Below are 57329 nucleotides of genomic sequence, written 5' to 3'. Positions count from 1 at the left end.
GAATTTCGACTGCCCTCAGGTCGAGTCGCTCGATTGCCTGCAGCGCAGCATAGAAACACGGAGATTCGACGGCAACGACGTCGCCCGGCCGCGTCACGGCCATCAGGCAGAGGTTCAATGCCTCGAGTGCGCCGTTGGTCACAATGATTTCCTCCGGCGCAACGGCAAATCCTGTCCCGATGTAACGTAACCCAATCTGTTTGCGGAGTGGGTCGCTGCCGGGCAGGTCCTCGACCGTACTCCAAGGGCTAAGCGAACGCGTGCCCGCCACCAGAGACTTCAAGAGCCGCGCCGACGGATACAGCCTGGGGGAAGGAAACGCCGAACCCAAGGGCACTATGTCCGGGTGTCGGGTCGACTCAAGTACCGAAAACACCAGGTTGCTAATGTCGACTTCCTTCGGCGCTTCTTCAGGTCTTTCGGCAGGCGCCACCGCATCGACGGCCGCGCCAGGCGTGACGAAGTAGCCCGCGCGTTCTTCGGCGCGGACTAATCCCCACTGCTCGAGCAGGTAATAGGCTCGGAATACCGTTGTCTGACTGACGCCGTACTGCGAGATTATGTGGCGCAAAGACGGAAGCCTGGCCCCGACAGGGATGTGGCCTGCACGAATTTGTTCTGCCAGGTTATTCGCGATGATTTCAAAGCGATTCATTGAATGACCTTGCGGCGCGCTACTGAAGCGGAACTACGGGGGGTCTGCGCTGTGATGACGCCCCTGAGTCACCTCTACGGTTTGGTGTCATGCTACCCGGAATCGACGGCCCCTCACGCTGAAGGCCTGACTGCGTCCGGACTGCTGCGCAGAAATCCACCCCATCTGCTTCTTCCTGATTATCGTCAACGTATCTACCGTATCCGTCTGCGCCATAAAAAAGCGCGTTTGGAAAAGCGTGACCGGAGAGGCTTCGCACATATGTATCGATACACCGATTTTGACAAAGCATTCGTTAAGAGCCGTGCCGCGCAATTCCGCGACCAGTTGGAGCGTTGGCAATGTGGCCAACTGCGCGAGGAGGACTTTCGCCCGCTCAGACTGCAAAACGGATGGTATGTGCAACGGCACGCACCGATGTTGCGCGTGGCTGTGCCATATGGCGAACTGTCGAGCGCACAGTTGCGCGTCCTGGCGCGCATCGCCCGCGAATATGATGACCCAGCCTCCGACGTCTATCGGTGCGCCGTCGAAGCCCAGGCAAAGCTTGGCTCGACCCATCTACCGACGCACACCGCTCACTTCACCACCCGCACGAACGTCCAGTTCAACTGGATTCCGTTAGATAAGGCCGCCGACGTGATGGACCTCCTCGCGTCCGTGGACATGCACGGCATCCAAACCAGCGGAAACTGCATTCGAAACATTTCATGCGACGAGCGTGCTGGCGTGGCCGTTGACGAAATCGCCGACCCACGGCCTTTCGCTGAGCTGATGCGTCAGTGGACAACACTGCACCCAGAATTCGCCTATCTTCCGCGAAAGTTCAAGATTGCCGTCACCGGCGCCACCGAAGACCGAGCGGCGACGGACTGGCACGACGTAGGTCTCCGACTGGTGCGAAACAGCTCGGGCGACCTGGGATTCCGCGTCTCGGTCGGTGGCGGTATGGGCCGAACGCCAATGATTGCGACGGTTCTGCGGGAGTTCCTGCCATGGAATCAAATCATGAACTACATTGAAGCGGTCGTGCGAGTGTATAACCGCTACGGCAGGCGCGACAACAAGTACAAGGCGCGCATCAAGATTCTGGTAAAGGCAGAAGGACAGCGCTACATCGCCGACGTCGAGCAGGAGTTCCGGCAAATCGTTGAACTTGACGGCGCTCCGCACACCATCACACAAGCAGAGCTCGACCGTGTGACCTCCGCATTTGTGCCGCCCGAGACAGTCGCCGAGGCTACCGGGATCTCGCAAGCAGATGCACCTGCCGTCTCGGACCGTTTCGCGCGCTGGATGCGGCGGAACGTGGCGCCGCATAGGGAACCGGCGCTGCGCATCGTGACGCTGTCGTTCAAACGGCTGGGCCACGCGCCAGGAGACGCTTCGGCGGACCAGTTGGAGCGCCTGGCAGACTTGGCAGACCGGTTCTCCGGTGGTGAGGCGCGGGTCACCCACAGCCAGAACATCGTTCTACCCTGGGTGCCCGCGTCCAAGCTATTCGCGCTGTGGGAGGCTGCGAGCGCACTCGGTCTTGCCAGCACAAACATCGGTTTGATGACAGACATCATCGCGTGCCCGGGAGGAGACTTTTGCGCGCTGGCCAACGCGCGTTCGATTCCTGTCGCGCAGGCCCTCGCCGAACGGTATCAAGACATCGACGAACTCGACGACATCGGTGACATCGATGTCCATATCAGCGGATGCATCAACTCCTGCGGCCATCACCATAGCGGGCATATCGGCGTGCTGGGCGTCGACAAGGATGGGAAGGAGTGGTACCAGATTACGTTGGGTGGGGCCGACGGGAGCCAGGCCAGCGGCACCGCGCAGCCAGGCAAGGTAATTGGCCCGTCGTTTTCGGCTGCCGAAGTTCCTGATGCAATCGAGGCCATCCTCGGCACATATCGCGACCTTCGGGAACACCAAGAACAGGGGCGGTACGAACGCTTCATCGAGACGTTGCGTCGCGTCGGCCTCGACCCCTTCAAGGCGGCGGCTAATGGCGCTCGAAACAAAGATGAGGTGCTGGCGTGAACAATATTCCCCGCTTTCAAGTCATCGACAGGCGCGCGGTTCTAGACGCCGGCCAACCGAGCGTTCTGAAGCTGCCCAACGATGCGGACCCCATGACGCTAGCAGGCGAGCTCGCCGGCGTGGAGCGAATTGAACTGCATTTTCCGCACTTCACCGACGGCCGAGCCTATAGCCAGGCGTATCTCTTGCGCCGGAGACTACGCTTCACGGGAGATTTGCGGGCAACGGGTGACGTCCAGGTCGACCAACTGCTGCAGATGGCGCGAACCGGCTTCTCCAGCGCGGTGCTCAACGACGGACTCAACCCGACTGAGGCGGCCCGCCACCTGGAGCAATTTTCTGGCTTCTATCAACGCGACCTCATCGTAGATTCGCTGCCTCTTGCCGCAGCCCGAGCGCTTGAACCCGGTTCAAGGTCGGATTGAAGGTGTCGCAAAACCACTGGCACGCCGGCCAAGCCTCGGCGCACCGGGAAAAGCTGGAAGAAAGCGCAAGGCGATATTTCGACACTCAGCCATCCGGTTCGAGCTTATCTAGGCCTTAACAAGCATCCGCGCTTGGGCCAGAAGCGCCGATGCCGCGAGAAGCTCGTTGCGGCCCGCCATCGTGAGTGCTGCGGCCGCGGTTTCCCTGAAGAGGTCCCGGTTCGAGATTTGTGGCGCGCCGTGCTCCGCAATGCGTGTGCGTCGAAGTCGAAAGAACGCCAGCATCGCGAGCGCATCCAGTCTCTGCTCGTCCGATGCGCCAGACACTACCAGTTCTGCCGCTGCAACCAACCGATTGATTGGACCTTCATAATCCGCTCGGTCCATGGCATCTCTCCGTGCTGCTCAGTACTATAGGTTCACCCACTGAGAGCGCCTACTGCATTCTGATGCCCTCTTGCTGGGACATGGAATCAGCGGCTCCCATGGGAAGGCGGTAGTCTTCGCCAAGTTAGTCGATGCAACCCCCCACGATAGGATATCTGCTCGCGACATTGGAGGTCGTCTTGGCTATCTTGCGGTCTGCTGACCACTGGTGCGCTTACTCCACTGCTCCGCGCCGGACGCTGACGAGCTGCGCTACTTGCCCCCGTTTGCCCGAGGGCGGCATCTCCAATGCATTCCCGGCAATTGCAAATCAACGGTATATACTGTTTATACCATTCATCGATTTGGCAATGGTCATGACTGCACCAAGCGCGAGGAAGCCGACGAAGAAGACCTTTTACATTCCGAAGAGTGCCAACGGCAATGCGAAAGCCGATGAGAAGCCTGCGGATGAGAAGAGCGTGGCCGCAATCCCAGCGCCAGATGCCCAACCGGTTCCGACGAAGGCCGACAAACGGAAGCGCGCCGAACCTGTCGACGCCGCGAAAGTCAGTCCGGTAGCAGGGCAGAAAGCAAAACGCGTGAAGAAAGAGAAAGTGGTGCGTGACAGCTTCACGCTGCCGAAGTACGACTACGAGAAAATCGCGGTACTGAAGCAGTAGTGTCTGGGCGCAGGCGTCTCGGTGAAAAAGAGCGAGCTTCTTCGCGCTGGTGTGCTCTTGCCGGACTCGGCGCCCACCGCCGAGGGGCTGCTGGTAGCTGTTTCTGCAGTCGAAACCGTCAAGACGGGTCGGCCGGCAAAATCGTAGCGGTAGCACGCCCCGGGTGGGCTACCAGGGCGGACCGGTGCGCGCACACGGTTTTCATGGATTCGAACGCGTTCGCTGGGTTTGATACGACCGAACAGATTTTTCAACTTGCATTGCACGACCGTCGATTGCTTCACCGGTTGTTATCGACTCGGGAGCGACCATGCCAGACAAGCACCTTTCCAGTAAGTTTGATGCAGACCTCAACCTTCTTTCATCAAGGCTTCTCGAGATGGGAGGACTTGTGGAGTCACAGATTGCATACGCGCTCGAGGCTCTGAAAGAATTCGATACGGTACTCGTTGACCAGGTCCTCGAGGGTGAACATCGGCTCAATGACATGGAAATCAAAATCGACGAGGAGGTCACCAATATCATTGCTCGTCGACAGCCCGCCGCACGTGACCTGCGATTCCTTATGGCCACTTCGAAGTGCATTACCAACCTGGAGCGTGCGGGCGACGAAGCGCGGAAAATAGTGAAACGTACGCGGCGCATCCAGGCGAACGTCGGAGGTCTAAACGTCAACGCCGCTGAAATCAAGGCTTCCGGCGAAATGGCCTTGCACATCCTGCGCAGAGCGCTGGACGCGTTCGCGCGGATGGATACGGTTGCCGCTGCGAAGATTGTCCGCGATGACGAAGCTATCGATAACGAGTTCAAGGCGTTCGTGCGCAAGCTCGTCACATCCATGACGGAAGACCCTCGAACCATCTCGATTGGACTGGACTACCTGTTCATCGCTAAAGCTATCGAGCGTATCGGCGACCACGCGAAGAACATTGCTGAATATGTGGTCTATGTTGCCAAGGGTGCCGACGTTCGTCACGTCTCCCGAGAACAGCTTGAGCGCGACGCGCTGGGAAGTAGCCAGAACTGAAAAGGGAAATGTGACTACGCGGTCGACTGGTGACTGACATGCATGGAGGCCAATCAGGATAGTTGGTTACGACCCCGCGTTACGCGTTGGAAGTTTTTTCATCAGAGGCAGTTGGCAGCAGGCGGCCTCAGGCAAAGCCCCGGTGAAGTCGGTTGCGTCCAGCACGACGGGCTCGTGTTGCGCGGTCAGCACTTTGCGTTCGGCGATAGCCGATTCGTTTGCTTCCGTCAGCAAATGCCTTCAATAACGCTCCCGCGCTGGCACTCAACTACCTCGGGCAAGGCGCCTTGCTGTTATCGAATCGGGCAGCGGTTTCGAATCCTTTCTTTCTGCAACTTGGCCCTTGGAGCGTCTTTCCGCTGGTAGTGCTCTCGACGATGGCGACCGTTATCGCATCGCAGGCGACAATCTCTGGTGCATTTTCAGTGAACGAACGCCTGTGAGATAGGGGGCGGGCGCACAACATCCGACAATCTCCACCAGCGGCTAACCAGCCGAGACGCGCGGCTCCGAGGGCAGCGGCGACGGTTGGCACGTCGGGGCCTATGATGAAATGACTGACGTTCCGCTGTCGCGGCATGCGCGTCTTTCCCGCCAGCCTGCGGTTGAAGTTGCCACTCCGAGTCACCAGAAGGAGGGGGGCGCCTGAGTTCACTACGATGGTCGCTTGTCGGGGGCCGGATGTCCTGGTGTGAGCCGCCGGTTCTAGCGATGCGCATACAGTGGCAGAAAAGGGTCCTTCGACCGCGGAGCGCCTTCGCTCGTGGGCCGCGAGTCACCGGTTGCAGCGACGGGGGACGGGCATTGCGGGATATCGGAGCGAGGGGTAGTAAGGCTCAACATCTTCGAGATGCTGTCCGCTGCGCGCACGCGCGCCGTCAAGTTGAGGGCTCCGTTGAGCCCAAGCAGCGTATCCGTTGTTTTCAGAATTGAGCTGTGGTCGTACACCGAATGGTCTATGGTGCCAGCAGGAACGAATGGAGAGACGACGATGGCCGGTACGCGTACGCCTAGCCTGTCAAACGCAAAGTTATGGGTTTTCAGGCGGCCATTTTCCGGCGAGCCCGGCGGCACCGCGTTCGGAGGTGTCACATGGTCAAAGAAGCCGCCATGCTCATCGAAGACGATGAGCAGGACACTGCTCGACCATAGTTTGCTGCCACTGATGGCATCGTACACTTGCTTGACTAACGCTTCCCCTTTTCGAACGTCGCCTGCCGGATGCATCGAATTGCCGTTCCTGAAGTCATTCTTTGCATCGTACGTTGGCTCGATAAAGATAAATTTCTCTGTCAATGAATCATCAGCAAGCCGGGCAAGCAGCGTATCCATTCGAACGAAACGACTGAGCAGATTTTGCATCCCGTGAATACCGCGGGCCTGTGCAACGTCGCCTTGCACGATAAGCCAGTCGGAGTCCTGAAGCTTTGAGAAAACGGTCCCATTCGGAAAAGTGAAAAGTGGCGCGTTGAAGAACACCGCTTCAACAACTTGCGCGTCACTCGGAGAATGGTCAAGCCCGGACGAGGTGCCCGCAACGGCAAAGAAACGATTTGGCCACGTTGGTCCCGGCATCGATGCGAACCAGTTATCGCACACACCGTACTGGCGGGCCAGGAAGTTCAGTACGGGGAGCTGGTCCGGTGTGAAGGCGTTGAAAGCGTCGGCTACTACGTCGGAATGGTCCTCGTACGTTGCGGCAAAGCCCATCGTCGAAGGGTCCGTCGCAAAAGGTGGATAGCCGTTCGGACCGACAACGAGGGAGTCGTTACGCACGGTATCTCCGCTGGCAACCTGTAGCCCGCAAAGCTGGACACAGGCGTCGGTAAATTCGTGCCCCGGGTCAAAGCCGAGCGCGTAGGGCGCACCCTTTCCGAGCTGATAAGCCGTCCCTGACCGTCCGAAATTGACTATGGGCGTCGCCGGCAGTCCGTTGGCGATTGTGGTCTCACCTCCCGGTGTGACCCCAGTCAGGTTTGACCACCCAAACACGCTGTCGTAAGAACGATTCTCAAGCATCAGAACGAAAACGTGCTGTATCGCTGCCATAGGTCACCTCAGAATTCTGTTGGCCGTGCTCTCTCATGTCCGCGGCAAGCCAGCACAGAAGGTACTCGGGCCACCACTGTCAGTTCGGCTTCGTGCCAACTACTGTTAGGCGCAAGGCACTGGTTTATTTATATGCTGGGTTCCCGAAAACGCAATGACAACACACACGCTACGCGAGTGACTGCCGCGTAACACGGCGTGATTTCCCGCATTCACCTCCTTGTTGTCCTCAATGACCAACACATGCTGTGGCTTAGGTGCTGCAGCAACGCATGGCTCAGGCAGCGTGGACTCTACAAAATTTTCCGCTCCTTCATAGCGCGGCAAGAACAGTTTGACAGTCGTTCCTTTGCCGGGCTCGCTGTCTATCGTCGCGGTACCCCCAGACTGCTCGCACGCGGCCAATACCTGTGCAAGCCCGAGACCGGTGCCAGCGCCGAGTGCTTTTGTAGTGAAAAGCGGCTCAAACGCGTGCTCCTTCACCGATGCAGGCATCCCCCGTCCGGTATCGGATAACGCTATCAAGACGTACTCTACGGCGGGTATTCCATCTTCCGGTTGTGCTGTTCGGACGTTGGCGCATCGAATCGAGAAGTGCCCACCCTCGGGCAGGGCATCTCTCGCATTGACCGCGATGTTTAGAATTGCCGACTCCAGTTCCGTGATGTCTACCTTAACTAACCATGTATCCGGTGCAACGCGTCGAACTTGCGATTATCCGCCCATCCTGCCGCCGCGCAAGCAACCCGGGTAAGTGACCTTTTTCGCGAGGCAAGTCGCCGACAAAGGCGACACAGCGGGTCATGCGGATCGCAAAGTCAAAGCCGGCTCGCATATCATGACCACATCAAACGGAGGCACCATGTGCTACTCGGCTCAAGTCGTGGCGGACTATCGAAAATTCGTGCGTACCTTTGGCGCAATCATCGACATCCACGAGTTTGCGCGTTTGTTTTTTGAACGAACGGAGGGCATCGGCAAAGCGAAGGTACCCAAAGCCATGGAAGGCGCCTTTGCCGAGCCGCAGGACGAAGCAACGCGTGAGATCAATGCTCTTATAGCGCGCTTCACATCGGCGCAGGTGACCAAGCTGGAACAGGATCTTTTCAAACAGCGCACGCGGCTTGCAGACGCCGAACGCACGCTGCAGACGAAGGTCACGAAAGCCGCAACGGAAAGTCAGCGCATTGCCACCGACAAAATTGCATGGGTCAAGGGAAAACTTGAAGACCTGCAGCGAACCGAACTACAGCCGCGGGACTCGCGCATCTTTCCCGGTAACTACGCGCCGGTTATGGTGATGGAAAGTGGGCAACGGGTCGTCAAACCTATGCGGTATCAATGCCGCATTGCTGGAAAACCTGCGTCGTACGATACGAAGTATCCCGGAACATACAATGCGCGGCGGGACAGTCTTGAAGGTTTCTGGGCTCCATGCTTTGGGTACACGCATGCCGTCCTGCTTGTCGAAGTTTTCTATGAAAACGTCAGCCGGGCGAAGTACGAAGGCACGTTACTGGAAACTCACGAGCGGGATGAGAATGTCGTGCTGGAGTTTCGTCCGGGCAACGGGGAATTGATGCATGTCGCCTGCCTGTGGTCGCGGTGGTCCGCACCGGGCGAGCCGGACCTGCTTTCGTTTGCGGCGATAACAGACGAGCCGCCACCGGAAGTCGCAGCGACCGGTCACGACCGCTGCATCATTCCTATCAAGCCGGAAAACGTAGATGCATGGCTCAACCCAAGCCCGAACAATCTGGAGGCAATGTACGCGATTCTTGATGACAGGGACCGGCCGTACTATGAGCATAGGTTGGCGGCATAGCGGTGACGCGCCCAATTGCTCCAGCTTGGGATCGCCATTAACCAGCCCGGATCGATGCGGCGTCACTTGCGCCAGATGGCTCGAACAACCGGAAGGAGACTTGCATGATACGAAAAATGCTCAATGCGTCGCAGCTTCAGCAGGAGGTCAACCGGCGACTCCATCGGCTGCCGGAAATCGTCGAAGACGGCGTCAAGATTCGCGTGCCGCGACCGCAGTTGCAGGAGGCGGACAAGACAGGCTGCAACTGGACGATGACCAATTTCGGCAACGCGATCGGCTTTGAGCGCGACATCGAGAGCGTGCTAAAAGCCGTGCGCGCCGAATACAACCTTAGTACTGAAGTAAAAGACACGGGCAACCCGTTCGCTGACTAACCGTGAAAGACGCTTAACGCGTCATCGTCAAGCGCGCCGCTTACAAGCCCGCTGATGACAAGGCGCTGGCGCTCGGGTCTCTTCAGTCTACGAGGCTCGACGAGGAAGCCCCGCGCCTTGCCACGGCCAGCTTGCCGCGTGTGAACGGGTCAGTTCTTCAGATCATCCGGCACCTTGCCACCGTTTTCAGCGAGCTTCGTCATCACCTGCTTATGCAGCCAGATGTTCATCGAAGCTGAATCTTCGGTACCGCCTGTGTAGTGCAACTCGGATGCGAGTTCCTTGCGGGCCGCGAGACTGCTGTCGAGTCCAAGCAGCTTCAGCAGATCGACAATGGACGTACGCCAGTTCAATGTTTCGCCGCTGCTTTCCTGCATTTTTATTAGAACTGCTTCGACGTCGACCGTAGGCATAGGGGTGACGGGAGGCTGTGAAGCACCCGCGGCGGCAGTGGAAGGTGTTGCTGGCGTTCCAGCCGGCGCAGTCGCGCTGCCCGGCGCCGCCGTCGCCGCGGCTGCCGGGCCGGCGGTGCCGCCCGAGCCCGTGTTCGCCGGATGATCATGCGGGAAGATCTTGTTGAGGATCGTCGAAAAAATGCTCATTTATCGCTCCTGGTTCGTGCCGGTCACTGCGGCCGGCGTAAGGGGCGCGCAACGCTCGTGCCTGTGCGGCATTCTTTCCGTTACGCCGAAGCGAGCGTCATATCACTCGTCATAATTCTGAACTCCATTGTTGCGATGATTTACATCGACGTCCTAATTAATGACGTCGGTTCGAACGAGACTTTATGAGGAGCCTTCGGCGAGGCACGCTGTTTGCTGAACCTTGTCCACTTAACGGAGACAGGGAGGGTCAAATGGCCGAGTCTACTCAAGCCACCAGTTCGGGTTCCACCGATGCATCGCGCGATGACAGCCTCGCGTCAAGGCAGAATGGCAGCGACGAACTGCGTGCCCGCAGTGCACTGAAACTTTCCGAATTGAAGGACAGGCTTGCCGACGCGCAGGACGTTGTCAAAACGAAATACCGCGTCGTGTCTGAATCGACCGACGATTTCGTCCACGACAGTCCGTGGAAAGCGGTGACGATGGCGTTGATCGGCGGGCTCATCATCGGGATGCTGGCGGCCCGATAACGCGTGTTTCCCGAAATGTGCTCCATGTCACCGCTGTACGACGCGGTGACATGGACATTCACAGGTGTGCTACGGCTTGAGCGCTAGCTCGCGTCAGTGCTCACTCGGCCGGATGGCGGGGTCTTCCTCGACGACTTCCCGGGTCGCCGACCAGTACGGCTGCCGGTTGTAGTAGCTATAGGTCGATTCGCCCCAGGTCGAGTCGGCCATTGCCGGCCAGTGGTCCGGGTCGAAGCCCGGGTCGTCCTTCAGACGTTGCGCCGTGATGTCGACGAAGAAGCACTTCTGGTCGGTATCGAGAGTCAGCGCACTCCAGGGAATGGCGTGCAGATTCGCTCCCATACCAAGGAACCCGCCTTCGGATAGCACCGCGTACGCGATGCGTCCATTACGGACGTCCAGCATGATGTCGGAAATCTTGCCGACATGCTCACCATCCGACGACATCACCTTCGTGCCGTCGAGCGTGGCCGCAGCCATGACGTCGGGCCCTGGACCTTCGCCGATACCGCCGCCGACAATTTTCGCTCCGCCGCCAAGGGCGCCTTGCGGATTGATTGAGCCCATCTTTCACCTCCGTATGGAAAGGGTGCGCTTTGAAACGCGCAATCGCTGTGCCCACTACGGGCCGCGTCAACTGCGGCGCAACGGCAATGCGAGAGCCATAAAGGGACGAAAGAAACGAGGTAGTGGGCCCCGGCGAGCGTTGCTTAACGCGACAGCAGCGTAACCGTGGCAATGCCGAGAATCGTCATGACGAGCGACGCGCCCACATGTATCGCGATTTCGCCGGCGGCCCAGCCGAGGCGGCCGTCCTGCAGGTGCTGCACGACTTCGGCCGAAAAGGTCGAGAAGGTGGACAGTCCGCCCATCATTCCGGTGATGACGAAAAGCCGCCACTCGGGCGCAATCTGCGGCGCGCGCGCGAAGCCCGCGACGGCCACGCCGATTATGTAGCCGGCGATCACATTCGCCGCGAAGGTGCCGAGCGGCAACGACGGAAAGAGCGCATTCAGACGCAGACCGAGAAACCAGCGCAATAACGAGCCAAGTGCGCCGCCGACGGCGACCGCGAGTATCGACCAATACATGAGAGTGCCAGGCGAAACGTGGGTGTCAACAAACCGGGCGGAGGGGACGCAATGTCGCGTTGGCTCTGTTCCGGGGAAGCAGGCGTCGTTCGGACGGGAACATGAGCGGACATGCCATGCCGAGCGCATGGCAACCCTTTCGAGTGTTCAGCCTGCAGCGCGCAAGTCTAACATTCGCTATTCCATGGGGACAGGTCGCACGAGCCGGCCCGGCGCGGCCAGCGCATGCCATCAGCCCAGGCTTTCGCGCTCCGGCGTAGCAGAGATTTTGTGGATCGACAGGTCAGCGCCGTTGTACTCGTCCTCCTGATCGAGGCGCAGGCCCACCGTCAGGCGGATGGCGCCATAGACGAGCGTGCCGCCGAGCGAAGCCACGACGATACCGCCCAGCGTGCCGATCACCTGTGCGCCGAACGAGACGCCGCCCAGGCCGCCGAGCGCGCGCAAGCCGAAGATGCCTGCCGCGATGCCGCCCCACGCGCCGCACAGACCGTGTAGCGGCCAGACGCCGAGCACGTCGTCGATGCGCCAGCGGTTCTGCACGCACGTGAACATATAGACGAACAGCGCGCCGGCGATGCCGCCCGTGACGAGCGCGCCGAGCGGATGCATCAGGTCCGAGCCGGCGCACACGGCGACCAGCCCGGCGAGCGGCCCGTTGTAGGTGAAGCCGGGGTCGTTGCGTCCCGCGAGCCAGGCGGTCAACGTGCCGCCGACCATCGCCATCAACGAATTGACGGCGACGAGGCCGCTGATCTTGTCGACCGTTTGCGCGCTCATCACGTTAAAGCCGAACCAGCCGACCGCGAGCACCCACGCGCCGAGCGCGAGAAACGGAATATTCGATGGCGGATGCGCGGCAATACCGCCATCGCGGTGATAGCGGCCGTGGCGCGCACCGAGCAGCAACACCGCGGGCAGCGCGACCCAGCCGCCAAACGCGTGAACGACGACCGACCCCGCGAAGTCATGGAACGGCGCACCGAACGTCTGACTGATCCAGTTCTGTACGCCGAAGCGCTCGTTCCAGGCGATCCCCTCGAAGAACGGATAGACGAAGCCGACCAGAACAAAAGTCGCGAAGAGTTGCGGATTGAATTTCGAGCGCTCGGCGATGCCGCCGGAGACGATCGCCGGAATGGCGGCGGCGAACGTCAACAGGAAGAAGAAGCGCACCAGCGCGTAGCCGTTGTGAGCCGCGAGCGATTCGGCGTTGCCGAAGAACTGCGCGCCGTAGGCGATCGTATAACCGATGAAAAAATAGGCGATCGTCGAGACGGAAAAGTCCACCAGAATCTTTACGAGCGCGTTGACCTGGTTTTTCTTGCGCACCGTGCCCAGTTCAAGGAACGCAAATCCTGCGTGCATCGCGAGCACCATCGCGGCTCCGAGCAGGAGAAAGAGGGTATCGGTCCCGGATTTGAAGCTTTCCATCGATTGTTTCCGCTTGTGCCAAAAAGCCGCGCAAGAATGCAAGAAGCGGGCCAAAACGGTGCTGTGAAGCGCTGTGCCGGTGCAGTGAGCACTGCGAGGGAGCTGCACGCGCGCGACTGTGCGTCTGCTTGTCGAGTTGCGCACCTCTGACGCACATCGAAAGCACAATAAATGTGCGTATGCGTCCCGTTTTGGTAACGCATGAACCAAGTTGGTTCGCAATTTTTCGTCTTGCTTACGGATGCTGCCGAATGCCCGGGAGCCCCGTCGGCGCCCGTACCGGCTCCCGATTGATTTAGCAGGTGACACTCAGCCAGTGGTGCGTCGCTTTGTTTCGTAAGCAAACGCCGACATAATGTGCCGTACCGCGCACAATCTGCCGGCCCACCCTTCAACGCGTGCGCATGCGACTTACCACTAAAGGCCTGCTGCTGATTGCGATTCCTGCTGTCTTCGAACTGGCCCTTCTGTCCGGCCTAGTCATGGCGCAGTCGGACGCGGCCGAAGCCGAGCGCAGGGCCGCTCACGGCCAGGAGGTGATGCGCCAGACCACGGCGATCCTGGAACCGGTACTAGGCGAGTCCGTCGCGTTGCGCGGCGCAGTGCTCGCCGCCGACAACCGCTTCGTGACGCCGCTGTCCGTATGGGTCGACGTCGATCGACGCATAGATCAACTCGCCGAACTTGTATCGGACAATCCGGCGCAGGTCGAACGCGTGGTCCAGGTGCGTCAGGCAGTGCAGGTCTATCGGCAATGGTCCGATCGCTCGCAGGACATGTTGCATTCGGGGCGCCGTAGAGACCTTGTCAGCCGGTTCAGCGAGCTGGCTCAGGCGGACGTGCTCGATCGTTTTCGCCAGCAACTGGCCGCCTTTCAGGCGGAAGAGCGGCGTCTGGAGGCGCAGCGTGCGAGCGACGCCGATGCCGCCCGCGAGCGGCAGCAGACGCTCGTGGTCGCGGCGGTGTTCGGTTCGTTACTGTTCGTGGCGCTCGCCGTGTGGCTTTTCACGCGCGGGGTGCGCGGACGGCTTGCGCTTCTCTCCGACAACGCCGGGCGCCTTGCAGGCAACGAGCCGCTCGCGCCCATCGAGCCGGGTCACGATGAAATCGCGCGCCTCGATCTGACGCTGCATGAGACTAGCCGGCGTCTGCTGGAAGCGGAGCGAATTCAGGCGCGCTTTCAGGCGGACCTTGCGCGCCGTGCGGACGAACTGTCGCGCATCAACGAAAGTTTGCGGCAGCAGACGCAGGAAAACGAGATGTTCATTTACAGCGTGTCGCATGACCTGCGCGTGCCGCTTGTTAATCTGCAAGGCTTTTCGAAGGAACTGATCCGCGCTTGCGAGGAACTGCGAGCGGCGGTTAGCGACTCGTCGCTCCCGGCGCAGATCCGGCAGCGCATCGAACGGATAGTCGATGAGGATATCGGGGAAGCGCTCCACTATTTGCAGACGGCGGTGCTGCGCGCGTCGCACATCATCGACGCGTTGTTGCGGCTCTCTCGCATTGGCCGCGTCGAATACCGGCATCAGAAAGTCGAAGTGTGCGATATCGTGCAGCGCGTGATCGACGCGATGCAAGGCTCGATTCGCGCTCGCAACGCGCAAGTGCATGTAGGCGAACTGCCGGCTGTGTGGGGCGACCCGACCGCGCTCGAACAGGTGTTCGCCAATCTGATCGGGAATGCGGTGAATTATCTCGATCCGTCGCGCGAAGGCCGCATAGAGATCGGTACGACGCCTGCGCCGCCCGGCGTGCAATCGCTGCGAATCTTTTACGTGCGCGACAACGGGCTGGGCATTCCGGCGATCGCGCTGCCCCGGCTATTCAACGCTTTTCAAAGATTGCACGGCACGGCGGTGGCGGGAGAGGGCATCGGCCTCGCGCTCGTGCGGCGCGTCGTGGAGCGGCATGGCGGACGCGTGTGGGCGGAGTCGACGGAAGGGGTGGGCACGACGTTCTACCTGTCGCTGCCCGAAGCCGGTGCACGGTCGGCATTGGCGGCTGCCGAAGTCCGTGCCGGCGCGCTCGCCGCGAACGATCAGGCGATGGCCGATGAACAGGGGAATCAGCGGATGGGGCGTTGAGGCGGGCTGGCAGGTTTCGTCGTAAAGCCTGCAGCCCATGAGCGCGGCGTACGGGGTACGGCGTGCGGCGCCATTTAAACGCCGTCGCCGGTTAGCAGGAGATAAACAGACGGCGCGGCTTCAGGAGCCGCCGGCCGCGCACCGACCAGTAGCAGCCGCACGCAAGCAGAATAGCGACGACGGCGAGCACTTCCTGAAACGTTGGACGCAGCCCGAGCAAACCGTCGAGCGCGAACACACAGCGCGCCACGATCAGCAAAGCTGCCCAGACGGAGCAGGCAGCTAGCACCAGCATCCGCGTTCCCGCGAGGCGCCGCGCGCGGTTCTCTCGCGACCAGCCAGCCGGCGTGTGCGCGCAGCGAAAAGCAATCGTCATCAGCGTGATGGCGAGAATCACGATCCAGTCGGTCAGTTCCATCGAAGAGCGCTCCCAAGTCAGCCCTTGACTATAGGAAGGCCCTCCAACGCGAACTATAGGACGACTCTCAAATGCCGCGCTTGCCGCCAACAGCGGCGCGGCGCTTGAACTGACTCAAAGCTCGATACGCGTGCCCAGCAGAACCAGGAACTGACGAAGCCATTCGGGATGAGCAGGCCACGCGGGAGCGGTCACGAAGTTGGCGTCGGTGATGGCGGCGTCGACCGGAATGTCGGCGAACTCGCCGCCAGCGAGTTTGACCTCGGGCGCGCAGGCCGGGTAAGCGGAAATGCGCTTGCCGCGGATGACGTCGGCGGCTGCCAGCAGTTGGGCGGCGTGACAGATGGCGGCGATCGGTTTGCCGGCTTCCGCGAACTGCCGCACGAGCTCGATCACTTTGGGATTGAGCCGCAGATACTCGGGTGCGCGCCCGCCGGCGATAGCGAGTGCATCGTATTGGCGCGGATCGACATCTTCGAACGACGCGTTCAGCGCAAACAGATGGCCCGGCTTTTCCGTGTACGTCTGATCGCCTTCGAAATCGTGAATCGCGGTCTTGATCCGATCGCCTGCTTTCTTGCCGGGGCACACGGCGTCGACTACATGGCCGACCGCCTGCAGTGCCTGGAACGGCACCATCGTCTCGTAATCCTCGGCGAAATCGCCGGTGATAAACAGAATTTTCTTTGCCGCCATCGTATGCCTCCGATTGATCAATGGAACACAGCTAACCCTGGACGGACCTTGATCGCCCGCAGCCAGTCTACCGCACAACGTTTGACAGAACGGCGACTGCCGCGGCCGGCCGCTGCGTCGATCCGTCCTGCATGAACTGCTTGCGCGGCGCTTCGCGGCAACGGCGTATGATGGGCGCGTTTTCGTCAGCTAAGCCGCCTCGGGCGGTTCAAAATTCACATGACTTCATCTTTCCGTTCTCCGTTGCTGCGCCGTGCCGCCGTGGTCCTCTTCGTATTCGGCGGTCTCGCGGCTTGCCAGAAGAACGATGCGTCGGCGGGGCAGGTGGCCGGCAAGCTCAACGACGCGGCGCAGGCCGCCGGCCAGAAGCTCGATCAGGCTGCGAGCTACGTCGGCCAGAAGGTCGACGAGACGAAATCCGCCGCGCAGCAGAACCTCGAATCGGCCTCGGCGCCGACGGTCACCATCGACCCCAATGCGCTCGCTTCGAGCGCGCAAGCCAATCTGCAAAACGCGGCAAGTACAGCCAATCTGCAGCTTGGCAAAGCGGCGTCGCTGACGGGCCAGAGTTTGGAGAACGCCGGGCGCAAGCTGCAGGAATGGTCGGCGCAGAGCACGGCTTCGTCGACGAACGCCGCTGCTTCGTCGCCCGGTTCGAACTACGGCGGCGACGCGCAAAAGCAGATGGACAAGTGAGATGCGCCTGAGCCCGCTGAACCGCGTGTCCCCGCTCGGGCGCGGTAACCATGCGTCCAGCAGCGCGTTTGACAGCGTCCATAAATGTAATTACCATGGTTACACATTGTCGTCGCAGGACGGGTTGTTGTGAACACGAGTAGCCGGTTTGCATTTGCTGTGCATGTGCTCGCGTTGCTGTCGCTACAGGAGGGCGCGCCGCTTTCGTCAGAAATGATCGCGGGCAGCGTGAATACGAATCCCGCGCTCATCCGGCGGCTTCTGACTATGCTTGCCGAGGCGGGCCTCACCACGTCGCAACTCGGTGCGGGCGGCGGCGCGCTGCTGGCTCGCGCGCCCGAGCAGATTTCCTTGCTCGACGTGTACCGCGCGGTGGACGACGCGCAGCTGTTCGCGCTTCACCGCGAGGAGCCGAATCCGGCCTGCATGGTGGGGCGCAATATTCAGGTCGTGCTGCGTGGAATCATCGACGAAGCGCAGCAGGCCATGGAGGCGTCGCTCGCGCAACGAACGCTGGCCGATGCGACAGCAGACCTGTTGCGTGCCGAGCGCACGAGGGAGCGCAAGCGTCGACCGCCTGCGTGATGCGGGCGCTTTCTGCTGCGGCGCGCGTCGATTCGCAATGAATGTTTCGCAATGATTGTTTCGCAGGAACCCCGGGGCCCAAGCCCCTGTTTTTTTCGATGTATATGTAATCAAGTCAGTTACATATGAACCATGACAGGAGCAGTTGAAATGAGCAAACAGTTGAAGATCGCGTTGTTTGGCGCCACCGGCATGATCGGTTCGCGGATCGCGGCGGAAGCAGCGCGTCGCGGGCATCAGGTGACGGCGCTCGCGCGCAACCCGGCGCGCGTGCCGGCCGGCGTGCCGAATCTGAAAGCGGCACAAGCCGATCTGCTCGACGCGGCGAGCGTAGGCGCGGCGGTGCGCGGTCACGACGTAGTGGCGAGCGCGTATGCGCCGCCGCAAGCCGACGTCGGCTTGCTGGACAAGGCGAGCCGTGCGCTCGTCGAAGGTGTGCGCGCGGCGGGGCTCAAGCGCCTGGTCGTGGTGGGCGGCGCAGGCTCGCTCGAAGTCGCTCCAGGCAAGCAACTCGTCGACACCGAGGGTTTCCCGGACGCCTATAAGGCCGTCGCGCTGGCTCACCGCGAGGTGTTGAGCTATTACCGCAGCGTCGCGGATCTCGACTGGACGTTCTTCTCGCCGGCCGCGATCATCGCTCCTGGCGAGCGCTCCGGCACGTTCCGCACCGGCACCGACTCGCTGATTGCCGACGCGCAGGGCAACAGCCGGATTTCCGCCGAGGATTACGCAATCGCGTTCGTCGACGAACTGGAGCAGGGCCGTTTCGTCCGCCAGATTGCAACTGTCGCTTATTGAGCGTGGGCGTGCGTTCGTTGCGCGGCACCGCGGCACATCGGGCACGCCGCACAGCCGACGATAGCCGGTCAGGCGCCGCCGGCAACGACCGCAACGCGCGTTAGCCCGACCGGCGCCGCGCACGCTGCGCGCAAGAACTCGTGCAAGCGTCCTAACAATCGGTTACGCATGTCCGGTTGCAGGCGGGCAAACTGGGGCTACACTGGCGTCTCCCGTTTTCTCACGGATTGCCATGCAGTCATGCCCGTCGCGGCGTGAGTCTGAGGCTGCGCCGTCAAACGGCGGGCTTTTCCCGATTCACGCTGCATTTCCCCGTCTTTTTGCCCGGATCGGATTCCTGATCCGTCGCGGCGCGTGCCCGCCCGGCACGAGCCGGCTTAGCGTATGGCCGGTCGCGATCTTCGTCGCGCTCTTTCTTTGGACCGCGTGGTTCCCCACCAACGCGCAGGCAGCCGACGCGACCACCGGCACGCCCGTCATCCCGGCGTTGCAAAGCCTGATCAACAGCGCGACCGTGGCGCCCGCTTCGGCGGCGTCCGCCGCGTCGGCTGCGGACGCCGCTTCGGCGCCGTCGCCCGCTAGCCAGGCGGAGATCGCGCGTTCGCTCGACAGCGTGATCGCCACGCTCGACAACGACCGGCAGCGCAGCGCGCTCGTCGCCCAGTTGAAGAAGCTGCGCGACGTCTCCCGAACCGTCGGCCCGCTCGCGCCCGCGCCGGCGCAGCAGAGCCCTGGTCTGCTCGGCGCGATTGCGTCGGGCATCGCGTCGTTCGAATCGGACGTGCATGAAGGCCGCACGCCCGTGCGCTACTGGGGCGGGCGCTTCAACGCGGCCGGCAACGAGCTCTACACGATCATCTCGGGCCAGGGCCACGAAAGCCTCGGCCGAATCCTCTTTTCGATGTTCGCGATGCTGGCCGGCTGGGGCGCATGCGCAGCCGCGCTGATTTATCTGCAGCACAGGCTCTATCGGCGACTTGGCATCGTAATCGGCCTCAATCCGAATCCCACTACGCGGGAGTTGCTGATCTTCGCGTTGCGGCGCGTCGGGCCGTGGGTCATCGCGTTCGTCGCCGCGCTGCTGTTCGTGCGCGCGATGCCCGATGCGCTCGGGCGCACGCTCGGTATGGTCGTCGCGTATGCGATTGTCGCGGGTGCCGTGTTTTCGGCGATCTGTCTGATCATGTTTTCGCTGTTCGGCTCGGGACACCGGCGAACCGCGGTACGTTTGCTGATCGATCATGCGCGGCGCCTGCTGTTTGCGGTCGGCGTCTGCGGCGCGCTCGGCGATGCGGCCGTCAATTACGACGTCGCGCATCAGATGGGCTCGAATCTGGCCGCACTGGTTTCGACCGCCGCCAACATGACGGCCGCCGTGCTGACCGGCTATTTCGCGCTCGCGTTTCGCCGGCCGGTCGCTCATCTGATCCGCAACCGGCCTTACGACCAACGCAACGATCATAAAGCGGCGACCGATGCTTTCGACGTGCTCGCCGCGCTCTGGCACGTGCCTGTTCTCGTGCTGGCGGCAGCCTCGGTGGTCGCCACGCTCGGCGGCTCCGGTTCGAGCGAGAACGTGCTGCAAATCTCGGTGGTGACCGCACTGCTGCTGGTGCTGGCGTTTTTCCTTTCGGCCATCGTTTTACGGATGACGCGTCCACGCAGCGCGCGCGCGCGGCGGCGCTCTCCGTATCTGACGCGGTTGCTGCGTTTTTGCGGCACTTTGCTGACGCTTTTCATCTGGCTGTTTTTCTTCGAGCTGGCGGCCCGATTGTGGGGCGTTTCGCTTGCGGCGGTCGTCGAGGAAAACGTGGCCGCGCGCGGTATCGCGCATGCGGTGACGGCGATCGTGGCCACCGTGTTCATTGCGTGGCTGCTGTGGATTCTCGTCGACACCGCGATCACCGAGGCGCTTAACCCCGGCAGTACGCGCAACAAGTCGCGCGGTCCGAGCATGCGGGCTCGAACGATGTTGCCGCTCGTGCGCAATGTGCTGCTCGTCAGCATCATGACGATAGCGGGCATCGTTACGGCGGCGAATCTCGGCATCAACGTGACGCCGCTGCTCGCGGGCGCCGGAGTGATCGGCCTTGCGATCGGTTTCGGCGCGCAGTCGCTCGTGACCGACCTGATTACGGGGCTTTTCATCATCATCGAAGATACGATTTCGGTGGGCGACTGGATCGACGTGGACGGCGGTCATGCAGGCACGGTCGAGCATTTGTCCATCCGCACCGTGCGGTTACGCGACGGCCAGGGCGCGATCCACGCAATTCCGTTTTCGCAGATCAAGATCGTCAAGAACCTGTCGCGCGACTTTGCCTACGCAGTGTTCGAAGTGCGGATGTCGTTCTCGACCGACGTCGATGAAATCACTCAATTGATTCGCGAAGTCGGTGCCGATCTGATGGCCGACTTCCGTTACCGTCGCGAGATGCTGGGGCCGATCGAGGTGTGGGGGCTCGACCGTTTCGACCCGAACTGGATGGTCGTCAAAGGGCAGATCAAGACGCGGCCGCTGCAGCAATGGAGCGTGGCGCGCGCGTTCAATCTGCGGCTCAAGCGCAAGATGGACGAGGCCGGCATTGAGATCCCGGTGCCGCAGATGCGCGTGTTCACGTCGTCGAAAGACAGCGAGGGGCAGCCTTTGCATGACGAAGACGTGCTCGGGGTCGCGCCGCATGAGCATGCGGATGCACACTCGCCTGCCCGCGCTGATGCCCACGCGGAAGGACGTGCGCGTCAGCACGAGCATGCAGTCGGGCATCAGGAGAAAGCGCCGCCGATACGCGGCGCGCATCCGGCTGTCGTCGCAGCGCGCGATGTGTCGCATGAGCCACGGCCGGCGCCGCCGCCGACGGGACAGACCGCGCCAATTCCGCCGCAGATTCCCACGGCGGGCGAGGGCAAGGCTTGATTCTCAGGCGCTAGCCAAGCGCGGATGCGACGCGCACTACATCGTTGACATGCGTTCCGATGCACGCGCCCGGCACGCCATACACGTGCAACGACACCGCGGGGGCATCGCTGCAATTGCCCAGCCGATGAATGTTGCCCCGGCCGCTGCGCACAAAAGAAACCGCGCCGCGCGGGCGCGCCTGCGAGCGCGTTGCGATGGCGAAGTCCTCCGAGCCGTTCCATTCGAAAACAGTCTCGTTCAATGTGCCGTCGAGCACCGCGTATCCACACCACGTGTGATGCGCATGCACTGGACTCGCCTGATGCGGCAGCCAGACGAGTGCGGCAATTGCGTAGCGGCCCTGCGGATCGGCGGCGAGTAGATGCCGGCGGTAGTTATCCAGCGACGCCTCCCGTTGCCAGGGCTTCAGCATCGCGGGGTCGGCCGCTGCTTGCGCTAGCGCGATGCGCATGCTGCGCGCGAAGAAAGTGGAATGCGAAGGCTCCGGAGAAGTTGCGCAGGCTTCGAACATCGCGTCGAGTGCGTTGCACAGTCGTGCGAGAGGGTCGTGATGCCCGGCGTGTCGCGAAGCGTGGTGTCCGTGAGGCTGCGCGAACTGAGCGGGGAGTCGGGCGGGGGAACGGAGGTCGTGGTCCAAGTTCGTTGAGCGGCATGGCTTGCCGACGTTTTTCAGGTTGGAACATTTATACCGTTTTGCCCGGAGAAAGAGTTTCCATATAATTCCCCGTGCAGTTTGAAAAGTAGAATAATTTCCTAAAGGGGCGAGACGGTGGGAATGGATATCATCGACCGGAAGTTGCTGGAGCTGTTGCAGGAAGACGCGACCATGCCAATTGCCGAACTGGCACAGCGCGTGAATCTGTCGCAAACGCCTTGCTGGAAGCGGCTGCAGCGTCTGAAGGAGACCGGCGTGATTCGCGCGCAGGTGGCGCTGTGCGATGCGCGCAAGCTCGGGGTCGGCACGACAGTATTCGTCGCGGTGCGCACGAATCAGCACACGCAGGCGTGGGCGCAAAGCTTCACGCAGGCGGTGCAGGACATTCCCGAGGTGGTCGAGGTGTACCGGATGAGCGGCGAGACAGACTACCTGCTGCGCGTGGTGGTCTCCGACATCGACGACTACGACCGCGTATACAAGCAATTGATCGCGGCGGTGCCGCTGTACGACGTGAGTTCGAGTTTCGCGATGGAGCAGATCAAGTATTCGACAGCGCTGCCGGTGCGGCCCGCCGCAGTCGTGTAAGGCGAGCCTCGGGCGAAGTGCGCGTTCTCTGCGTAGGGGCCGTCGCGGCTCGCTAAGTCTTTCAGCGCTGCCGGCTGCAAGGCGAGTGCAAGGTGGGTCGGCGTAGAATGCCGCCTTCTCCGCTATCTTCCGCGATTCGCCTCGCGGTCCGAGCCGTCTCATGAACAAACCGCCGCGCAAGAAAAATCCGACGTTGGGCATCGCCGTCTTCATCGTGGTCGCGGTGCTGCTGGTGATTGCAACGCTGTTCTACAACGCGATCAAGGAAAAGCGCGAGTTCGACAGCAGCAATGCGCCGGCGGTGTCTATTTCATCGGGCGCGGCTGCAGCGACGGCAACGAGCGCGGCGGCCACCGCAATGAAGCCTGCGAGCGGGACGGCACAGTGAGGTTACGGCGCTCAGCGTGTCTGAGCGCCGATCTGGCTCTGGTGGGGCGAATCGCGCGAGACGGAAGGCCACGGTTTGCGTCTCGTAGGAATTGTCGAAGTCATGCAGGAGCCAATGCCGGAGCCATGCCAAACCCGGGCGCACCTCGGTTGAGCTTCGGTCGGCCACGTCACTCATCGGGCAGGCGAATCAAACTTGCATCCTTGCGAATCAGCGCCGCCGCGGCCAGCATCTGCTTGCATTGATGCACGAGCAGCTTCATGTCGTGCACTGCTTCCGCCGAATATTCCTTCGATTTCTCCGCTTCGACCACCATCGTGTCGAGCTCGCGGGTGAGTTGCCTGATCTGCTCGCCCTGATCCGCGGGCGGCGCAGTGCCGGCCTCGGCTTCGGTGAGATTGTCGCGCACGAGGCTGAACGCCCGTTGCAGCGGTTGTAGCGACACGCCGTCTGCCTGTTGCGTTGATGTGCGCAGCAGCGGCGCGGCCGCCGTGATCTGCGAAGCGAGCACATGGCTGCGCAGGAGCAGGCCGTTCAGTTCGGGCACGAACTTTTGCGCCGATTTCGGTTCGAGCATCATGCGCTGGAACGCCTGCCCCAGATTAGCGAACGCCACGTGGACGTTCTTGCGCGCGAGTCGATAACGGTAATCGCGATCGAGTGCGGTTGCCGCAGCCGCGGCCGCGGGCGATGCGCCTGCGACAGGCTTTGCCGCCGTGCTGCCGAGCGTCGAAACGCCCGAGGCGGCCAGCCCGTTTGATCCCTTACCAGTGTTGTTTGCGGGAGTGCTGGTGCCGGCCGGTTCTCCGGTCTGCAAACTGGCTTGACCGGCGCCTTTCAGTACCTGGCCGGCAACTGCCAGCACCGGCTTGCCGAATTCGATGGCGGGATCGGCCATTGCCGCGGCCGGCGCACGCGCGCCGGCTTCTGTCACCGTGGCGACCGAGGCGGCGGCCGGCTTGCCGCTCCACCACCAGCTTGCTTCGAGAAACTGGCGCGTGGCGCCGATCATGTTGTTGACCAGCTTGCCCATCAGGCGATATTCCCAGTACGGGAACAGGTGGCTCGCGGCAATCGCAATCGCACAGCCCACTACCGTGTCGATCGCGCGTTCACCGATGATCCGCATGCTGCCCGGCGCGAGCAGATGAAACATCAGCAGCACATATGACGAAGTGAACACCACGCTCGCCGTGTAGTTGAACAGCAGCAGGCTATAGCTCATCACCATCGACGCGAACATCACCACCAGCAGAATGTGCGGCTCCTTCACGAAGATCATGAGCGCGATGCTCGCCGTGCAGCCGATCAACGTCCCTACGATCCGCTGCCCGTTGCGCTGTTTGGTCAGCGAGTAGCCCGGCTTCAGAATGATGACGGTGGTCATCACGATCCAGTAAGCATTGGTGAGCGGCAGCAGGCGGCCGAGCCAGAAGCCCACCGCTACCGCGATCGTCACGCGCAGCGCGTGACGAAAGCTCGGCGAGGCCATGGTCAGGTTCGAGAAGATCTGGCCGAACGGCACGCGGCGGCTCGACACGAAACGGTTCAGCGCCTGATCGAGGCGCAGTTCGGTTTCCGTCGTGCTCGGATCGCTCGACAGACTCCTGCGCATCTTGTCGATCAGACGCGTGGCGCTCCAGACACGGCGGAACGTGGACGACACCGCTGAATACGCCTCGGGATTCTTCGCCGGCAGTTCCTGCTTGCGCATCAGTTCAATCTCGAACTCGATCGCACGCAGCTCCGCCTTCACGTTGACGCGCGCCCTCGGCGCATGGTTTTGCAGGACAGCGAGTCCTATCTCTTCGAGATCGCTCGCGGCCTTGCGAATCAGGTCGCGGTAGAACACCAGCAGATCGGTGCCGCCGAAGGTATTGCGCACGAGCGGATAGTCCGTATGCGCGCCGACGAACAACTCGTGCAGGTCGACCGTATTGATGAACAGATTGAACAGCATTGCCCGGCGCGGCTCGAGCTTGCCGCTCTTTAACTTCGGCAGATTGCGCAGCACGATGTCGCGCGCCGCATCCTGCCGCTCTACTGCAGCGATCTGCTTGTCGACGAGATTGCGATAACACTCGTCCAGGTCGTTGTCGAGGTCGTAGAACGCGGCACGCGCGAGCAGATAATCGGCGCAGGCGAAGACGCTCTCCGCCAGCGCCTGCTGTTCGATGCGATGCATCATCCAGCGGCTAACGGCAGTCGACCAGTACGTGTACCAGAGACCGCCCAGCAGAATCCACGACGCGTTGACGAGCGCCTGCATCGGCGTGAAATGCTCTTCCAGCGTCATGATCATCATGAACAGCGTGGCAAAGCTGATCTGCGGCCAGCGGTTGCCGTACACCACGATCAACGACAGCACGAACGTGAGCGGCACCACCGTGCACCACAGCGCCACTGGATTCACGGTGGCAAGACCGGTGGCAAGCGCGGAGAGAAAACCGATTACCGAGCAAGCCAGCATTTCGTTGTGCTTGTACTTCAGTGGGCCCGGCATATCGACGACACAGGCGCCGAGCGCGCCGGTTGCAATCGTGAAGCCCAGCTCGCGGTTGTGGAACACGATCAGGCACAGCATGGCCGGCAGGGACACGCCGACCGCGATGCGCAGGCCGCCATAAAAGTACTGGCTATAAAGGAATTTTTTTATTTCAACCGAATAGCGCATCGACTGCCTGATTCCATTCACTGACAAGAAGCGGTTGAAGGCACGAGCCCGAGGACAGCCCCAAACTGCCGACGAGTCTAACTGATTTTGCGCCTGATCTGACCTCGTCCATTCGGCCAGGTTCTGCGCGGCGGGCGGCTTTGTTATGCTGTCGCTTCAATGTCTGCCGCCGTTCGCGCGCTTGTCGCGAATGCGGCAACGCCACACCGCCTTGTCCGGGATCCATGCTCCAGCTCTTCTACTCGAACCGCTACGAAACGCTTGTCGGCGCGCTGCTCGATGACCTCGCGCAAGCGCCTTCCGACGCCTGGACCGCGCAGCCGGTGATCGTCCCGAGCGCCGCTGTGCGGCGCAGGCTCGAGCTCGATATCGCCGCGCGCCAGGGCGTCTGCGCGAACGTCAGCTTCGGCTATCTCGCGCAATGGTTGTGGGCGCAAATCGGTAGCGTGATCGAGGTGCCGCGCCATTCGCCGTTCGCGCCGGACAGGCTCGTCTGGCGCTGTTATCGTCTGCTGGGCGATGCGCACGATTCTCTGCCGTGGAACGCGTCGCCGCGTCTTCGCACCTATCTCGATGCCGCGGATCCGTCGATGCGTTACGAACTGGCGCGGCGTGTGGCAACCGTGCTCGATCACTATCTGACCTATCGTCCGGAATGGCTGCTGCAATGGCAGAAGGGCGGCTCCATCTTCGCGGGCGGCGCGGCGGACGACACAGGCCCGCGCCTCGTCGGCGCGAGCGACGCGGCGCGCGAGGACGAGCGCTGGCAAGCGGCATTGTGGCGCGCTGTGCTCACTGAACTTGCCGGCAACGAGCAAACGCCGGACGCCGCATTGCCGCCCGCATACCGTTTTCTCGATGAGATCGGTACGCTCGACCTGGACGCCATTGCGAAAGCAAATTGGCCGGAAGCGGTGAGCGTTTTCGCGTTACCCACCATGCCGCCGCTGCACGTCGCATTGCTGCGTGCGCTGTCGCGTTGGGTCGACGTGCGTCTCTACGTCATGAACCCGTGCCGCGAATTCTGGTTCGACGTAGTGAGCGAAGGCCGGGTTCAGGCGCTCGACGCGGCAGGACAGCTCGACTATCAGGAAGTCGGTCATCCGCTGCTTGCGGAGTGGGGTCGTCAGACTCAGGCGCAGTTGCATATGCTGCACGAGCTCACCGAAAGCGCGGCTTCCGGCGAGACCGGCGAGTTCTCTGAAAATCCCGAACCGAGCTGGCTCGCCGCCGTGCAAAACGGCATTCTCGATCTGCGCCCGGAGACCGAAGCCGACGAGTTGCCGTACGAGCGCGGCATTGAAGTTCACGTGTGTCACAGCCTGTCGCGACAGCTCGAAGTGCTGCACGACCGGCTGCTCGGCTGGTTCGACGAATTCGACGATCTGCAACCGTCCGACGTGCTCGTCGCCGTGTCCGATCTGGCCGCTGCCGGTCCGTTGATCGACGCGGTGTTCGGCACTACACCCAGTGGCGATACGCGCCGCATTCCATATCGGATCACGGGCTTACCGCCTTCGCAGGCCAATCCCGTCGCGCGCCTCGTGCTCGACTGGCTCGCTTTGCCCGAGCGCAGCGTCGGCGCACCGGACCTGATCGAATGGCTGCGCGTCGACGCGGTCGCCGTGCGTTACGGCATCGACGCGAGCTCGCTCGAAGCCGCGCAGGAATGGCTCGCGGCGGCCGGCGCGCGGCGCGGACTATCGCCTGCGGAGCCAAGCGGCGAACACGTGCCGGTCGCGCGACACACCTTCGCGGATGCGCTGACCCGTCTGTATCTCGGCTATGCGATGCCGGAGGGCGGGGAGCCGGTCGACGAGTGGCTGCCAGTCGAGGGCGCCGACGGTTCGGACGCGGAGTTGCTCGGCCGCCTGTCGCGTTTCGTCGACGACATAGACAGTTTCGCGGTGCGCTGCGCGACGGAACAGACTCCGGCCCAATGGACGCAATTGCTGCTCGAAACGCTTGCGCAGTGTTTCGACGGCGGCGTCGAATTCGCGGAGTCGCTCGCCGCGGTGCGCGACGCGATCGACAAGATGAGCGACGCCATGCAGGCGGGCGCGCATGAGGTCGCGATGCCCGCGGCAGTCGTGCGGGTTGCGCTCACTGAAGCACTCGACGACCCCGCGCGCGGCGGCGTGCCTTGGGGCAGCGTGACGTTTTCGTCGCTGACGAGCTTGCGCGGTTTGCCCTACCGCGTGGTCTGTCTGCTCGGGATGGACGACGGCGTGTTGCCGAGCCTCGCCCGTGCGGACGAATTCGATCTGATGGCCGCGTTCGGCAAAGCCGGCGACCGGCAGCGCCGCGACGACGAGCGCAATCTCTTTCTCGATCTGCTGCTCGCCGCGCGCAGCCGGCTCTTTATCGCTTATACCGGCCGCAGCATCCGCGACAATGCGCCGTTGCCGCCGGCCGCGCTCGTCGACGAACTGCTCGACCACCTCGCGCAGGTGTCGGCGGGCGAGGGTGCGAGTCCCGCGCAGCTAGAAGAAGCGCGCCACGCGTTCATCGTCGATCACCCGTTGCAGGCGTTTGCGTCGGAGTACTTCACCGCGCAGCCTGATCTGTTTACCTACGACGCTGATCGCGCGGAACTTGCCACTTTGCTCGCCGCGCCGCAGCAGCGAGGCGCCGCGCCATTTTTCGATCAACCGTTGCCCGCTGAAGATGCTGCGCCCGTCGGATTCGACGAGTTCGTGCGCTTCTGGCGTCATCCGGCGCGCGCGCTGCTGCGTGACCGCCTCGGCATTGTGTTGTCGGACGCCCAGGGCGAGCTGCTCGACACGGAGCCGTTCGAACTCGATTACACCGGACGCGATGCATTGGCCGGCCGCCTGTTGCCCGTGCTGCTCGACGCTGACATAGAAGACGACGATCTCATGTTCGACCGCGTTCGGCGCGTGGCCGAGGCGAGTCCCGAGTTGCCCGGCGGCGCGACCGGCGCCGTGTGGCGCGCGCGCGAACTGGGCGCGTTGCGCCAGCTCGCCGACAGCGTGCGCCGCGAGGTGGCATCGGGGGTCGAACGCTTGCCGTTCGTGCTCGACATCGCGCCGCGTTGGCCGGATAACGCGGACATTGCGGGCGAGCTTTTCGGCGTTCATGACGCGGAGCTTCGCGAGGCCGCGCTGACGCCGCTGCAACTGCACGGCACGTTGAACCTGCTGACTGAAACCGGACAAGTGATTTTTCGCTACGCCAAACCTACTGCACGCGACTATCTTTCTGCATGGCTTGCACACCTCGCCTATTGCGCGGCGCTGCCCGACGGCCCGCGTCGCACGGTCTGGCACGGCAGCGGTGAGAGCTTCGAGCTCGCGCCAGTTGCTGCCCCGCTCGAAGAACTCGCGCCGCTCGCCGCGCTGTTCAGGTCGGGGCGCAGGCTACCGCTGCGTTTTTTCCCGAAGAGCGCGTGGGCGAAGGTGAGCGAAAGCGATTCGGCGGCGCAGGGCGTATGGATCAACGACCGCGTGCGCGGCGAGTCCGACGACCCCGCATTGCGCATCGCCCTGCGAGGGACGCCGCTTACGCTCGACGAACCGTTTGGCAGCCTCGCGTCGATCGTTTTCAAGCCGTTGCTGCAGCATCTGCGGAGCGTGTCATGAGCGGCGCGCTGCTTCGTCATGCGCTAGCCGCTGAAGAGCTCGATGTATTTGCGTGTTCGCTCGACGGCGTTAATCAGATAGAGGCGTCGGCAGGTACGGGCAAGACGTGGAACATCTGCGCGCTCTACGTGAGATTGCTGCTCGAGAAGAATCTGAACGCTGACCAGATTCTCGTCGTGACCTTTACGAAGGCCGCGACCGCCGAATTGCACGAGCGCATTCGCGGGCGGCTCGCCGAGTTGCACCGCGCGATTGAAGTGGACGACGACGGCGGCGATCCGTTCATTCGCCGCCTCTTCGAAACGACGCTCGCGCCGGAGCGTGGCATCGACCGCGAAACGGCGTTGAAGGTGGTGCGTCGAGCGCTGCGCACGTTCGACCAGGCGGCGATCCACACGATCCACGCGTTTTGCCAACGGGCGTTGCAGGAAGCGCCGTTCGCCGCCGCAATGCCGTTCGCGTTCGAAATGGAAGCCGACGACGCCGCTTTGCGCTTTGAGTTGGCGGCCGATTTCTGGCGCGAGCAGGTCGAGCCTGTCGCGCATGCGCATCCGGCGTTCGCGGCCTGGCTGGTGGCGAAGCGAGCCGGCCCGGCGTCGCTCGACGAACAACTCGCCCGGCGCCTCAAGAAGCCGTTGGCGCAACTGCGCTGGGGCGTGATAGGTGCCGAGCCGAGCGCCGATCCGCGAGCCGGCTTCGACGCTGCATGCGAACTGTGGCATGCGGAGCACGATGCGATCATGGCGCTGCTCGAACAGGCGCAAGACCGCTTGAGCAAGACCACGCACAAGGCAGATCATGTGAGCGCCGCGATCGCCGCCTGGACCGAGTACTTCGCGCAGGGCGATTGCCATGCGCCGCCGCCGCGGGCTGCGCTCAAATTGACGGCTTCCGCGTTGAAGAAAGCCACCAAGGTCAAGTTCGAACCGCCGGAGCATGCGTTCTTCGAGCATGCAGAAGCGCTGGCGGCGGCCGTTGTTGCGGCCGAAGCGGCGCAACGCGCGCGCTGGCTCGCGTTGATGCAGACCTGGCTCGACTATGCGCCCGCCGAACTGGTGACGCGCAAGCGCACGCGCCGCGTCGTTTCGTTCGACGATCTGCTGTCCAATCTCTACCGTGCGCTCGCAGCGCATCCGTGGCTCGCCGATGCGCTGCGAGCACGTTATCCCGCTGCGTTGATCGACGAGTTCCAGGACACCGATCCGCTGCAGTTCGCAATCTTCAGCCGCATTTTTGCGCCCGCAGGTCCGCTCTTTCTGGTCGGCGATCCGAAGCAGGCCATCTACAGTTTTCGCGCGGCGGATTTGCATACTTATCTGGCGGCGCGCGCGTCGGCTTCGGCGCGCTACACGCTTGCCGTCAACCAGCGCTCGACGGCGCCGATCGTCGAAGCTTGCAATCGGGTCTTCGAGGCAAACCCACAGGCGTTCGTGCTCGACGGCCTCGACTATCAGCCGGTGCGAGCCGGCGAACGGCGCAGGCCGCCGTTGTCGGACCCGGACGCCGAGGCTGGCGATTTCCGCGTCTGGACGTTGCCGCAAGGCGAGAGCGCATTGACCAAACGCCAGGCCCAGCGCGAAGCGAGTGAAGCGTGCGCGGCCGAGATCGTGCGCCTCCTGCGCGGTGCGCGCGAAGGCACCGTCACGATCGGCGACGCGCCGCTCGCGCCCGGCAACATTGCGGTGCTCGTGCAGACGCACAAGCAGGGCAGTCTGATCAAACGCGTGCTGGCGGCATGGGGCGTCGGCAGTGTGGAACTCGCGCAGGCCTCGGTTTTTGCAACGCTCGACGCAGAGCAGATCGAGCGCGTCCTCGCAGCCGTCGATACACCTGGCGATCTGCGCCGCTTGCGCGCCGCGCTCGCGACCGATTGGCTCGGTCTGGACGCCGCGGCGCTGTGGCGTCTGGAACAGGTCGCCGACGCACCCGCTGTCGCCGACGATCCCGCGCACGCGGCGGACGCAATGGGCTGGGTCGAACGTTTTTCGCGCTACCGCACGCTCTGGCATGAGCGCGGCTTTGCCGTCATGTGGCGCACCCTGATGCGCGAACTGCGCGTCGCGCAACGGCTCGTGGCGGCGACGGACGGCGAGCGGCGTCTTACCAACGTGAATCACCTTGCCGAACTCGTGCAGGCGCGGGCGGCCTCGCAGCCGGGCATTGCGCCGACGTTGCGCTGGCTCGCCGCGCAGCGCAACCAGGGCGGCGGCGAGGAGGCGCAACTGCGGCTGGAGTCGGACCGCAATCTCGTGCAGATCGTTACCGTGCACAAGTCGAAGGGCCTGGAATATGCGGTCGTGTTCTGTCCGTTCCTGAACGACGGCGGCTTGCGCGAGCCGCCGTCGTCGGGCTTGCCGGACGCACGCGAGTATCACGATGCCAGCGGCGACGCGGTGCTGCACTACGGTTGTGACGACGACGAGGCCGAACGCGCGACCCGTCATGCGGCGCGCGAGCAGGCGGCCGAACGGGCGCGGCTCGTCTACGTTGCGCTGACTCGCGCCGTGTACCGCTGTTATCTCGTCGCGGGCACGTACCTGTCGTCGCGCTCCACGAAAGAGTCGCGCCGCAGCGTGTTGAACTGGCTGGTGGCCGGCGGTGGCTATGAGTTCGACGGCTGGCTCGCCGATCCGCCCGACGAGGCCGCGTTGTCCGCGCGCTGGCAAGCGCTGGCGGGTGGTCCGATCGCATTGCAACCGTTGCCGAAGGTCGAGCGCCGCACGCCGCTCGAAAGCATGCAGGAAAGCAGCGCTGACAAGCGCGCGCGCAGCAATCGCCGGTCTTTGCGCGATCAGTGGCGCATGGCGAGCTTCAGCGGTCTGATTGTCGCAGGCCACAAGGCCGAAGATGCGCAACCGCCGGTTGAAGAAGTGCGGCCCGATCACGATGAAATCGCCGACGCGCTCGTCGCCGCGCCGGTCACGGTATCCGAGCCGGCGCTGGAGGCGAAGTCCCTCGCCGCCGACGACATTCTCGCGTTTCCGCGCGGAGCCGCGGCGGGCGAGTGTCTGCATCGCATGTTCGAACTCGCGGATTTCAGCGATCCGCAAAGCTGGCCGGATGCGATCCGCGGAGCGTTGCACGAGCGTCCCGCGCCGGCGTCGCCGGAGCTTGCTCCACGTTTGCCGGCGATGATGCACAAACTTCTCGCAGACGTCGTCAGCACCGAACTCGTGCCCGGCATGACCCTGGCGCGACTCGATCCGCGGCGGCGCCTGAACGAACTCGAATTCCTATTCGCGGCACCGTCGCTCGACTTCGCCGCGCTGCGCGAATTGCTGGTCGCACACGGCTATCCGGACGTCGCGCTCGAGCCTGGTGTGCTGCGAGGTTTCGTCAAAGGATTCATCGACATGATCGTCGAGCACGACGGGCGGTTCTGGATTGTCGACTGGAAATCCAACCATCTCGGCGATACGGAGCAGGATTACGCCGCCGCACCGGTCGAAGCGGCGATGGCGAGCCATGCCTATCACCTGCAGGCGCTGCTTTATACAGTCGCGCTGCATCGTTATCTGAAGACACGCGTGCGCGATTATTCGTACGAGACGCATATCGGCGGGTATCTGTATCTGTTCGTGCGCGGCGTTCGTCCGCATTGGCGCGACGCGGGAGCGCAAGCCGGTGTGCACGTGAGGCGGCCTGCGTTCGAACTCGTTGCGCTGCTCGACGCGGCGATGATCGGAGGTGCCGCATGAGCACGTTCAATCAGACCGTATCGGCGCCGCTTCAACTTGACGATCTCGGCGTCAATTTACCGGCGCCGGCGGATTTCAGCATTGCGTTAGCGGAAGGCTTCGCTCGGCGCATCGGTGCCCTGGCGCGACGCGGCGGGGCGTCGACGGAAGCCGTCAGATGGGCGGCGCGCGCCGCGTTCGCGGCGAGCCGCGCGACCGCGGAAGGGCACGTGTGCGTACCGCTGGCCGCGCTCGCGCGTCGGTTCGAGGCGTCCACCGCCGAAGTGCGGATGGCCTTGTTTGCGAGCGGCATGGCGAGCGATGGGTCGCAAGTGGCAGCCGCACTGCGGCCTCTGGTGATCGACGCACAAGGGCGGTTGTACCTCGCGCGTTACTACGATTACGAGCGGCGTCTCGCTCGGGCGCTGGTCGCGCATGCGGGTGCACCGATGCGTGCGGGTGTGTTTGACAGCGGACGGGGCGTTGGCGGCGCGGGCGAGCGGTCGGCTGAGCATGCCGCCGGAACTTTGCGAGCAAGCGTTCGCGGCCGAGCCGGCGGGGAAAAGGGCACGGCCTTCGATAGTGAGGCCGCAGTCGGTACGAGCGCGAACGCCGACACCACCCATACCCTCCATCAACGGCTTGTGCGCTACTTCGGCCCCCCGAAAGACGATGAAATCGACTGGCAGCGCGTGGCCGCTGTCATGGCATTGTCGGGGCGGCTCACCATCGTTAGCGGCGGTCCGGGCACAGGCAAGACTACAACGGTGGTCGGCGTGCTCGCGTGCCTGCTCGACGCGCGCGCCGATCTGCGAATCGCGCTCGCGGCGCCCACCGGCAAAGCGGCGCAACGCATGCAGGAAGCGCTGCTTGCGCGTGCCGGGGATTTGCCGCCTGAACTCGCCGCGCGTTTGCCGCAAACTTCGTACACGTTGCATCGTCTGCTCGGCTCAGGACCGGGCGGGCGCTTCCGGCATCATCGCGATAATCCTCTGCCTTATGACGTGGTCGTGATCGATGAAGCATCCATGATCGACGTCGCGATGGCAGCCCACCTGGTCGACGCCATTGCGCCGCACACGCGGCTCGTGATGCTCGGCGATAAAGATCAGCTCGCAGCGGTAGAGGCCGGCGCTGTGTTCGCCGAGCTGAGCGCGCGGCCCGCGTTCAGCGCGCAGGGCGTGAAGCGAATCGCCGGTGCGCTCGGCATCGGCGAGGCGCGACTCGCGCACGCACTGCCGCGACTGGCCGAAGACGTCGACGAACAGCCGGAGCGCTTTCCGCAAGCTGATCGTCCCGCGAATTACGCGTCGGATCTTTTCGATGCACCACCCGACGACCTGTTTGCCGCGCTCGACGCGGCTGGCAACGTCGCCAGCAACTTAGCCAGCAACTTAGCCGGCAACGTCGCCGGCCCTCGCAGCGCAGATCCGTACGGCGCCGATGCATCAGCCGCCAGTGCGCGATTCGGAACGGCGGGCCACGAGTCGCAAAGCCCACTCGCGGATTGCGTCGTCTGGCTGGAGCGCAATTATCGATTCGGGCTCGAATCACCGATTGGCCGTTTGTCGCTGGCGATTCGCAATGGCGAGGCAAGCGCGGCGCTCGACGTGCTGCTCGACGACGCCACCCAACATGCCGCGTCGCTTTACGAAGACGCGCACGTGGCGCTGGCCGAACGCACTGTCGAGCGCCTCGCGGTCGGTTTCGCGCCTTATGCCAATGCGCTTGCCGCAGCGCTCGCGGCGGGAACTCCGGACCCACTGCCGCTATTTGACGCATTGAATCGCTTCCGGGTTTTATGCGCGACCCGCCTGGGCCCGCGCGGCGTCGATCAGGTGAACGCGCTAATGGCCGCGCAGGTGCGGCGCTCGGCCGGCGTGACGCTCGCAGTCGGCGCGCAGTGGTTCGCCGGGCGGCCGGTGATGGTCACACGCAACGACTACGCGCTGGGGCTCTTCAATGGCGATATCGGGATCGCGCTACCCGGCGCGGGCGGCGCGCTGCGCGTCTATTTCCGGACCGCGGACGGCGGTCTGCGCGCGGTGTCGCCGGCCGCGCTGCCGCCGCACGACACTGCCTTTGCGCTGACCGTGCACAAGTCACAAGGCTCGGAGTTCGAGCATGCGGTGTTGATGCTGCCGTCCACGTTCAGCAGGGTGTTGTCGCGCGAGCTGGTTTATACGGCGATCACCCGCGCTCGCGAGCGCGTCGAAGTGATTGGCGCTAGCGCGGTGCTGGCTCAGGCCATCGCCACGCCGACACAGCGAGACTCCGGCCTTGCTGCGAGAATCGAGGAGGCGTCGCGCGGCCGTTAGCCGATGAATCGCGATCCCGGCAGCGAACGCTTCACCGCCAACCAGGCGCGAAGCATGCGTCCGGCCGTTCACGCTGCACCGTTCGGGCCGCGCTAGCCGATGCTGCAGATCCGCGGCATCGGCCGGATCGCGCGCGTCAGAGCGCAAAGGTTGCGCCGCTCACGCCATCTACATTTGAGTGTTTTCTTCAATCTAGCGTCATGACATCCCGCTATTTCATTCCGCCGAACGAGATCGAACTGACCGCAGTGCGTGCGCAAGGAGCGGGCGGTCAGAACGTCAACAAGGTGTCGAGCGCGATCCAGTTGCGCTTTGACGTGCGCGCTTCGTCGTTGCCCGAAGTGCTCAAGATGCGCCTGCTCGCGTTGTCCGATCGCAGGATCACGCGTGAGGGCGTGGTGGTCATCAAGGCGCAGGAACACCGGACTCAGGAACTGAATCGCGCGGCGGCGCTCGCGCGGCTCGATGAACTCGTGGAAAGCGTCAGCGTGACGCGCAAGCCGCGCGTTGCGACGCGGCCGACACGCGCATCGAATGTACGGCGTCTCGAGAGCAAGGTAAGGCGCAGCGAGATCAAATCGGGCCGCGGCCGCGTGGACGACTAACGAGGCCGTCCGCCCGCGCGCAGCCCTATTGCGGGACCGGCCGGCATCGTCGGCACGAAGTCGACGCACAGCACGTGCGTCTTGCCGTCGCGGTCGAAGGCGAGCGCCGCGGTATAGCAGTCTTCGCCGTCCGCGAGCGAGTAGTGCGGACCCATCATCGCGACGCGTCCGCGGGCGGCCAGCGCGTGCTTGAGATAGGCGCGCCGCGACCAGTTGCTGCAAGCGCTGCTCGCGATCGGTGCGAGCCGCTGGGGCGGCGGCGGCACGAAGGCGGCGGTGACGGATGCCTGGGTCTGCTGACCGTGCTCGTCGGTGATGAACACCCGGCGCGCCTCGCCAAGGTGCCATACGTTGTGCGCGGCCTGCTGCAGGTCGCCCGTCGTCCGGTAAGCCTCGGCGGCGGCCATGACCGCTTCGGCGAAGCCTTCGAAGCCGAGTTGCTTGTGACGCGCATGCGCGCGCTCGTACTCCGCGAACTTGCCCCACATCGACTCGATCTGCGCCGGCACTCTCGCAATGGCCGCCTCGACCGAACCATTGGGCTGGCCGAGCCAGAAACCCTGGACGAAATCGACGTCGGCCTGCATCAGGATCATCAGTTCCTCGTCTGTTTCGACGCCTTCGGCGAGCACCAGCGTGCCGGACTGATGCAGCATCGCGATCAGATGGCCGATCATCGAGTCGTCGCCTTCGCGTTTGCCGGCGCGCGCAACGAGCGAGCGGTCGAGCTTGACGATGTCCGGCCGGAAGCGCCACACGCGGTCGAAGTTCGAGAAGCCGGTGCCGAAGTCGTCGATCGCGATCAGAAAATCGCGAGGCTGCGAGGCGGCCAGCATGCTGGCGACGGCGGACTCGTCGTCGGCGGGCTGCTCGAGCACCTCGATCACGATACGTTCCTGCGGCAGGCCGAAGTGCGCGGACAACTCGTCGATGAAAGTGCGCTGCGGCCAGCCGGTCTCGAACACCTGCGGCCGCGTATTGAGAAACAGCCATCCGCTGCTGATGCCTTGCTCCATGAAATTGGCGACGTGCAGGCAACGCGCGATGCGGTCGAGTTCGCGCGCGTCGGCCGCCGAGCGGGTGCCCGAAAAGAGAACCTCGGGCGAGACTGGCAGTCCGACCGGATCGAATGCGCGCAGCAGTGCCTCGTAGCCGACCACGCACTGATGTGTGACCGACAGCACTGGCTGAAACACGCTATGCAGCGTGAGCGCGCGCCACGTTGCGGTCCAGCCCGATTCGCCCCGGACCAGGTGGGGAAGCAGGCCGCTCAGACTGACGTCGCTGACGGATGGCATAAACACGGGCGAGAGAGCGGACATGGTGGCATCGCGGCAATCGGGTGACGGGGTGCGCGCGCAGACTCGGCGCACAGCGGATGCGCAACGTAATACTCAACGCGGACGCCCGCACCGCGCAGTGGGAAGAACCCTGGTACGCTGAGAGCAGTGCCAGCCATGCGGAACTCCGCGGAGTGGTCGAAATGAGTCTAGCAGCTTGCAAAATGCATGAATGTGCGGGCTGTCACAGAGGAGCAAACCAGCCAGAACATCTGTGAGATCACGTGGCCACTCGCCGATGACGCAGGCCGCGGCGCCGGGTTTGCCTCGCCGCCGTTCCCGGCTATGCGGCCTTGCGTCAATCCGGACCGATCGCCATCCGGCATTCGTAAGCTTGCATGAGCGGAGGGTAGCAGGGCGGGCCGTGTATGCCCGCCAAACTTCAGTTCCTGATGCTTATTGCATACTGAACCTATCCCGGGCGCGGCTGTTCCTGGATTGCACGCTGTGCGCGTTGTGGGGTCGACTGCAGCACCGGCGAGCGGCGAGTATGCTGCTGCTTTTCGTGAGATGGAGAGAAAGGATGTCGGAAATCGCGGTGGTCGCAATTTCAGTGGCGAAACCTGGCTATGAAGAGCAGTTGCGCGAGGCGCTCGAAGGTATTGTCGGACCGACGCGCAAAGAGCAGGGCGCGCTTCAGTACGACTTGCATCGCGACGTTCAGGAGCCGCGCCGGTTCGTGTTTTTCGAGCGTTGGGAAAGCCAGGAGGCGCTGGCCGCGCACGCCAGGTCCGCACACATCACGGCCTACAAGGCGGCAGTGGCGGACTGGGTGGAACACGCGGAAATTCGCGTTGTGACGAAGATTCTGTAAGTCTTCCGCGCACCTGCAGAGCGTCAGGGCCGCGACACGTTCGTGCGACGAGTGATTGCCGGGCCGCTGCAGGCCCGAGCGACGCTCGCCGTCGACGTTAATGCGTGGCTTGCGGCACGTCGAGAATCAGGATGATGGTCCAGTCCGCTTCGCCATCGTGATGATATTGGCGCTCGGCGACGATAAACGGCTGCTGCTTGCCGTCCGGCCCGAGAAACAGCACGTCGCCTTCCATCGGCAGGCATTCGACGGGAGGCAGCGCAAGGAACGCTTCCTGACCGCCGCGCGGCATCAGTTTTTCAATTTTGCGGGATGCTGCTTCGGTCCATTCGATATCAAGCTGGATGTTGCTCATGCTGTCCTCCGCACCAGGGTGCGCACGGTTGAATTCCGGCAGGGCGCCGGTCGGTGCGCGACTTTAGCATACCGGGCATCGCGCGCCGGCCGGTGCATCAGACCATAAAAAAGCCGAAACCGGCGGTGCCGGCTTCGGCTTTTCACCTTCGCAGCGAGGCTGCAGGTGCGCTCACCCAGTGCACCAGAAAGCGCCGGCTACCGGCGAGCTGGCGACCGCTTACGAACTCGACGCGTCGGCTTTCGCGCTTTTCTTGTGATGCGGCGAGCTCTTGTGATGCTTCATGGGTGCAGGCGCGCTTTCCATGGCTTGCTGGCGATTTTGCAATTCCTGCGCGCGCTGCTCGACGTCGGCTGCCCGTGCCGGGTCGGTGCTCATGGTCACGCCGCTTTCCTGCGCGTAAGCCGCGCCGGTTACGGCACCGAGGGAAATCAGGATCGCGAGGGACACTTTCTTCATTGCTACCTCCGCAGAGTGGTTGTGGACCCAGGTACGTGTCTGTCCATGGGAAGGACAGTTCATTCTAGTCAGCAATATGCGCTCCAGCGGGATGCTTTGTAACCGCGAACGCGCGGGCTTACATCTTGTTACTTGACGCGTAGCGCTTAGTTGCGCGCTCGACGCTTCATGGTGGCTTTCATCGCGAGGCAGATCGGCGGGTGGCACTTCGCGTCAGAAAAGACCAATGGCGCTGTACACGTGATACTGCGCGATGCCGATAAGCTCGTGCAGCGCGATCTCCGCGTTCACCAGGTTGGAGTAGCGCGGCAGCAGGCCGAGATGGGCGCGGCGCGAGCTGGAGATCAGCGGCTGTGGAAAGAGGCCGAAATGCTGGAAGTCGAGCATCGCGCGCGGCATGTGGTACGCCGAAGTGACGAGTATCAAGGAATCGTAACGTGACTGGCCGACAATAGCGGATACGTTGCGCGCGTTTTCGTAGGTCGTCCGGCTACGGTTTTCCAGCACGATGTCCGCGCGCGGCACCTGTTCCCGTAGCAGGTACGGCAGGTAGGTGTCGGCTTCCGTCGCGGGATGCCGCTGCGGATTGCCGCCGCTGACAATCACGCTGCAGACGCTTGCGGCGCGCTTGCACGCCGCGTAGTTCTTCGCGCTGACGTCAATGCGCGTCATCACGTCGCGCGGCGGCACGAGCACCTTGTCGCGGTTGTACACGGTGCCTCCGCCCAGCAGGATAATCGCGGTGCGCGGGGCGAACTGTGCGGGCGTGCTGGTTTGCGCCTGCGGCTGGGCGAGGCGCAGCAAGGGTGCCGTGAGCCATCCGGCCGAAACCAGCCAGAAGAAGGCAATGGTGCAAAAGGCGAGAGGGCGTCGAGCGCGCTTCCATATCACGATTGCTGCAAAAAAAAGCGCCAATAAAGTGAATAGAATCAATTTAGATGGGGTAACGTATGTCTTTCGGGATTAAATCTTCGAGCCTGCTATCGCGCCGCAGCGGTTGCATCGTCGGCTCGTAGGTAGAACGCTAACATGCCGTTCTGACGGGGGTTCCGAATCAAGACCAAGGCAGCACCTGGCGGAATTCGGCCGTAGCACTTGCGGTCAGCTTCCAGCCACGGGCGGGTGCCAGGCGCGTCACTGGTGGCGCGGTGACGTGTTGGCATAGATGTGTCATAGCTGCACTTTAAGAAAGAAGTGAGATGACCACGTATTCCAACGAAGCGGTACTCGAAGCGCTGCGGCGAGCGCAATATCGCCAGGTGCCATGGGCCAGACGGCCCGGCGTCTTCCAATATCTTCGCGCGCTAGGTCTCATGGACACAGTTCGGCAGCGCACTGTCGCGCCGGCGCCGGGCTTCCATGCCCCTGTCGACATTGCCGTCCTCACAGAGCGAGGCCGCGCAGAATTCGCCCGGCTCTCACACGACGAGGGCCTTCTCACCTGGACCGCGCAGCGCATGAACGACTATGTTCTTGCTGCAGTAGAGAGCCGTTCACCGATGCCGCTCGAAGCTCGCACGTAGCTGTTCAGCACAGCTGGAGCGGGCCTCGACGATCCTTCATGGCCAGAACGTCCCTCATGGCCGAATGGCTTGCTGGCCTGCGCGGCCACACGTTCCAGTCGGGCCTCATATGCTTCGGGTTTCCGGCCGCGCCACGCGGACGGAGACCTGTCGTGTCTTCCTTGAATCCTTAACCACTCCGAGCTTGCAAGCGCAGATTCGGCGCGAGCAAAAAAAAGCCCGTATCACGAAGATACGGGCGTACCGGAATTACTGCTGCCACGCTGTGCTAATGGCGTTAAGTCAGACCGGTGACGCGAGCCGTGGTTCCCCATATTCGCTGTGCATTCGCGGCGCTTTCGCTTGCTCTCACGCTGGGGCGCCGCCACGCCACGAGCTAACGGCGGCGCGACGGCTCACCGTGCGGCGCTTCAGGCCGCGCGCGCACGTTGCTCGCGATATCGCCGCGCAAGTCGCCCCGCGGCGTGGGCGGCGTGAACTCGCGGCTACGCGCAGCGCTTTGCTGCCATGCTTCCATTGAAGCCGTCCGATCAGGGCGCCAATTCCAACCTTGCGGGCGTTCTTGCGCGAGCGTCGATGCGGCCATTGATGAAAGCACAATGCCGCACAAAAGCAGTGACATTGGTTTCATGCTGAGCTCCCGTCCAAGCCCCGTGCATACCAGGCCTGTTTGCATACTCATAAGGTATGTCCGCAGACGAAAGCACGCTGTAAGTAATGGTAAATGGATGTTTCATCCGCAACTCTCGGGTTGCTTCAGACGTCTGAGGCAGGCGCAGGCAAAGGCGCAGCTGATTGCAACGGCAGTGGAAGCCTGGCTTGCGGTGTTGGTGTTTGGTGCAGAGATGCGAGCCTGTCGCAGTTGCCTTGAAGAGGGCCGTGCGAAAACGGTCGACGGAAGAAGTCGCTGAAACGCGGAGCCGAAACGAGCCGGTAGGAAGTGAAAAGTGAAGCCTTGAGAATAGGCCGGCTCAGATAGGTCGACTGGTATGCGTCGCCGGCAGTCAGCCTGCCGATAACGAAGCCGTCGGAACCGAAGTCCTCGCAACGAAGCTCCCGGAACGCAAAGGGTCCGAAGCGCTAACGTCGTGAATGAAGCCGCCGAACCGAGTGCGTCGAAGAAACCCGCCGGGCAGTCGCCGGGCGGTTCCAGATATGCTTCGGGCGCCCGCAGGCGCCCGGAGACAGACGATTTCGCTTAAGCCATCTTGACCGGCGCGCGCCACGATTCCGGATTGGTCCAGAATGCGCCGCGCAGACGGTCACGGCTCGGCGGTGCCGGCGGCTTGGCCGCGGTCGCGCCAATGCGTCCGCGCAGCGAGATTTCGCGTCCGCTCGTGCCCAGTCGCTTAACTATTTCGGCGAGCGTACCATCGGCTTGCCACTCGTCGAAACGGCGGCGGCAGGTCGGCGGCGACGGATAGCGGCCCGGCAGTTTGGACCAGCCTTCGCCTGTCGACAGCACCCACAGCACGGCGTTGACGACGGCGCGCGCTTCGACGCGCGGTCGACCGCGACGCTCGCTCCGTGCAGGCTCCGCACAGAACAACGCCTCGACCAGCGCCCACTCGTTGTCTCTCAAATCGTCGAACAGCATCATGTTTCACCTCAGCGAAGCTAACTCCGGTGCGCTGCCCCGCGCCGCGCACTCTCCACGCACTCGATAGGCGAGTGCCAAGGGGGTCGGGTTTGCCACGGTCTGCTATGCAGTCAGAAGTCATGGCGCCGACCCTGTGAGCATGTAAATGCAGGATGTGTGCCAAGTTGAGTCCAACCGCCTGAAAGCCCCGTGACAGCGGGCCAGCGCGGGCGCTAGCTAGGGCCGTATGAGAATCCAAAAAACCCATCTCGCAAATCGGGACAATCACCAATCTTGTGCAGCTAGGCCCGCGGCGCGTGCGTTTGCGCCTTATTGCTGCATTGCAGCGGCGTCGTGAAATGCAGTGCTGGACGGCCACGGACGGGTACAATGCGCATCAAACAATGCCATTAATGAGCCGTCCAAATGAATGTCACGCTGCGCCAGCTAAGGGTTTTCATCGAGGTCGCGCGCCTGCAGAGCTTTAGTCGCGCGGGCGATGAGATCGGCTTGACGCAATCGGCGGTGAGCCGTTGTGTGCGGGAACTGGAAGGGGAAATCGGCCTGAAACTGATCGACCGGACGACGCGCGAGGTACAGCTCACCGACGTGGGCGGCAATCTGGTCGCGAGCGTGTCACGCCTTCTGATCGACCTGGACGACGCATTGCGCGAAATTCGTGAAATCGGCGAGCAGCGTCGTGGGCGCGTCGTTGTAGCCGCAAGTCCGACTGTCGCGTGCCGGCTGATGCCTGGCGTGCTGGCGTCGTGTGGCGAGCGCTTTCCGCACATTGCGCTCGGCTTGCGTGACGACGTGCAAAGCGATGTCGTGCGCAAGGTCAAATCCGGTGAGGTGGATTTCGGCATGGTCATCGGCCCGTTTGCCGCCGACGATCTGTTGAGCGAATCGCTCATGACCGACTCTTTCTGCCTCGTGTGTCGCGACGATCATCCGCTCGCGCGGCAGAAGGAAATAGGCTGGGCCGAGCTCGAGGGGCAGCCGCTCGTCATGCTCGATTACGCGTCCGGTAGCCGGCCGATCATCGACGCCGTCATGCACGAGTACGGTGTGAACGCCAACGTGGTGCAGGAACTGGGGCATTCCGCGACGGTTTTTGGGCTCGTCGAGGCAGGCATTGGCGTGAGCGTACTGCCGTGGCTCGCGTTGCCGTTGCCGGCGGGCGCCGCACTGGCCGCGCGGCCCTTGGTGCCGCGGGCTGAGCGCACGGTCGAACTGGTGCGGCGTCGCGATCGCTCGCTGTCGCCCGCAGCTGAGGCAGTATGGGATTTGATCCGCGAATTGCCGGCGCGGGCCGAGGATCTGACCTGATCCGATCAACGGACAGCACCCTTTCGGGGCTTGCGGCGGCACGAATGTCGGATGCTCTTGACCATCGTCTGCGCGGCTTGGTGCCCGCGACGTGTGCGTGGCTCGGCGTTTGAACGCTGGACGCCAGGCTAAACTGCCGTCTGCGCTCGCTGCCGGTTTTGCCCGCCCGGAGCGCTCTAGCTGACATTCCCGTTGACGCTTAGCTCTTTGCTTAGCCATTTTTCTATCTCGACATCACCTGGAAGCCTCGATGAGCGAATCGGAATTCTCCGTGCGATCCGTCCCTAACGCGCGCGATGCGGTGCGCGCGCTGCGTCCCTCGCAGATCCGCGAAGTGGCCAACGCCGGCTTTGGCGTCGCCGACGTGCTGCCTTTCTGGTTCGGAGAATCCGACCGCGTGACACCGGCCTTCATCCGCGACGCCGCGAGCGCCGCGCTGTCCGCGGGCGCGACGTTCTACACGCACAACCTCGGCATCGCGCCGCTGCGCTCGGCGCTCGCGGACTACGTGAGCGAACTTCACGGCAAGACGACGCCGGACCATATCGCCGTGACGAGCGCGGGTGTGAACGCGCTGATGCTTGCGGCGCAACTGGTGGTGGGCGCGGGCGACCGGGTGGTTGCTGTCACGCCGCTGTGGCCGAATCTCGTCGAGATTCCGAAAATTCTGGGCGCGCATGTGGAAACAGTCTCACTCGACTACGGCGAACATGGCTGGCAGCTCGACGTGGAGCAATTGCTGGCAGCGCTTACGCCCGACACCCGCATGCTGCTCGTCAACTCGCCGAACAACCCGACCGGCTGGGTGATGACCCGCGAGCAGCAGCAGGTGGTGCTCGCACATTGCCGACAGCACGGTATCTGGATCGTCGCAGACGAAGTCTACGAGCGCCTCTATTATCCGGACCATTCCGACGACGGCGAAAGGGCAGCGGGCGCTTGCACCGCACCGTCGTTTCTCGATCTCGCCACGCGCGACGAGCGCGTGATCTGTGTGAACTCGTTTTCGAAGGCGTGGCTGATGACCGGCTGGCGGCTCGGCTGGATCGTCGCGCCCGTGGGCCTGATGGACGATCTGGGCAAGCTGGTGGAGTACAACACGTCGTGCGCGCCGGCCTTCGTGCAGCAGGCGGGGATCGCTGCAGTCCAGCAGGGCGAGCGCTTCACGCAGGAACTGGTGCGCGAATTGAAGGCGTCGCGAGATCATCTGGTGCGGAAGTTGTCGTCCGTGCCCGGCATCGACGTCAAGGCGCCCGCCGGCGCCATGTATCTCTTTTTCTCGATGACGGGCGCCTCGCGCAGCCTGGAACTCTGCAAAGCCATGGTGCGGGAAGTGGGCTTGGGGCTCGCGCCGGGCAGCGCATTCGGTCCGCAGGGCGAGGGGTTCCTGCGCTGGTGCTACGCGTGCGACGTGGCGCGGCTCGACGCCGGCGTCGAGCGACTGAAGCGGTTTCTGGCATTGCATCGAACGTCGTAGTCTGCGCGTGGCGCGCGGAAGAACCTCGACGACAGGCGCACTCCGGCAAATGCACGCGCGTGGCGCGGGCAGGCGTCGGCTCAAGTCTTACGCGTCGATGCGGCCGGCATTTTGTCCTTGGGTTCGGCTTTACGCACCGATTGTTTTTGCGTAATATGGCGCTCAGTCACGCGATTCCTGTCCGGAATATCGCTGCTCCGTCCGGCTGGGTTTGGCTCGATAGTCTGTTTCGCCTCCCCCCGGTGCGTGCTCCCATCAATATGACCGATCAGAATCGGGCGAGCGCGTCTTCAGTTCCACATCGTCTGTTTGATCCGGTTCTTTGACCACAGGGTCTGACCTAGCTGCATGAATACCCAAGAGGCGAAGATCGTCCTCGAGACAGCCTTGATCTGCGCGCAGGAGCCGTTAAAACTCGGCGATTTGCGCAAGCTCTTTGCCGACGGCGTGTCGGCAGACACCGTTAGGACTTTGCTCGAAGACCTGAAACAGGATTGGTCGGGGCGCGGTGTGGAGTTGGTCGGGCTGGCGTCGGGCTGGCGGTTTCAAAGCAGGCCCGCGATGCGTTCGTATCTGGATCGTTTGCATCCCGAGAAACCGCCGAAATACTCGCGCGCGGTGCTCGAAACGCTCGCGATCATTGCGTATAGGCAACCGGTTACGCGCGGCGACATCGAAGAGATTCGCGGCGTTACGGTGAACACGCAGGTCGTGAAGCAGCTCGAAGACCGCGGCTGGATCGAGGTAATCGGGCATCGCGACGTACCGGGGCGTCCCGCGCTGTACGCGACGACGCGCCAGTTTCTCGACGACCTCGGTCTGCGGGCGCTAGACGAATTGCCACCGCTCGCCGACCCGTCGGCGCAACTGAATGCGGATCTGCTGGGCCAGCACGCAATCGAGTTTTCCGACGTCGAATCTGCGGAGACACCGGCGTCGAACGAAGCGAGCGAGCGCATCGCGCTCGACCAGCCTGAGGCGACCGGCGCAGAAGCAGCAAGCGGCGCGGAGTTGGCGGCAGGAACGGAAATCGCTGGGGAAAAGGGTGAGGCACACGAGGCGCAGCATGTCGATGGCGTGCAGCCGGAGCGCGCTGAACGGCTGGAAGCAGCGGCTGAGAGAAGCGCGAGCGTCGACAGCCACGAGAGCGTTGAACAGGTCACACCCGAATTAAAGGCAGCGCCTGAAGCGGCGGGCGAACCGGGCAAACCCGGCGAGGCGGCTACGCCGACGCCCGCTGAAGCGGCAAACGTTGCACCGCTATCGGGCACCGCAGAGTCTGAAGTGAATCAAGATCCGGTCTCCCAGGCCGATCTGGCAATACCCGCGCACGGTTCGGGCGTACTCCGCGATACGGAGCACGCCGCCGAACCGAACTCGACCACGGCGGCGCGCGGCGATCAGGAAGATCGTCGCGATGCTGCACAGGACGCAGGCTTTCTGACCGACGACGAACCCGAGTCGCGCAGCGCCTGACGTAACCGAACTTTTTTTGCCGCGCCCGCAATGGGCGCGCGCGACCTGACATTTTGAGGTTGTTTTGACACATACCCACGACACCGATTCGTCCGAATCCGAGCGCGCCGTGCCGTCGGCGCGCGCTGACGAAACGCGCACCACGCAAGCGTCGGCAGGCGAGGGCGAGCGCCCGGCGCAGACCACGGAAGCAGACGGCGAGGACCGTCCGCGCCGCGGCCTGCGTCGCGGACCGCGCAGCCTGATCGCCCGGCGCCGCGCCGGGGCCAAGACGAAGGCCGCGGAAGGCGCGCCTGGGCACGCCGCGCCGGTCGTCGCCGAGGCTCCGCCGGACGGCGAAGTCGTGGCGAAGGTGCGCATGCCGCGTAAAGAGGCGGGTGCGAAAGGTCAAGGGCCGCGCCGCAATGCAGGCGGTCAGAAACGCGAAGGCCAGCGCGAAGGCGCGCCTCGCGAAGGCGGCTCCCGCGAGACCGCTGCTCGGGAAGGTCAGCGCGAGCGCCAGCCGCGTGCAGGCGGTCAGCGCCAGAACCGGCGAGGCGGCGAAGCGCCGACGGCAGCGGCCGACGCGACTCAGGACGACTTGTTCTCGTATGTCACATCGCCGGCGTTCGACGCCGACAACAGCACGACGGGCGGCGTGCGCGCACCAATGCTGCGCGGTGGCAAGCCGGCCGCGCCCAAGCGCGTGCTCGCCGCCGACGACGACGCGCCGAAGCTCCACAAGGTACTGGCCGAAGCCGGCATGGGTTCGCGACGCGATATGGAAGAGTTGATCGTCGCGGGCCGTGTGTCGGTCAACGGCGAGCCGGCTCACATCGGCCAGCGCATCATGCCGACCGATCAGGTCCGCATCAACGGCAAGCCGGTCAAGCGCAAGCTCGCGAACAAGCCGCCGCGCGTGCTGCTGTATCACAAGCCGACCGGTGAGATCGTGAGCCACGCCGACCCGGAAGGCCGGCCGTCGGTGTTCGACAAGCTGCCGCCCATGAAGACCGCCAAGTGGCTCGCGGTCGGCCGCCTCGACTTCAATACCGAAGGTCTGCTGATGCTGACCACTTCGGGCGATCTCGCGAACCGCTTCATGCACCCGCGCTACAGCGTCGAGCGTGAGTATGCGGTGCGCGTGGTCGGCGAGCTGGCCGAAGGCATGCGTCAAAAGCTGCTCCACGGCGTCGAACTCGAAGACGGTCCGGCCAACTTCCTGCGTATCCGGGATGGCGGCGGCGAAGGCACAAATCACTGGTATCACGTCGCGCTTGCAGAAGGGCGTAATCGCGAAGTGCGTCGTATGTTCGAAGCTGCGGGCCTGATGGTCAGCCGCCTGATCCGTACGCGTCACGGCCCGATTTCGCTGCCGAAGGGCTTGAAGCGCGGCCGTTGGGAAGAACTCGAAGACAATCAGGTGCGTGCGCTGATGGCGTCGGTGGGACTCAAGGCGCCGAACGAGGAGCGCGGTAGCCGCGGCTCCGCGCCGGAGCGCAAGCAGCCCGATCCGATGCAGACGTCGATGGGCTTCATCAGCCGCGAACCGGTGCTGATGTCGCATAGCCGCTTCGAACAGCAGCCGCGCGGACAGGGCCGGCGCGGTGCAGCGGGCGGCGGCTTTGGCGGCGGCGCGGGCGCGGGTTTCGGCGGCGGTTACGGCAATCGCGGTGCTGGCCGTGGCGCTGGTGGCTTCGGCGGTGCGGGCGGCGGCGCGGGTGGTGCCGGTGGTGCGCGCGGCGGCCGTGACGTCGACGGCAATCGCGCGCCTTCCGGCGGCGGCAATCGGGCGGCAAGCGGCGGCAAGCGCGCTGGCGGCAACGGCCCGAATCCCGGTGGCGGCAATCGTGCGCCGGTCGGCAATCGCCCGAATTCAGGCGGCGGCAATCGCACGGGTGGCGGCAACGCTAACCCGGGCGGTGCGAACCGAGGTGGCGGCGCGCCTCGCGGCCGTTCGCGCGGGCGGTAATCGCCAGGCATCGGCTGGCGTTGCGCATGCGTTATAACGAGCCGCAACGCTCGCCGTCATGACTCGATGCACGACTTCCGTTGCTTGGAAACGTGACGCACGAAGGCCTTGCAGGCGGAAGTAGGGGCAGGTTCTCCCGCCCCAGCTTGCAAAAGTCGCGAGGCGTCGCCATATCGTCCAGAGATCCCCATGAAATCAGGCGGAAATGCGCTTGGCACGGCGTTCTGCGGTTTGCGTTTGTCCTGAAAAATGGCTACAATCGCGAAGTCGCTGGGCGTGCGGCTTTTCATGTGCGGCTCAGGTGCGACCACCGGTAACAAGATGATGGGCGTTTAGCCCATTTTTTTTTGCCGCTCGGTTCATCGTGGTTCGTCATCTCGGGTAGCACGAACGTGCGCCGGCCAGGCGCGCGGCCCGCATTGGTTGTTTGCAGAACAAGCGGCAGGCTCGCTGCGCGAACATCTAAGAGGGCACTGTGCAACTGACGGAACTGATTGAAACCACGGTCGTGGGACTCGGCTACGAGCTCGTCGATCTCGAGCGCACCGGGCGCGGCATGCTGTGTATTTATATCGACCAGCCGGCCGGCATCGCGATCGAAGACTGCGAGAAAGTCACGCGTCAGCTCCAGCACGTACTGACGGTCGAAAATATCGATTATGAGCGGCTCGAAGTATCGTCGCCGGGGCTCGACCGTCCGCTGAAAAAACTGGCGGATTTTGAACGCTTCGCAGGCAGCGAAGTGGTAATCACATTGAAAAAGCCATTGGACGGACGGAAATCGTACCGGGGTATTTTGCATGCTCCGCAAGGCGAGACCATCGGTCTGGAATTTGAAGGGAAGGAAGGCGCCGCGATGCTCGATTTCACGCTCGCGGACATGGACAAAGCACGCCTCGTTCCGAAAGTTGACTTTAGGAGCCGCAAACAATGAGTCGCGAAGTGTTGATGCTGGTGGATGCGCTGGCACGCGAGAAGAACGTCGATAAAGACGTGGTATTTGCCGCGCTCGAAGCGGCCCTCGCTTCGGCCTCCAAGAAACTCTTCGACGAAGACGCGGATATTCGCGTCCATATCGACCGTGAAAGCGGCGAGCACGAAACGTTTCGTCGCTGGAAAGTGGTGCCTGACGAAGCCGGTCTGCAAGAGCCCGATCAGGAAATCCTGCTGTTCGAAGCACGCGAGCAGAAGCCCGAAATCCAGCTCGACGAATACATCGAAGAACCGGTGCCGTCGATCGAATTCGGCCGTATCGGCGCGCAGGCAGCCAAGCAGGTGATCCTGCAGAAGGTGCGCGACGCCGAGCGAGAGCAGATCCTGAACGACTTCCTCGAGCGCGGCGAGCACATCATGACCGGCTCGGTGAAGCGTCTCGACAAGGGCAACTTCATCGTTGAAACCGGCCGTGTGGAAGCGCTGCTGCGCCGTGACCAGCTGATCCCGAAGGAAAACCTGCGCGTGGGCGACCGCGTGCGTGCCTATATTGCCAAGGTCGATCGCACCGCCCGCGGTCCGCAGATCGAACTGTCGCGTACTGCGCCCGAATTCCTGATGAAGCTGTTCGAGATGGAAGTGCCGGAAATCGAACAGGGCCTTCTCGAAATCAAGGCGGCGGCGCGCGATCCAGGCGTGCGCGCGAAGATCGGCGTGGTCGCTTATGACAAGCGCATCGATCCGATCGGCACCTGCGTCGGTATTCGCGGTTCGCGAGTGCAGGCCGTGCGTAACGAGCTCGGTGGCGAAAACGTCGACATCGTGCTATGGTCGGAGGATCCCGCTCAGTTCGTGATCGGCGCGCTCGCGCCGGCAGCCGTCCAATCGATCGTCGTCGACGAAGAAAAGCATTCGATGGACGTCGTCGTGGACGAAAACGAACTGGCGGTCGCGATCGGCCGCAGCGGCCAGAACGTGCGTCTGGCCAGCGAACTCACCGGCTGGCAGATCAACATCATGACGCCGGACGAATCTGCACAAAAGCAGAATCAGGAACGTGGCGTTTTGCGTGACCTGTTCATGGCGCGTCTCGATGTCGACGAGGAAGTTGCCGACATCCTGATCGACGAAGGCTTCACGAGCCTCGAAGAGATTGCCTATGTGCCGCTCAACGAAATGCTCGAAATCGAAGCGTTCGACGAAGACACCGTCCACGAACTGCGTAACCGCTCGCGCGACGCGTTGTTGACGATGGCAATCGCGAATGAAGAAAAGGTCGAAAATGTAGCGCTCGACCTGAAGAGCCTGGACGGCATGGACGCCGACCTGCTCGCGAAGCTGGCCGAACATCAGATCCAGACGCGCGACGAACTCGCCGAGCTGGCTGTAGATGAACTGGTCGAGATGACCGGAATGGAAGAGGATGCCGCTAAGGCGTTGATCATGAAAGCACGTGAACATTGGTTCCAGTGAGAAATGACCATGGCGCACTAAATTGAACGCGGCCGTCAGGCCGCATGACCCGATGCTAACCGCAAGGAATCGGTCCTTGCATTAAGAGGAATGAATGGCGAGTAACAACGTAGCCCAATTTGCCGCGGAACTGAAAATGCCTGCAGGCGTGCTGCTCGAGCAGCTGCAGGCGGCAGGCGTCACAAAAGCGAGCGAAGCCGACTCCTTGTCCGAAACGGACAAGGCGCGTCTGCTCGACCACTTGCGCAAGTCTCACGGCTCGACTGATGCAGACAAGCGCAAGATCACGCTGACGAAACGGCATACGTCGGAGATCAAGCAGTCCGATGCGACGGGCAAAGCTCGCACCATTCAGGTCGAGGTGCGCAAGAAGCGCACTTTCGTCCGCCGCGACGAAACCTCCGCTGATGGCGGAGATGCATCGAATCATGTGGCCGAGGCCGCCGAAGTCGACGATCTGGAACTTCAGCGTCGTGAAGAGGAAGCGCGTCACGCAGCCGAGTTGCTCGAGCAGCAGGCTCAGGAACTGAAGGCTCGTCAGGAGCAGCTCGAACGCGAAGAGGCCGAGCGTCAGGCACGCGAGCAGGCTGCGGAAGCCGAGCGCCGTCGCGCCGAAGAAGAGGCGGCGAAGAAGCGCGCAGCGGCTGCGGCCGAGGTGGCAGCTCGCGAGAAGGCGCAGCCGGCACCGCAAGTTGCGAAGGTCCAAACGGCGCCTGCCAAACCGGCGGAGCCGGTCGTCGCGAAAGACACCGAGCAGGACGACGAGCGAGCCGCTGCCGAGCGCGCGGCGCAACGCGAAGCTGCCAGGAAGGCGGAAGATGCAGCACGTCAAGCTGCGGAAAAAGCGCGCGCCGAGCAGGAAGAGATCGCCAAGCGCCGCGCGGCGGCTGAAGCCGAAGCGCGCGCGATTCGCGAAATGATGAACACGCCGCGCAAGGCGCAGGTCAAGGCGCCGGAACCGGCACCGAAGCCCGCAGAGCCCGCCAAGGCCGCTGAAGCCAAGGGCACGCTGCACAAGCCGGCGCGTCCGGCTGGCGAAGCTCCGGCGCGTCCGGCTGCACGGAAGCCGGCTGCGGCGGCTCCGGCCGCCACGACCACGCCGTCCGTTGGCGACAAGAAGAAGCCGGGCGGCAAGGGTGGCTGGCAGGACGACGCAGCCAAGCGCCGTGGAATCAAGACGCGCGGCGACACGAGCGGCGGCGTCGACCGCGGCTGGCGCGGCGGCCCGAAGGGTCGCGGCAAGCATCAGGATCAGAACACCACGTTCCAGGCGCCGACCGAACCGATCGTGCGTGAAGTGCACGTGCCGGAAACCATCACTGTGGCCGATCTGGCGCACAAGATGGCGGTGAAGGCATCTGAAGTCATCAAGTCGATGATGAAGCTCGGCCAGATGGTCACCATCAACCAGATGCTGGACCAGGAAACGGCGATGATCATCGTCGAAGAACTGGGCCATCACGCGGTTGCGGCCAAGCTGGACGATCCGGAAGCCATGCTGGTCGAAGGCGAAGTGTCGGATGCGGAAGCATTGCCGCGTCCGCCGGTCGTCACGGTCATGGGTCACGTCGACCACGGCAAGACCTCGCTGCTCGACTACATCCGCCGCGCGAAGGTGGCAGCGGGCGAAGCCGGCGGCATTACGCAGCACATCGGCGCTTACCACGTCGAAACGCCGCGCGGCGTGATCACGTTCCTCGACACGCCGGGCCACGAGGCCTTCACGGCCATGCGTGCCCGCGGTGCGAAGGCAACGGACATCGTCATTCTGGTGGTCGCCGCCGACGACGGCGTGATGCCGCAAACGAAGGAAGCAATCGCCCACGCGAAGGCAGGCGGCGTGCCGCTCGTCGTCGCGATCAACAAGATCGACAAGCCGGATGCGAATCCGGACCGCGTCAAGCAGGAACTCGTCGCAGAAGGCGTCGTGCCGGAAGAATACGGTGGCGATTCGCCGTTCGTGTCGGTGTCGGCAAAGACCGGCGCGGGCATCGACGATCTGCTGGAAAACGTGTTGCTTCAGGCCGAAGTGCTGGAACTGAAGGCACCCGTCGAAGCCCCGGCCAAGGGTCTGGTTATTGAAGCGAAGCTCGACAAGGGTAAGGGTCCTGTTGCAACGATCCTCGTCCAGTCGGGTACGTTGAACCGCGGCGACGTGGTGCTCGCAGGTAGCGCCTACGGTCGTGTACGAGCCATGCTCGACGAAACCGGCAAGCCGACCAAGTCCGCTGGTCCGTCGATCCCGGTCGAGATTCAGGGTCTGTCGGAAGTCCCGCAAGCAGGCGAAGAAGTCATCGTCATGCCGGACGACCGCAAGGCGCGTGAAGTGGCGCTGTTCCGTCAAGGCAAGTTCCGCGACGTCAAGCTGGCCAAGCAGCAGGCCGCGAAGCTCGAGAACATGCTGGAGCAGATGGGCGAAGGCGAAGTGGCGTACATGCCGCTCATCGTCAAGGCCGACGTGCAGGGTTCGCAGGAAGCGTTGGTGCAGTCGCTGCTCAAGCTTTCCACCGACGAAGTGCGCGTGCAGATCGTGCACGGCGCCGTGGGCGGCATCAGCGAGTCCGACGTCAACCTGGCAACGGCTTCGAAGGCGGTCATCATCGGCTTCAACACCCGTGCGGACGCGCAGGCTCGCAAGCTGGCGGAAGCCAACGGTGTCGACATTCGCTACTACAACATCATTTACGACGCAGTGGATGAGGTGAAGGCCGCGATGTCGGGCATGCTGGCTCCGGAGAAGCGCGAAGTCGTCACGGGTACGGTCGAAGTGCGTCAGGTCTTCAAGGTGCCGAAGATCGGCGCGGTGGCCGGCTGTATGGTCACGGACGGCTACGTCAAGCGTTCGTCGTCGGTGCGCGTGCTGCGCAACAACGTCGTCATCTTCACGGGCGAGCTCGATTCGCTCAAGCGCTTCAAGGACGACGTGAAGGAAGTCCGCCAAGGCTTCGAGTGCGGTATGTCGATCAAGAACTTCAACGACATCGTCGAAGGCGACCAGTTCGAAGTCTTCGAGGTCACCGAAGTCGCGCGTACGCTGTAAGTCACGCGGCACGGTTCCAAGGGGCGGAGCGGGCATCAACGCCCACTCCGCCCGTTGTTTTTTTGGAGCCGCCGTTTCGCCTGTCCGCGGCCGTTGCGCCGCGTGAATGCCGCGATTTTTCGAGTTTCGCGGCCGCGAACCATTTTTTGCATCCGCCAAAACGGATCACACAACACCATGCCTAAAAAACGTTCTTCACCCAATCGCAACGTGCAGATCGCCGATCAGATCCAGCGCGATCTGTCGGAGCTGCTGCGCGAGGTCAAGGATCCGCGCATCGGCATTGTCACGATTCAGAGCGTCGAACTGACGCCGGACTACGCACACGCGAAGGTCTATTTCACGACGTTGACCGGCGACCCTCAACAGACGCTCGCGGCGCTCACGCATGCGGCGGGTCATCTGCACAATCAGCTGTTCAAGCGCCTGCATATTCACACGGTGCCGACGCTGCATTTCCATTACGACCAGACGATCGAGCGCGCCGTTGAAATGTCCCGTCTGATTGACGAGGCGAACGCCAATCGCGCGAAAGACGACTAAGCGCAGTCGGCGCACGCGTCCCGAGCCGCGCCACGCTGCGTGCGGCAAGCCTCGGGTCGTCAAGGCGCAATATGCTGTTCTGGATTCCATAGAACCCCGTCTTCCCACATGACCGCACCTCAACGCCCCCGCGTGCCGCGCCGCGCGCTCGACGGCGTGCTGCTGCTCGACAAGCCGCTCGGCCTGTCGAGCAACGACGCACTGATTCGCGCGAAGCGCCTCTATCTGGCTAAAAAGGCCGGACATACCGGCACGCTGGATCCACTCGCGACCGGCTTGTTGCCGCTGTGTTTCGGCGAAGCCACCAAGTTTTCGCAAGATCTGCTCGAGGCCGACAAGACCTATGAAGCCACCATGCGCCTCGGCGTTCGCACTACCACCGGGGACGCCGAAGGGGAGCCGGTCGACACGCGCGCGGTGACGTGCGACGAGGCGGCGGTCCTCGCGGCCCTGCCGGCATTTGTCGGCGAGATCGTTCAGGTACCGCCGATGTACTCGGCGCTCAAGCGCGACGGCAAGCCGCTCTACGAATACGCGCGAGCCGGGCAGACAGTCGAGCGGGAAGGGCGCCAGGTGACGATCCACTCGCTCGAGTTGCTCGCTTGCGCGCTGCCCGATGTGTCGTTCCGCGTCACCTGCAGCAAGGGCACGTATGTGCGTACGCTGGCAGAGGACATCGGCGAGGCGTTGGGTTGTGGGGCTCATCTGGTTGCTCTGCGGCGCACCGGTGTCGGCGCGCTGACGCTCGAGCATGCGGTGACGCTCGACGCGCTATCGGATGCAACGGAAAGCGAGCGCGACGCGTGGTTGCAACCGGTCGACGCCTTGCTGTCGACGTTCCCGTCCGTGCATCTGGACGAAGACGCGACGCGGCGCTTTTTGCACGGTCAACGGCTGAAGCTGTCCGAGCTGAGTCTGAGCGGTGAAGCGGCGAATGCGCAGCGCGTGAGGGTCTACGCCGCGCAAGGGCGTCTGCTGGGCGTCGCGAAACAGGGTGAGGGCGTGCTCGCGCCTGAACGCCTGGTCGTGACGACGGCGAACTAGTCCGGTCACACGAACTGAAAGCGCGTGAGATGCGCGTTCCGGCAGGCAATTCAGATTAGCTGATTGCGCCGTCGCAATGAAAAAGGCGGGACTGTTATAAAGCGGTCCCGCCTTTTTTGCATCTCGTCTATCAGGGAATGAAACGCGAGATCAGTGCGCCGCCGCGGCTGCGGCACCGGCGTCGCCGCCGGCCTTCTCCGGCTTCGTGACCCAGATCAGCGCGATGAGCGCCACGAAGATACCGGCTGAAATAAAGAAGATGTCGTTCACGCCGAGTTGTGCGGCTTGTTGCGTGGCCATCGAATTGAATAGCCCATACGCTTGCGGCTGACTGAAACCGGCAGCGCCCATTTGCCGGATCGACTCGTCGAACACCGGGTTGTAGGCGTTGGCGCGCTCGGTCAATTGCGCGTGATGCATGATCGTCCGATGGTCCCACGCGGTCTGGAAAATCGACGTGCCAATGCCGCCGCACATAATCCGCACGAAGTTCGACAAACCCGATGCCGCCGGTATGCGATTACCCGGCAAACCGGACAGTGTGATCGAAACCAGCGGAATAAAGAACCCGGCCATGCCGATGCCTTGAATCAGCGTGGGCAGTAGCAGCGAGTAGGTATCCACGCCAGTCGTATAACGCGAGCGCATCCAGAAGCACAGCGCAAATACGAGAAACGACAACGTCGCGATATAACGCGGATCGGTGCGCGGCAGGACCTTGCCTGTGATCGGCGACAGCAGCACGGCGAAGAGACCAACCGGCGCCATAACGAGGCCAGCCTCGGTGGCCGTGTAGCCGATATCGGTTTGCAACCACAGCGGCAGCAGAACGAGATTGCCGAAGTAGAGCCCATAGCCGACCGACAGCGCAATGGTGCCGCCCGTGAAGTTTCGTTTGCTGAAGAGCGACAGGTCGACCACCGGGTGCTCGGCCGTCAGTTCCCACACAATGAAGAACGCAAGCGCGATCACTGCGACCAGCGTCAACACGACGATAGTCGTAGACGAGAACCAGTCGAGGTCCTTGCCCTTGTCGAGCATGACCTGCAACGAGCCGACCCAGACGATCAACAGGCCGAGACCGACACCGTCGATCGGCGCCTTTCTGACGACGGAGTCGCGGTTGCGAAAGATCATCCAAGTCGCGAGCGCGGCAATCGCGCCGACCGGAATATTGACGTAGAAGATCCAGGGCCACGAGATGTTGTCCGAAATCCAGCCGCCCAGGATCGGGCCCGCGACTGGCGCGATCAGCGTGGTCATCGCCCACATCGACAACGCCATCGGCGCCTTGGCGCGCGGATAACTCGCGAGCAGCAGCGTTTGCGACAGCGGAATCATCGGGCCGGCCACCGCGCCTTGCAGCACGCGCGAGGCGAGCAGGAAGGGCAGAGTCGGCGCGAGGCCGCACATCCAGGACGAAATCACGAACAGCACGATCGACGCCATGAACAGGCGCACCTGGCCGATGCGGTCGGTGAGCCAGCCCGTGAGCGGCACGGAAATCGCGTTGGCGACCGCGAACGACGTGATCACCCACGTGCCCTGATCGGCCGACACGCCAAGGTCGCCGGATATGGACGGAATCGAAACGTTCGCAATCGACGTGTCGAGCACGTTCATGAAAACGGCGAGCGACACCGCGATGGTGCCGATCACCAGTTGCGCGCCCTCGAGCGGCGGGTGAGGGGCTTGCGCCTGAGCCTGAGCCATTCAGAAGCCTTGTATGAGTCGCCGCGCGGCTTACATCAGTTTTGCAGCTGCGGGCTTGCTGGATCCGGACTGCGAGGCTTTATGCGTGCCTGCATTCGGACCGGCGTTTTCCGCGATGATGCGAGCAATTTCCGCGTCGGCTTCGTCGCCATATTTAGCAAACACGTCCGTCTGATAGACGGTGTTCTGTGCGTTGCCCAGCTGGCCGCCGTTCTCGTCCTTGATGCTCACGTCGGCTTGCATCGACAGGCCGATACGCAGCGGATGCTTTTCCAGTTCCTGCGGATCGAGCGCGATTCGCACCGGCAGGCGCTGCACCACCTTGATCCAGTTGCCGGTGGCGTTCTGCGCGGGCAGCAGCGAGAAAGCCGAACCCGTGCCCGCCGAGAAACCCACCACCTTGCCGTGATAGACGACCGACGAACCGTAGACGTCGGCCGTCAGTTCGACCGGCTGGCCGATGCGCATG

General features: G+C 63.1%; 48 protein-coding genes and 2 pseudogenes (2 of these 50 only partly in view). 30 read left to right on the top strand and 20 right to left on the bottom strand.

Annotated features, from left to right (window positions below; translation table 11 throughout):
- A protein-coding gene (locus BCA01S_RS13335) for an aminotransferase-like domain-containing protein (RefSeq protein ID WP_027777310.1) crosses the window boundary here: on the bottom strand, positions 1-655 show its 5' portion. Its footprint begins 761 nt before the window's first position; 655 of the gene's 1416 nt are visible here — the first part of the coding sequence; its start codon is at positions 653-655; the stop codon falls past the left edge of the window.
- A gap of 261 nt (positions 656-916) precedes the next feature.
- On the opposite strand from BCA01S_RS13335, the gene BCA01S_RS13325 reads away from it, so the two are divergent.
- Together BCA01S_RS13325 and BCA01S_RS13320 are read left to right on the top strand one after the other, a co-directional pair.
- On the top strand, positions 917-2692 hold the full coding sequence (locus tag BCA01S_RS13325) for a nitrite/sulfite reductase (protein WP_027777309.1): 1776 nt from the start codon (positions 917-919) through the stop codon (positions 2690-2692).
- Entirely contained in the window at positions 2689-3117 is a 429-nt protein-coding gene (locus tag BCA01S_RS13320) for a DUF934 domain-containing protein (RefSeq protein WP_027777308.1), read from the top strand. The genes BCA01S_RS13325 and BCA01S_RS13320 overlap by 4 nt, the downstream gene beginning before the upstream one ends.
- 108 nt (positions 3118-3225) lie before the next feature.
- Here BCA01S_RS13320 and BCA01S_RS13315 read toward each other — a convergent pair whose 3' ends face one another.
- Positions 3226-3504, bottom strand: a complete 279-nt coding sequence (locus BCA01S_RS13315) for a hypothetical protein (RefSeq protein ID WP_027777307.1) — start codon at positions 3502-3504, stop codon at positions 3226-3228.
- A gap of 356 nt (positions 3505-3860) precedes the next feature.
- Between BCA01S_RS13315 and BCA01S_RS34850 the strand changes: the two genes are divergently transcribed.
- The 3 genes and pseudogenes from BCA01S_RS34850 to BCA01S_RS37100 form a co-directional block, all read left to right on the top strand.
- Positions 3861-4166 carry a hypothetical protein gene (locus BCA01S_RS34850; protein ID WP_341807715.1) on the top strand — a complete coding sequence of 102 codons (306 nt, stop codon included), beginning with the start codon at positions 3861-3863 and terminating at the stop codon, positions 4164-4166.
- A gap of 310 nt (positions 4167-4476) precedes the next feature.
- A complete protein-coding gene (gene phoU / locus BCA01S_RS13305) occupies positions 4477-5193 on the top strand; it encodes a phosphate signaling complex protein PhoU (protein WP_027777306.1) in 717 nt (238 codons plus the stop codon).
- A 251-nt stretch (positions 5194-5444) separates the two neighbouring features.
- Positions 5445-5630 (top strand): annotated as a pseudogene (locus tag BCA01S_RS37100) (KUP/HAK/KT family potassium transporter); the annotation flags it as partial.
- Between the two features lie 268 nt (positions 5631-5898).
- Here the strand turns inward: BCA01S_RS37100 and BCA01S_RS34840 are convergent.
- On the bottom strand, positions 5899-7242 hold the full coding sequence (locus BCA01S_RS34840; protein ID WP_042318548.1) for an alkaline phosphatase family protein: 1344 nt from the start codon (positions 7240-7242) through the stop codon (positions 5899-5901).
- Positions 7243-7347: 105 nt separating this feature from the next.
- On the bottom strand, positions 7348-7899 hold the full coding sequence (locus BCA01S_RS37095) for an ATP-binding protein (protein ID WP_255218473.1): 552 nt from the start codon (positions 7897-7899) through the stop codon (positions 7348-7350).
- A gap of 205 nt (positions 7900-8104) precedes the next feature.
- Here BCA01S_RS37095 and BCA01S_RS13290 point away from each other — a divergent pair, with 205 nt between their 5' ends.
- Together BCA01S_RS13290 and BCA01S_RS13285 are read left to right on the top strand one after the other, a co-directional pair.
- The gene (locus BCA01S_RS13290) at positions 8105-9067 is read left to right on the top strand and encodes an SOS response-associated peptidase family protein (protein WP_027777305.1); all 963 of its coding nucleotides are present in this window, start codon (positions 8105-8107) and stop codon (positions 9065-9067) included.
- A gap of 104 nt (positions 9068-9171) precedes the next feature.
- Complete coding sequence (locus BCA01S_RS13285) at positions 9172-9444, top strand: hypothetical protein (protein WP_027777304.1); 273 nt, start codon at positions 9172-9174, stop codon at positions 9442-9444.
- A 149-nt stretch (positions 9445-9593) separates the two neighbouring features.
- Here BCA01S_RS13285 and BCA01S_RS13280 read toward each other — a convergent pair whose 3' ends face one another.
- The gene (locus BCA01S_RS13280; protein ID WP_027777303.1) at positions 9594-10046 is read right to left on the bottom strand and encodes a DUF3597 domain-containing protein; all 453 of its coding nucleotides are present in this window, start codon (positions 10044-10046) and stop codon (positions 9594-9596) included.
- A gap of 254 nt (positions 10047-10300) precedes the next feature.
- Here BCA01S_RS13280 and BCA01S_RS13275 point away from each other — a divergent pair, with 254 nt between their 5' ends.
- The gene (locus tag BCA01S_RS13275; protein ID WP_027777302.1) at positions 10301-10579 is read left to right on the top strand and encodes an ElaB/YgaM/YqjD family protein; all 279 of its coding nucleotides are present in this window, start codon (positions 10301-10303) and stop codon (positions 10577-10579) included.
- A 93-nt stretch (positions 10580-10672) separates the two neighbouring features.
- Here BCA01S_RS13275 and BCA01S_RS13270 read toward each other — a convergent pair whose 3' ends face one another.
- The 3 genes from BCA01S_RS13270 to BCA01S_RS13260 form a co-directional block, all read right to left on the bottom strand.
- Positions 10673-11146: a PRC-barrel domain-containing protein gene (locus BCA01S_RS13270; protein WP_027777301.1), complete on the bottom strand. Its 474-nt coding sequence runs from the start codon at positions 11144-11146 to the stop codon at positions 10673-10675.
- A 143-nt stretch (positions 11147-11289) separates the two neighbouring features.
- Positions 11290-11670, bottom strand: coding sequence for a fluoride efflux transporter CrcB (gene crcB / locus BCA01S_RS13265; protein ID WP_027777300.1), 381 nt, complete (start codon positions 11668-11670; stop codon positions 11290-11292).
- 231 nt (positions 11671-11901) lie between these two features.
- Positions 11902-13104, bottom strand: coding sequence for an ammonium transporter (locus tag BCA01S_RS13260; RefSeq protein WP_027777299.1), 1203 nt, complete (start codon positions 13102-13104; stop codon positions 11902-11904).
- Between the two features lie 404 nt (positions 13105-13508).
- On the opposite strand from BCA01S_RS13260, the gene BCA01S_RS13255 reads away from it, so the two are divergent.
- Entirely contained in the window at positions 13509-15191 is a 1683-nt protein-coding gene (locus BCA01S_RS13255; protein ID WP_027777298.1) for a sensor histidine kinase, read from the top strand.
- Between the two features lie 91 nt (positions 15192-15282).
- On the opposite strand, the gene BCA01S_RS13250 is transcribed toward BCA01S_RS13255, so the two are convergent.
- Both BCA01S_RS13250 and BCA01S_RS13245 read right to left on the bottom strand, forming a co-directional pair.
- The gene (locus BCA01S_RS13250; RefSeq protein WP_027777297.1) at positions 15283-15609 is read right to left on the bottom strand and encodes a hypothetical protein; all 327 of its coding nucleotides are present in this window, start codon (positions 15607-15609) and stop codon (positions 15283-15285) included.
- A gap of 114 nt (positions 15610-15723) precedes the next feature.
- Positions 15724-16305, bottom strand: coding sequence for a DJ-1/PfpI family protein (locus BCA01S_RS13245; RefSeq protein ID WP_027777296.1), 582 nt, complete (start codon positions 16303-16305; stop codon positions 15724-15726).
- A gap of 219 nt (positions 16306-16524) precedes the next feature.
- Between BCA01S_RS13245 and BCA01S_RS13240 the strand changes: the two genes are divergently transcribed.
- From BCA01S_RS13240 to BCA01S_RS13220, 4 genes are all read left to right on the top strand, one after another.
- Positions 16525-17001 (top strand): BCAL1086 family glycoprotein, encoded by a 477-nt coding sequence (locus BCA01S_RS13240; RefSeq protein ID WP_027777295.1) that lies wholly within the window; start codon positions 16525-16527, stop codon positions 16999-17001.
- A 129-nt stretch (positions 17002-17130) separates the two neighbouring features.
- Positions 17131-17586 (top strand): Rrf2 family transcriptional regulator, encoded by a 456-nt coding sequence (locus BCA01S_RS13235; protein WP_020070091.1) that lies wholly within the window; start codon positions 17131-17133, stop codon positions 17584-17586.
- Between the two features lie 150 nt (positions 17587-17736).
- On the top strand, positions 17737-18384 hold the full coding sequence (locus BCA01S_RS13230) for an NAD(P)-dependent oxidoreductase (protein ID WP_027777294.1): 648 nt from the start codon (positions 17737-17739) through the stop codon (positions 18382-18384).
- 232 nt (positions 18385-18616) lie between these two features.
- Entirely contained in the window at positions 18617-21301 is a 2685-nt protein-coding gene (locus tag BCA01S_RS13220) for a mechanosensitive ion channel family protein (protein ID WP_027777293.1), read from the top strand.
- Between the two features lie 10 nt (positions 21302-21311).
- On the opposite strand, the gene BCA01S_RS13215 is transcribed toward BCA01S_RS13220, so the two are convergent.
- Positions 21312-21815 (bottom strand): cysteine dioxygenase family protein, encoded by a 504-nt coding sequence (locus tag BCA01S_RS13215; protein WP_156955053.1) that lies wholly within the window; start codon positions 21813-21815, stop codon positions 21312-21314.
- A gap of 264 nt (positions 21816-22079) precedes the next feature.
- On the opposite strand from BCA01S_RS13215, the gene BCA01S_RS13210 reads away from it, so the two are divergent.
- Both BCA01S_RS13210 and BCA01S_RS13205 read left to right on the top strand, forming a co-directional pair.
- Positions 22080-22547 (top strand): Lrp/AsnC family transcriptional regulator, encoded by a 468-nt coding sequence (locus tag BCA01S_RS13210; protein ID WP_020070096.1) that lies wholly within the window; start codon positions 22080-22082, stop codon positions 22545-22547.
- A gap of 160 nt (positions 22548-22707) precedes the next feature.
- A complete protein-coding gene (locus tag BCA01S_RS13205; protein WP_020070097.1) occupies positions 22708-22935 on the top strand; it encodes a hypothetical protein in 228 nt (75 codons plus the stop codon).
- A gap of 169 nt (positions 22936-23104) precedes the next feature.
- Here the strand turns inward: BCA01S_RS13205 and BCA01S_RS13200 are convergent, their stop codons facing one another.
- Positions 23105-25609: an FUSC family protein gene (locus tag BCA01S_RS13200; protein ID WP_027777291.1), complete on the bottom strand. Its 2505-nt coding sequence runs from the start codon at positions 25607-25609 to the stop codon at positions 23105-23107.
- A 224-nt stretch (positions 25610-25833) separates the two neighbouring features.
- Here BCA01S_RS13200 and recC point away from each other — a divergent pair, with 224 nt between their 5' ends.
- From recC to arfB, 4 genes are all read left to right on the top strand, one after another.
- Positions 25834-29211: an exodeoxyribonuclease V subunit gamma gene (gene recC / locus BCA01S_RS13195; protein ID WP_027777290.1), complete on the top strand. Its 3378-nt coding sequence runs from the start codon at positions 25834-25836 to the stop codon at positions 29209-29211.
- Positions 29208-32909, top strand: coding sequence for an exodeoxyribonuclease V subunit beta (gene recB / locus BCA01S_RS13190; RefSeq protein ID WP_027777289.1), 3702 nt, complete (start codon positions 29208-29210; stop codon positions 32907-32909). The genes recC and recB overlap by 4 nt, the downstream gene beginning before the upstream one ends.
- A complete protein-coding gene (locus BCA01S_RS13185) occupies positions 32906-35206 on the top strand; it encodes an AAA family ATPase (RefSeq protein WP_027777288.1) in 2301 nt (766 codons plus the stop codon). Before recB ends, BCA01S_RS13185 begins: the two co-directional genes overlap by 4 nt.
- 200 nt (positions 35207-35406) lie before the next feature.
- Positions 35407-35811 (top strand): alternative ribosome rescue aminoacyl-tRNA hydrolase ArfB, encoded by a 405-nt coding sequence (gene arfB, locus BCA01S_RS13175; RefSeq protein WP_027777287.1) that lies wholly within the window; start codon positions 35407-35409, stop codon positions 35809-35811.
- On the opposite strand, the gene BCA01S_RS13170 is transcribed toward arfB, so the two are convergent.
- Entirely contained in the window at positions 35808-37133 is a 1326-nt protein-coding gene (locus tag BCA01S_RS13170; protein WP_027777286.1) for an EAL domain-containing protein, read from the bottom strand. The genes arfB and BCA01S_RS13170 overlap by 4 nt on opposite strands.
- A gap of 541 nt (positions 37134-37674) precedes the next feature.
- Between BCA01S_RS13170 and BCA01S_RS13165 the strand changes: the two genes are divergently transcribed.
- A complete protein-coding gene (locus tag BCA01S_RS13165; protein ID WP_027777285.1) occupies positions 37675-37965 on the top strand; it encodes a putative quinol monooxygenase in 291 nt (96 codons plus the stop codon).
- Between the two features lie 97 nt (positions 37966-38062).
- On the opposite strand, the gene BCA01S_RS13160 is transcribed toward BCA01S_RS13165, so the two are convergent.
- From BCA01S_RS13160 to BCA01S_RS13150, 3 genes are all read right to left on the bottom strand, one after another.
- Positions 38063-38320 carry a hypothetical protein gene (locus BCA01S_RS13160; RefSeq protein ID WP_006052974.1) on the bottom strand — a complete coding sequence of 86 codons (258 nt, stop codon included), beginning with the start codon at positions 38318-38320 and terminating at the stop codon, positions 38063-38065.
- A gap of 219 nt (positions 38321-38539) precedes the next feature.
- The gene (locus tag BCA01S_RS13155; protein ID WP_027777284.1) at positions 38540-38779 is read right to left on the bottom strand and encodes a hypothetical protein; all 240 of its coding nucleotides are present in this window, start codon (positions 38777-38779) and stop codon (positions 38540-38542) included.
- Between the two features lie 213 nt (positions 38780-38992).
- A complete protein-coding gene (locus BCA01S_RS13150) occupies positions 38993-39670 on the bottom strand; it encodes a YdcF family protein (RefSeq protein WP_042318584.1) in 678 nt (225 codons plus the stop codon).
- Between the two features lie 308 nt (positions 39671-39978).
- Here BCA01S_RS13150 and BCA01S_RS13145 point away from each other — a divergent pair, with 308 nt between their 5' ends.
- A complete protein-coding gene (locus BCA01S_RS13145; protein WP_027777282.1) occupies positions 39979-40302 on the top strand; it encodes a hypothetical protein in 324 nt (107 codons plus the stop codon).
- Positions 40303-40678: 376 nt separating this feature from the next.
- On the opposite strand, the gene BCA01S_RS13140 is transcribed toward BCA01S_RS13145, so the two are convergent.
- Together BCA01S_RS13140 and BCA01S_RS13135 are read right to left on the bottom strand one after the other, a co-directional pair.
- Entirely contained in the window at positions 40679-40933 is a 255-nt protein-coding gene (locus BCA01S_RS13140) for a hypothetical protein (RefSeq protein ID WP_027777281.1), read from the bottom strand.
- A 570-nt stretch (positions 40934-41503) separates the two neighbouring features.
- Positions 41504-41899 (bottom strand): annotated as a pseudogene (locus tag BCA01S_RS13135) (transposase); the annotation flags it as partial.
- A 408-nt stretch (positions 41900-42307) separates the two neighbouring features.
- Here BCA01S_RS13135 and BCA01S_RS13130 point away from each other — a divergent pair.
- The 9 genes from BCA01S_RS13130 (at position 42308) to truB (ending at position 55147) form a co-directional block, all read left to right on the top strand.
- Complete coding sequence (locus BCA01S_RS13130) at positions 42308-43210, top strand: LysR family transcriptional regulator (RefSeq protein WP_027777280.1); 903 nt, start codon at positions 42308-42310, stop codon at positions 43208-43210.
- Between the two features lie 250 nt (positions 43211-43460).
- Positions 43461-44687 (top strand): pyridoxal phosphate-dependent aminotransferase, encoded by a 1227-nt coding sequence (locus BCA01S_RS13125; protein ID WP_027777279.1) that lies wholly within the window; start codon positions 43461-43463, stop codon positions 44685-44687.
- A 348-nt stretch (positions 44688-45035) separates the two neighbouring features.
- Positions 45036-46163 carry an SMC-Scp complex subunit ScpB gene (scpB, locus tag BCA01S_RS13120; protein ID WP_027777278.1) on the top strand — a complete coding sequence of 376 codons (1128 nt, stop codon included), beginning with the start codon at positions 45036-45038 and terminating at the stop codon, positions 46161-46163.
- A gap of 64 nt (positions 46164-46227) precedes the next feature.
- Positions 46228-48114, top strand: a complete 1887-nt coding sequence (gene rluB / locus BCA01S_RS13115; RefSeq protein WP_027777277.1) for a 23S rRNA pseudouridine(2605) synthase RluB — start codon at positions 46228-46230, stop codon at positions 48112-48114.
- Between the two features lie 475 nt (positions 48115-48589).
- Positions 48590-49048, top strand: coding sequence for a ribosome maturation factor RimP (gene rimP, locus BCA01S_RS13110; protein ID WP_007182297.1), 459 nt, complete (start codon positions 48590-48592; stop codon positions 49046-49048).
- Positions 49045-50520, top strand: a complete 1476-nt coding sequence (nusA, locus tag BCA01S_RS13105) for a transcription termination factor NusA (RefSeq protein ID WP_020070115.1) — start codon at positions 49045-49047, stop codon at positions 50518-50520. The genes rimP and nusA overlap by 4 nt, the downstream gene beginning before the upstream one ends.
- Positions 50521-50614: 94 nt before the next feature.
- Positions 50615-53560, top strand: coding sequence for a translation initiation factor IF-2 (gene infB, locus BCA01S_RS13100; RefSeq protein ID WP_027777276.1), 2946 nt, complete (start codon positions 50615-50617; stop codon positions 53558-53560).
- A gap of 177 nt (positions 53561-53737) precedes the next feature.
- Positions 53738-54103, top strand: a complete 366-nt coding sequence (gene rbfA, locus BCA01S_RS13095; RefSeq protein WP_027777275.1) for a 30S ribosome-binding factor RbfA — start codon at positions 53738-53740, stop codon at positions 54101-54103.
- Positions 54104-54211: 108 nt separating this feature from the next.
- Positions 54212-55147, top strand: coding sequence for a tRNA pseudouridine(55) synthase TruB (truB, locus tag BCA01S_RS13090; protein WP_027777274.1), 936 nt, complete (start codon positions 54212-54214; stop codon positions 55145-55147).
- 150 nt (positions 55148-55297) lie between these two features.
- Here truB and BCA01S_RS13085 read toward each other — a convergent pair whose 3' ends face one another.
- Positions 55298-56860, bottom strand: coding sequence for a DHA2 family efflux MFS transporter permease subunit (locus BCA01S_RS13085; RefSeq protein ID WP_020070119.1), 1563 nt, complete (start codon positions 56858-56860; stop codon positions 55298-55300).
- 30 nt (positions 56861-56890) lie between these two features.
- Positions 56891-57329, bottom strand: partial view of an EmrA/EmrK family multidrug efflux transporter periplasmic adaptor subunit gene (locus BCA01S_RS13080; RefSeq protein WP_027777273.1) — the final stretch only. Its footprint extends 818 nt past the window's final position; 439 of the gene's 1257 nt are visible here — the last part of the coding sequence; the start codon falls outside the window, past its right edge — the gene reads right to left on this strand; it ends in the stop codon at positions 56891-56893.

Source organism: Paraburkholderia caledonica NBRC 102488 (assembly GCF_000685095.1).
GTDB lineage: Bacteria > Pseudomonadota > Gammaproteobacteria > Burkholderiales > Burkholderiaceae > Paraburkholderia > Paraburkholderia caledonica.
The sequence above is the reverse complement of the archived record's forward strand: the minus strand, read 5'-3'. Positions and strand labels throughout refer to the sequence as shown.

Bases quoted from the DNA above. Each gene is read 5' to 3' on its own strand.
- BCA01S_RS13325 (WP_027777309.1), top strand. From the start codon at position 917: ATGTATCGATACACCGATTTTGACAAAGCATTCGTTAAGAGCCGTGCC.
- BCA01S_RS13315 (WP_027777307.1), bottom strand. From the start codon at position 3,504: ATGGACCGAGCGGATTATGAAGGTCCAATCAATCGGTTGGTTGCAGCG.
- BCA01S_RS34850 (WP_341807715.1), top strand. From the start codon at position 3,861: ATGACTGCACCAAGCGCGAGGAAGCCGACGAAGAAGACCTTTTACATT.
- phoU (WP_027777306.1), top strand. From the start codon at position 4,477: ATGCCAGACAAGCACCTTTCCAGTAAGTTTGATGCAGACCTCAACCTT.
- BCA01S_RS34840 (WP_042318548.1), bottom strand. From the start codon at position 7,242: ATGGCAGCGATACAGCACGTTTTCGTTCTGATGCTTGAGAATCGTTCT.
- BCA01S_RS13290 (WP_027777305.1), top strand. From the start codon at position 8,105: ATGTGCTACTCGGCTCAAGTCGTGGCGGACTATCGAAAATTCGTGCGT.
- BCA01S_RS13285 (WP_027777304.1), top strand. From the start codon at position 9,172: ATGATACGAAAAATGCTCAATGCGTCGCAGCTTCAGCAGGAGGTCAAC.
- BCA01S_RS13280 (WP_027777303.1), bottom strand. From the start codon at position 10,046: ATGAGCATTTTTTCGACGATCCTCAACAAGATCTTCCCGCATGATCAT.
- BCA01S_RS13275 (WP_027777302.1), top strand. From the start codon at position 10,301: ATGGCCGAGTCTACTCAAGCCACCAGTTCGGGTTCCACCGATGCATCG.
- BCA01S_RS13270 (WP_027777301.1), bottom strand. From the start codon at position 11,146: ATGGGCTCAATCAATCCGCAAGGCGCCCTTGGCGGCGGAGCGAAAATT.
- crcB (WP_027777300.1), bottom strand. From the start codon at position 11,670: ATGTATTGGTCGATACTCGCGGTCGCCGTCGGCGGCGCACTTGGCTCG.
- BCA01S_RS13260 (WP_027777299.1), bottom strand. From the start codon at position 13,104: ATGGAAAGCTTCAAATCCGGGACCGATACCCTCTTTCTCCTGCTCGGA.
- BCA01S_RS13255 (WP_027777298.1), top strand. From the start codon at position 13,509: ATGCGACTTACCACTAAAGGCCTGCTGCTGATTGCGATTCCTGCTGTC.
- BCA01S_RS13250 (WP_027777297.1), bottom strand. From the start codon at position 15,609: ATGGAACTGACCGACTGGATCGTGATTCTCGCCATCACGCTGATGACG.
- BCA01S_RS13245 (WP_027777296.1), bottom strand. From the start codon at position 16,305: ATGGCGGCAAAGAAAATTCTGTTTATCACCGGCGATTTCGCCGAGGAT.
- BCA01S_RS13240 (WP_027777295.1), top strand. From the start codon at position 16,525: ATGACTTCATCTTTCCGTTCTCCGTTGCTGCGCCGTGCCGCCGTGGTC.
- BCA01S_RS13230 (WP_027777294.1), top strand. From the start codon at position 17,737: ATGAGCAAACAGTTGAAGATCGCGTTGTTTGGCGCCACCGGCATGATC.
- BCA01S_RS13220 (WP_027777293.1), top strand. From the start codon at position 18,617: ATGCAGTCATGCCCGTCGCGGCGTGAGTCTGAGGCTGCGCCGTCAAAC.
- BCA01S_RS13215 (WP_156955053.1), bottom strand. From the start codon at position 21,815: ATGTTCGAAGCCTGCGCAACTTCTCCGGAGCCTTCGCATTCCACTTTC.
- BCA01S_RS13210 (WP_020070096.1), top strand. From the start codon at position 22,080: ATGGATATCATCGACCGGAAGTTGCTGGAGCTGTTGCAGGAAGACGCG.
- BCA01S_RS13205 (WP_020070097.1), top strand. From the start codon at position 22,708: ATGAACAAACCGCCGCGCAAGAAAAATCCGACGTTGGGCATCGCCGTC.
- BCA01S_RS13200 (WP_027777291.1), bottom strand. From the start codon at position 25,609: ATGCGCTATTCGGTTGAAATAAAAAAATTCCTTTATAGCCAGTACTTT.
- recC (WP_027777290.1), top strand. From the start codon at position 25,834: ATGCTCCAGCTCTTCTACTCGAACCGCTACGAAACGCTTGTCGGCGCG.
- recB (WP_027777289.1), top strand. From the start codon at position 29,208: ATGAGCGGCGCGCTGCTTCGTCATGCGCTAGCCGCTGAAGAGCTCGAT.
- BCA01S_RS13185 (WP_027777288.1), top strand. From the start codon at position 32,906: ATGAGCACGTTCAATCAGACCGTATCGGCGCCGCTTCAACTTGACGAT.
- arfB (WP_027777287.1), top strand. From the start codon at position 35,407: ATGACATCCCGCTATTTCATTCCGCCGAACGAGATCGAACTGACCGCA.
- BCA01S_RS13170 (WP_027777286.1), bottom strand. From the start codon at position 37,133: ATGTCCGCTCTCTCGCCCGTGTTTATGCCATCCGTCAGCGACGTCAGT.
- BCA01S_RS13165 (WP_027777285.1), top strand. From the start codon at position 37,675: ATGTCGGAAATCGCGGTGGTCGCAATTTCAGTGGCGAAACCTGGCTAT.
- BCA01S_RS13160 (WP_006052974.1), bottom strand. From the start codon at position 38,320: ATGAGCAACATCCAGCTTGATATCGAATGGACCGAAGCAGCATCCCGC.
- BCA01S_RS13155 (WP_027777284.1), bottom strand. From the start codon at position 38,779: ATGAAGAAAGTGTCCCTCGCGATCCTGATTTCCCTCGGTGCCGTAACC.
- BCA01S_RS13145 (WP_027777282.1), top strand. From the start codon at position 39,979: ATGACCACGTATTCCAACGAAGCGGTACTCGAAGCGCTGCGGCGAGCG.
- BCA01S_RS13140 (WP_027777281.1), bottom strand. From the start codon at position 40,933: ATGAAACCAATGTCACTGCTTTTGTGCGGCATTGTGCTTTCATCAATG.
- BCA01S_RS13130 (WP_027777280.1), top strand. From the start codon at position 42,308: ATGAATGTCACGCTGCGCCAGCTAAGGGTTTTCATCGAGGTCGCGCGC.
- BCA01S_RS13125 (WP_027777279.1), top strand. From the start codon at position 43,461: ATGAGCGAATCGGAATTCTCCGTGCGATCCGTCCCTAACGCGCGCGAT.
- scpB (WP_027777278.1), top strand. From the start codon at position 45,036: ATGAATACCCAAGAGGCGAAGATCGTCCTCGAGACAGCCTTGATCTGC.
- nusA (WP_020070115.1), top strand. From the start codon at position 49,045: ATGAGTCGCGAAGTGTTGATGCTGGTGGATGCGCTGGCACGCGAGAAG.
- infB (WP_027777276.1), top strand. From the start codon at position 50,615: ATGGCGAGTAACAACGTAGCCCAATTTGCCGCGGAACTGAAAATGCCT.
- rbfA (WP_027777275.1), top strand. From the start codon at position 53,738: ATGCCTAAAAAACGTTCTTCACCCAATCGCAACGTGCAGATCGCCGAT.
- truB (WP_027777274.1), top strand. From the start codon at position 54,212: ATGACCGCACCTCAACGCCCCCGCGTGCCGCGCCGCGCGCTCGACGGC.
- BCA01S_RS13085 (WP_020070119.1), bottom strand. From the start codon at position 56,860: ATGGCTCAGGCTCAGGCGCAAGCCCCTCACCCGCCGCTCGAGGGCGCG.